Genomic DNA, 56257 nt, shown 5'->3' with positions numbered 1-56257 from the left:
AAGACGGCCCATGTCCTTCACCGAACATTTCCTGAAGGGTAATCACTCCGACGGGGACACTTGTCGTGCCGATCAGCGTCTGGGTCTGACGCTCCGGATCGATCCGGACCCAGGCGACCTCGGTAGAGCCACCTCCGATATCGAAAAGGACGCCGCGATCCGCCCGGACAGGCTCGTGCTCCGGCTGCCGAAAAAGCGGGGAGCAGCTTTCAAGCGCCAGCTCTGCTTCTTCACGAGCCGTAATGATGTCGATGGTAAGGCCCGTCTCGTGCTGCACGCGCGCCAGAAACTCGCGGCCATTGGCAGCCTGACGGCACGCTTCGGTCGCGACGGCGCGAACATGGACAAGGGGCCACTGCTTCATGCGCTCCGCGCAGATACGGAGGGCATCAAGCGCGCGCTTCATGGACTCTTCGGCAAGACGGCCACTGGCGCGCAGACCTTCACCCAGACGGACTGAGCGGTTGAAGCTGTCCACCACACGAAAACCGTTGGGCGTGCCAGCTGCAATCATGAGGCGGCAGTTGTTGGTACCGAGATCGATGGCACCAAAGAACGGACCCGTGCGTCTGGCAGACGCATGCACAGGCGCGGGGCCTGACAGGTTGTGATCCGTTCCATACCTCATCATGTGTTTCGGCTCCCGCTTGCCCGTGATCTGGGACCTTGGAAAAGCAGCATGGGGCGTGGGGGACCCTGGTCGCAAGAAAAATATCAGTTTTCCTGAAAAAAATGTCTATCGCCCCCTTGCGCCGTCCCGGGGCGATTGATAAACACCCTCTCACCGCTTGGGAGATAGTTTAGCGGTAGAACTACCGGCTCTGACCCGGTCAGCCCTGGTTCGAATCCAGGTCTCCCAGCCAATAAATCCTCAGAAAATACCGCAAAAAAGAGACTTCCCCTCAAGGGGCAAAGTGCTCTATGAGGACCCGCCAACGGCCGGACGGCCTCTTGGTCTCCGGTTCACACACATCGCGTCGTCACGACGCATGACGTAACGGGGGCAAGCGGGCATGACATCATCTTCCGGCACAACCAATCTTAATGAGCGCATCCGCGATGCTCTGGCTTTTGACGACGTCCTCGTCGAGCCGGCTGAATCGTCGGTCCTGCCGGCACAGACCTCCACACGGACCCGCCTGACGCGCTCCATCGAACTGAACATCCCGCTGATGTCGTCCGCCATGGACACCGTGACCGAAGACGGCATGGCCATCGCGATGGCGCAGCAGGGCGGCATGGGCGTCATTCACAAGAACCTGTCCATCGAGGAGCAGGCCGAGCAGGTCCGTCGCGTCAAGCGCTTCGAATCAGGTATGGTCGTCAATCCCGTCACGGTCGGTCCGGATCAGACGCTGGCCGAGGTTCAGGCCATCATGGCCCGGCATGGCGTTTCCGGCCTTCCTGTCATTGAAGAGGGCAGCGGCGTTCTCGTCGGCATCCTGACCAATCGTGACATGCGCTTCACGACCGATCCGAACACGCGTGTTCGCGACCTGATGACCCATGAGAACCTCGTGACGGTCCTCAACGGCGCCGCGCCGGATGAGGCGCGCACACTCCTGCATCGTCACCGGATCGAAAAGCTCCTGGTGGTGGACGAGGCGAAGCGCTGCATCGGTCTGATCACCGTCAAGGACATGGACAAGGCCATCGCGCATCCGCTGGCCATCAAGGACTCCCAGGGCCGTCTGCGCTGCGCTGCGGCCGTAGGAGTCGGGGAAGACGGCTTCCGCCGCGCCGCCGCACTTGCAGAGGCCGGGGTAGACGTCATCGTCGTGGATACGGCCCATGGACACTCCCGCGGTGTTCTGACTGCGGTTGAAACGCTCAAGAGCCGTCATGGCGATCTTCAGGTCATCGCAGGGAACGTCGCAACACCACAGGCTGCGCGGGCGCTGATTGCGGCCGGTGCCGACTGCGTAAAGATCGGTATCGGGCCGGGATCCATCTGCACGACGCGCGTCGTGGCTGGCGTGGGCGTGCCGCAGTTCTCCGCCGTCATGGAAACGGCTGCGGCCTGTCATGAACTGGACATCCCGGCCATTGCGGATGGCGGCGTCCGGACATCGGGCGACATCGTCAAGGCGATTGGCGCGGGTGCGGACGTCGTCATGGTCGGCTCGCTGCTGGCGGGCACGGATGAAAGCCCTGGCGAGACGTTCCTGTATCAGGGGCGCTCTTATAAAGCTTATCGCGGCATGGGCTCACTGGGAGCGATGGCGCGCGGTTCCGCGGACCGTTATTTCCAGGCGGAGGTCCGCGATACGCTCAAGCTGGTTCCGGAAGGCATCGAGGGTCAGGTTCCATACAAGGGCGGCATGGCTCCGGTCATCCATCAGCTCGTTGGTGGCCTGAAGGCCGGCATGGGCTACACGGGCTCTGCCACGGTGGCGGATCTTCAGGTCCGGACCATGTTCCGTCGTATCACGAATGCCGGTCTGCGTGAGAGCCATGTTCATGATGTGACGATCACCCGGGAAGCCCCGAACTACCGCCGGGACTGAACGCCCCCGCATCAAAGTCTCTCGCATTGAGGGGCCAAACGGGCTACGGGGGCGCTATGACCCCCGCAGCCCGTCTTTCAGGCGCCATCGATCTGCTCTGTGCGATCCAGAACGCGCCCCGCCGTCCAGCCGACGCCACAGCCAACGCCTTTTTCCGCGAGCGCCGTTATATCGGTGGTGGTGACCGTCGCGCCATTTCCACAATCGTCTGGGATGTCCTGCGGGGCTGGAGACGGTTGCACTGGCATCTCAGGGATATTTCCGGCGATATTTCCCCACGCCTGCTGTGCTCGGCATCGCTTCTCCTTGGTGGGGAAACGATGGAGAACGTCCGCAAGCTGTTCAGTGGAGAGCGCTATGCGCAGAAGCCTCTGACGTCACGTGAAGATATGGCGCTTAAGGAGCTGGAAGGAAAAGAACTTTCCATCCAGAAGCAGCCCATTGCCGTACGGCTTGAATATCCAGACTGGCTGGACAGTGCGCTGCGCGAGACGTTCGGCAACCGGCTTCCGGACGAGATGGAAGCCATGCTCGGAACGCCGACGCTCGATCTGCGCGTCAATCTGCTGAAGGGAAGCCGGGAGGCAGCCATCCGCGAACTTCGACGCGAATCGCTTCAGGCGGAACCGACGAAGCTTTCGCCCTGGGGACTGCGGCTTGACGGGCGCCAGCCGGTCACGGCGACGCAGGCGTTTAAGGACGGCCTGGTCGAGATCCAGGACGAAGGCAGTCAGCTTGTGGTTGCCGCCGCGGATGCGCGCGGCGAGCACCGGGTTCTGGATTACTGTGCGGGTGCGGGCGGCAAGACGCTGGCACTGGCGATGACCATGGAAAATCGCGGGCATATCGTGGCCTGTGACGTGCACGAGAAGCGTCTGGACGGTGCGGTCAAGAGGCTGCGTCGGGCAGGTGTTCATAACGTCGAGCGGCATCTGCTGGTGTCGGGGGACAAATGGGCCAAGCGTCGGGCCGGCAGCTTCGACCGGGTGCTGGTCGATGCGCCGTGCTCGGGAACCGGAACCTGGCGCCGGAACCCGGATGCACGGCTGCGCCTGACGCCCGAAGACATTCAGGAGCTTGTCATCAAACAGGCGCAGATCCTTGATCGTGCAGCATCTTTGGTGAAACCGGGTGGACGGATGATCTATGCGACCTGTTCGCTTCTGGCCTGCGAGAACGGGCAGCAGATCGATGCTTTCCTCAAGCGTCGGACGGATTTCGTGCGCCTGCCAAAGGAGCAGATGTCTGAACTTCTGCCAGCCGAACTACGGAACAAGGCACAATTTTCTCTGACGCCGCTGCGGGACGGAACGGACGGATTCTTTGCCTGCGTGCTGGAGCGGGTCGTGGCGGATGTGAAGGCTGAGGAGACGGCCGAAGCCGCTGTTACGACGCCAGAGGCATAAGGTCCTTCCACATAACCAGCGCGTCCACATAGCCTTGGGACGGGTGGTCGAATGCTCCGGGGAGCGTGCCGATCACCCTAAAGCCCAATGATTTCCACAGGGCTATGGCCCGCAGGTTGGTGCTGACGACGAAATTGAACTGCATGGCGCGGAAGGCGAGTTTCGTGGCTTCCGCCAGAGCATGTTCAGCCATGAGGCGGCCTGCGCCAAAGCCCGACCGGGCGACGAAGCCAGCATTGGCGATATGCGCGCCACCACCTTTCTGGTTGGCCTGAAGATAGAATGTCCCGACGATCTCGTGGTCCTGGGTCTGCGCGACATAAACGCGATGCTCCACATCCATCCAGTAGGCCAGCGCCTGCCGTCGTCCCCAGTGACGGGGCAGCGCGTAGGTTTCGCCCTTGCGCAGGACGGGAGACAGGAGGCGCCAGATTCCCTCGCGGTCCAGTGACTGGGCGGGACGGATCCGGATGTCCGTATCGGAACGGGGCGGCGGGAGCGTCATAACGGAACATTATTCCATATTTAGGTGCTTCGGCTGATCCGGGATATGATACCGCTTCGTATCCATAACGCGGAGCCCGTGCCGAACATCCATGCAATATGACATCCTTATCGGCATTGCCTCGACTTTCGGAGCGGGAATGCTGGCTCAGTGGGTCGCCTGGCGATTCCGGCTTCCGGCTATTGTCCTTCTGTTTTCGCTTGGTCTGATTTTCGGGCCCGGACTGGGTATTCTTCATCCATCGGAGACGATGGGGTGGATGTTCCGGCCGCTAGTGTCGCTGCTTGTGGCGCTCGTTGTCTTTGAAGGCGGTATGGCGCTGGATTTCCGCCAGTTACGCGAGGCGGGGGAAGGCGTCGCGCGCCTGACGATGCTCGCGCTGCCAATCAACTGGGTTCTTGGCTCTCTGGCGGCGCGTTATGTTGCCCATCTGGAATGGGGCACGTCCATGCTGTTCGGGGCGATCGTTGTCGTGACAGGTCCGACGGTCGTTCTGCCGCTGCTGCGCAGCGCCAAGCTTCAGCCGCGCGTGGCGGCGTTCCTGCGCTGGGAAGCCATCGTCAACGATCCTCTGGGCGCGATTCTGGCGGCTGTCGTCCTTCAGCTCATGATGTTGCACGTGGACGTTCATGCGGATGTGTTCTTCACGCATACTCTTCCGGATCTTCTGGGGGCGATTGCGGTTTCGCTGTCCGCGGGAATCCTGCCGGCCTATCTGGTCCGCTATCTTTTCACGCGCGATCTGATGCCGGAAATTCTCAAGACGCCGATGCTGATCTCGATGGCGCTGGTGATCTTCTCACTGTGCAGCCTGGAAATGGGGGGCGCGGGGCTGATGGCGGTCACGATCTTCGGCATGGCTCTGGCGAACCTCCAGATCCCCGGCGTGGCGGAACTGCGACGCATGAAGGAGTCGCTCGTGGTTCTGGTCGTCTCTGTACTGTTCATCATGCTGACGGCCGATCTGCAACGCGATATTCTCGCACGGCTTTCCATTCCGATCTTTGCGCTGACGGTGGTGGTCCTGTTTGTCGTGCGACCTCTGGGTATTTTCCTCTCCACGCTGGGAACGAGCATGCCCTGGAAGGAGAAGCTGTTCGTCGGCTGGATCGCGCCGCGCGGTATCGTGGCGGCAGCCGTGGCCGGTGAGGCGGGAATCAGTCTCAAGGAAGCAGGGTATCAATCCGCCGACCTGATTATGCCCGCCGTGTTCTCCGTGATTGCGGTGACGATGATCCTGCATGGATTTTCACTGGGGCCGATCGCGCGCCTCCTGAAACTTACATTGTCCAACGATCCGGCGATCGCAATTCTGGGAGCGAGCCCGTGGTCCATCAATTTTGCATCCTGCCTGAGCAGGGCCGGGGTGCCGGTGCTGCTGGTGGACAACCGTTCCAGCGCACTCATGCCGGCGACGCGACAGGACATTCCCGTCCTGCGGGCCGAACTTCTGTCCCAGCACGGGCAGGAATCCCTTGAGGAACGGCCCGCGGACTATCTGATCGCCACCACGGGTGATGGCATCTATAATGGGATGGTGTGCGGGCATCTGGCGCCGACCATGGGGCGGCAGCGCGTCTATCAGATCAGCCCCGGCGTGGCCCGGCTGGATTTCTATCACGGCCTGTCACGCGATGCGCGGGGCAAGGTGCTCGGCGAGCCTGCCTGGAATTACACGCTGTTCGAGACGCTGTACGAGCAGGGATGGCGGTTCATGGCCATAGAAGCCACCGAAGAAAGCGCGCCGTCTTTCGGGACGGACGAGAACAGGCTCGACATCCTTGTGGTGCGGCGTGACGGCGCCATCCTGATCCGCTCGGCCGAGGATAATGACAAGGCCGTGCCCCAGCCGGGGGATTCCATGGTTTCCATGCTCCCGCCTTCAGCGGATTAGAAGGGCGTCAGGACGGCTTTTCCACGGTGATATGGGACAGGCCGGCGCGCAGGAGTTCGCGGAGTTCCTTTTCCTCTACGGCGATGCAGCCTTCCGTATAACCGCTGACGGGCGGAAGGTGCAGGAAAATGGCCGAGCCGCATCCCGACTCGGCTGGCGCGTCGTTCCAGCCCATCACAATACAGAGATCGTAAACATGGTCCTCGCGCCAGAGTGTCTCGCAGGAAGCGGGGTGGGGCAGGGAGACGGCGCGATTGTAGTCGGAATGGGCCGGATCATCGCACCAGCCGTCACTGGGAGCGATCGGTTCAACAGCCAGTTCCGCACCGCAGACCGGGCGCGATGTCCGGTCTGCGCGATAGAGGACACGTCGGATCGGCAGTTCCCCCACGGGAGTGCACAGATCGCCTTCAACCTTGTCAAGAGACAGACCGCGCCGCCCGGTCAAAGCCGGAACGATTTTGCCCTGGAAGTGAAGAAAAGCGCGGTCTCCAGCGGTTTTCAAAATAGCTTTAGCCATAATGCTGTTTCCTTTTTCGGCTGTACTTGCCATAGTCTGCCCCCGAGAGCATGCTGCTTTCTTCCCCGGTAGCGGGAATGGCAAGTCCGGATGCGCGAGTTACGAACGCCGATCTCTGCGGATGTGACTTTTCTTCCGTCGCGATAGAACGAGACAGGTTATTATGGCAGGTCCACGCCCCATTCTGGTTGTTGACGATGATGATACGCTGCGTCGTCTTCTGGCGGAACAGCTTCAGCACGATGGCGAACTGGAAGCCGTTGAGGCGACATCCGTTGCCGCGGCGCGCGAACTTCTCGCCAAGCCTGGCGCCCGTTATGACGCCATGTTGCTGGATATCACTCTCCCTGATGGTGACGGGCGCGATTTCTGCGCCGAACTGCGACGCGAAGGCGTCCGCATGCCGATCATCATCCTGACCGGCTCCGATGACGAGCACGACGTTGTGCGCGGTCTGGATGCGGGCGCCAACGATTACGTTGCCAAGCCTTTCCGGATCGGTGAGCTTCTCGCCCGCCTGCGCGCCCAGCTGCGGATTTTCGAGAACAGCGAGGACGCCGTTTTCGAGATCGGTCCGTATGCCTTCCGTCCGTCCGCCAAGCTGCTGGTCGAAACCGCCCGCAACCGCCGGATACGTCTGACGGAGAAGGAAGCGGCGATCCTGAAATATCTTTACCGTGCAGGTCAGCGCCCGGTGGCCCGTCAGGTTCTCCTGAACGAGGTGTGGGGCTACAACGCCGCCGTCACCACCCACACGCTTGAGACGCATATCTACCGTCTGCGCCAGAAGATCGAACCCGATCCGGCTCGTACCTCGCTGCTGATTACGGAAGGAGGCGGGTATCGCCTCGATCCGGAAGGCCGTGGCGTCATCGGCTCCGACAGCCTGTCAGCCTGAAGGCTGACAGGGCGGGTAGCGGGTCAGGCCGGATCGAAATCCAGTACGACCGGAACGTGATCGGAGGGACTGGCCCAATCCCGCACGTCCTGCAGAACACGGACATTACGCAGGCCCGGCATCAGATCTGGCGTCATCCAGACATGATCCAGCCGCCGTCCACGGTTGGACTTCTTCCAGTCCCTGTTGCGGTATGACCACCACGTATAGAGCTTTTCGGGCTCCGGCGTGATCGTCCGCATAGCATCCTGAAATCCCGTTGCCATCCACGCCTTGAGACGTTCGATCTCGGGGGGCGTATGGCTAACAATCTTCAGGAGCTGTTTATGGCTCCAGACATCGTGTTCCAACGGTGCAATGTTGAGATCGCCAACCAGAATGCTACGGGCTGGCGGTGTGCTGGTGAACCAGTTGGTTGCCTCGTCCACAAAGGCCAGCTTGTGGGCGAATTTCTCATTTTCTTCGGGATCGGGGATGTCCCCGCCGGCTGGCACGTAGAAATCGTGCAGCAGGATCGGGCCGGCCGGCGTCGCAATGCTGGCAGCGACATGCCGGCAGTCGGAGCGGGTGCACCAGTCCGGTGTGCCGTCTACGCTGTGCAGTTCGTGTCGCGACAGGATCGCCACACCGTTATAGCCCTTCATGCCTTTATAGATCTGATGGGGCAGTCCCATTTCAGCCAGGGCCTGAGCAGGGAAGAGGGGATCCGGGACTTTCGTTTCCTGTAGACAGACGATGTCCGGGCTTTCCTGTTCGACGATCTGCTTCAGCAGAGGCAGTCTGAGTCGAAGGGAATTGATGTTCCAGGTGATGAGACGCATGCGAACTGGATCAACCGGATCGGTCGTTTTGACAAGCGCCCTCTTGCACACAAGACGTTCCCGTCCGATCTAGAACGGACCATGACTGATCTGCACGACACGCTCCTGACGCTTGATTCCCATATCGATATTCCCTGGCCGGACCGGCAGGATGCCTGGGCGGAAGAAACGCCCAGGCAGGTGAATGTCCCCAAGACTCGCAAGGGCGGTCTGCGGGCCGTGTGCCTGGCCGCGTATATTCCGCAGGGCACCCGTGACGAAGCAGGACATGCTGAAGGCTGGGAGCGGGTTCAGGGCATGCTGGACGTGGTTGCCGGACTTGAAGGACGGCAGGGCGATCAGGGCGCACGTGTGTGCCGCACAGCCGCGGATGTGCGGGCCGCCTACAAGGCAGGCGACCTCGCCATTATTCCGGCGATCGAGAACGGGCATGGTCTGGGAGGCCGTCCGGAGCGTATTGCGGAACTCGCCCGCCGGTATGGCGTGCGTTATATGACACTGACCCATAACGGTCACAATGCGCTCGCGGATGCGGCCATTCCGCGCAAGGATCTTGCCGATAACGAGACACTTCATGGCGGATTGTCGGATCTGGGACGTGAGACGATCGCGCACATGAACCGCTCGGGTGTTCTGGTCGATGTGTCGCATGCGGCGAAGTCAACCATGATGCAGGCCACCGAAATCTCGAGCACGCCGGTTTTCGCCAGCCATTCCTGTGCCCGCGCCCTGTGCGATCATCCGCGCAATCTGGATGACGAGCAGCTTGACCGCCTGAAAGAGACGGGCGGGCTGATCCAGGTGACGGCCATGGGATCGTTTCTGAAAAAAGGTGGAGGCGGTACGGTCGAGGATCTGGTGCGGCATGTCTCCTATATCGCGGAGCGGATAGGAGTGGAGCACGTGGGCATCTCGTCCGATTTCGATGGCGGGGGTGGTATCCCTGGCTGGAAGGACGCAACCGAGACCGCGAACGTAACCCGGGCCCTTCAGGCGGCGGGATTCAGCGACACGGATATTTCGGCCATCTGGGGTGGTAACATGCTGCGTCTTCTGGAGACGGCCGAAAGAGCTGCAGAGAGGGTCTGAGAGCGGGGTCTTCACACGTTTTCAGACCTGTCCGATAGAACAGAACATGATCATGGGCGACGAAAAGGGAGCCAGTTCGTCCACCATGATTCGGAGTGATGTTCTTCGGGAGCTTCCCGGTCTTTTCTGTCCCGCAGATTGAAGCTGAAGAGAAAGACCGGAAAGAAAGATGCAAGTATTTTCAATGACTTGTAAAACATGATTAAAAATTGGGCAATCTGATGGCAGGTCCGGCAAACCGGGGCTTTCATGATTCTGTCACGGAGCAGCCCACAGACTTTTCCACAGGTTCAGTGGATGACTGAAGAAGCTGAATGACCGATCTCCCTCCGCACAGTTCCAACCATCCTGCCGATCAGGGTGAACCCCTTGTTCCTGCGGGAAAAAAGCAGGGCGTGGAGGCCATCCGTGAGGCCCTGAAGACCATTCCCTACAGCCCTGGCGTGTATCGCATGCTGAGCGAGAAGGGAGAGGTTCTGTATGTTGGCAAGGCGCTGAGCCTGAAGAAGCGCGTGTCATCCTATACCCGCATCAACCAGTTGCCGGAGCGACTGCGCCGCATGGTGTCGATGACGATGTCGATGGAAATCGTCATCACACGGACGGAAGCGGACGCCCTGCTTCTGGAAGCCAACTACATCAAGCGAATGAAGCCGCGCTTCAACATCCTGCTGCGCGACGACAAGAGCTATCCGTGGCTGATGCTGACCGAGAGCCATGAATTTCCTCAGATCACCAAGCAGCGTGGCAAGCCGGTCAAGGGCGCGACCTACTGGGGACCGTTCGCGAATGCCTGGGCGGTCAATCAGACGCTGAATCTGGTGCAGCGCAGCTTTCTGCTTCGCTCCTGCTCGGATGCGGTCCTGAACAGCAGGACGCGCCCCTGCCTGCTGTACCAGATCAAGCGCTGCTCGGCGCCCTGTGTGGACCGGATTTCCAAAGAGGATTATGCCGAACTGGTCAGCGAGGCGCGGCAGTTCCTTTCCGGACACAGCACGGAATTGCAGCAGCGTCTGGTGGCCGAGATGGAACAGGCCTCGCAGGACATGAACTACGAGCGGGCCGCGTCGATCCGGGACAGGATCCGGGGTTTTGCCAGCATTCAGGGCTCGAGCACGATCAATCCGACGTCGATCAACGATGCGGATATCATGACCATCTGGCAGGAAGCCGGTCAGAGTTGCATCCAGGTCTTCTTCATCCGTGGCAGCCGCAATAACGGTAACCGGGCATTCTACCCGGCCCACGCGGAGGAAGAGACCGCGACAGACGTGCTGTCGGCGTTCATGATCCAGTTCTATGACAACAAGCCGCCGCCGCCTTCCATTCTCGTGAACTGCGAACTGCCGGAACTGAAGCTCGTCGAGGAAGCGCTCAGCATCCGCCGTGGACAGAAGGTCGAGATCCTGCGGCCCCAGCGGGGCGAGAAGAAAGAGGTTGTCGAGCATGCCGCGCTGAATGCGCGCGAGGCGCTGGAGCGGAAGCTGGCGGAGAATACCGGGCAGCGCAAACTGCTTGAGGGTGTAGCGGAAGTGTTCGGTCTGCCGGAAATCCCCCAGCGGATCGAAACCTATGACAACTCTCACATCATGGGGCAGGCGCCTTATGGCGTGATGGTCGTGGGCGGCTCGGAAGGGTTCAACAAGCGCGCCTATCGCAAATACGCCATCAAGGGGCCTGTCACGCCCGGCGATGATTTTGGCATGATGCGGGAAGTCATGGAACGACGGTTCGGACATCGACCTGAAAACGGAGAGCGACCGGAAGACTGGCCGGATCTGCTGCTGATCGATGGCGGGCTCGGGCAGTTCAACGCGGTACGGACCGTTCTGGCTGATCTGGGCGTGACAGGAATCCCGATCGTCGCCATCGCCAAGGGGCCGGATCGTGACGCAGGGCGGGAGTGGTTCTTCACGGAAACGAAGCCTCCATTCCAGCTCCCGCCGCGGGATCCGGTTCTGTATTATCTACAGCGGCTGCGGGACGAAGCGCACAGATTCGCCATCACGACCCATCGGGCAGGGCGCTCCAAGGGGCTGCGCAGTTCTGAGCTGGATCATGTCCCGGGAATCGGGGCGGCACGCAAAAAAGCCCTGCTCAACCATTTCGGCTCGGCAAAATCCGTCAGGCAGGCGAGCCTTGAAGAACTTGAGAACGCGCCGGGGATCAGCTCGGGTACGGCAACCGCCATCTACGGGCATTTTCATCCGGAATGGGTCCAGAAGACATCGGCCGATAATCGCAGCCATTAAGCCACACGTCGGGATTTACACGAAAAATACATCTTTTACGGACATATTGACGCATACCGGAGAGACGGAAACTGTTCTAGACTGACTGCGATGCTGACAGATCTGCCAAACATCCTGACACTGCTGCGTATCGCGTCCATTCCTGTACTGGTCGTGCTGCTCTCCGTGCATTCGCCGACTGCAAACGTGGTTGCGTGCGCGGTTTACACTGCCGCGTGCATCACGGACTATCTGGACGGGGCGCTCGCACGCCGCTGGCAACAGCTTTCGGAGCTGGGCCGGATGATGGATCCGATTGCGGACAAGCTGCTGGTAGGATCGCTTCTGCTGGCTCTGGCGGGGCTGACGCACCTCCCGGTTTTCTCGCTTTATGCCGGGATCATCATCATGATCCGAGAAATCCTGGTCAGCGGCCTTCGGGAATATATGGCGTCGCAGCGGGAGACGCTGCCCTCCACCCGGCTGGCGAAATGGAAAACCGGAATCCAGATGGTGGCGATCGGGTTTCTGATCGGTGGGGACGGGGCGGCAGAGATGCTGGGTCTCTCCTTCCTTCCCGCCACCCTGATCGGCGGAATTCTTCTCTGGTTCTCGGTCATTCCGACCGTCATCAGCGGCTGGGGCTATCTGACTGCCGGCCTCGCCCGCATCATGGCGGGACAATCCCGCAAGTCATCCAAGATCAGCTTCTGATATCAGTCTCTGATAGAATTATGGATGTCTTTGACTGTCTTCATCTGGCGTTCCGTTACAAGGACCGCTAAAGGTCATTTATTGACCTTGTGGGAGTAAGAAATGCGGAAGGCCGCTCTGCTGGCACTACCTCTCGCTCTGAGCGGCTGTTCAGGCATGGGCAAGTATATCCGTGACACCATGGTGTGGACGGCGCTCGATAATCCCAATGGTCCACACGGCGACAGTGAAAATATTCATCGCGCCCGTGGTGAGAAATATGCTGAAACTCCGATTCTTCCTGAAAGCGGCAATATCTGGCCTGGTGCCCCACAGCCTCTTCCGACCCTAAAGGACGTCGAAAACCCCGACAGCACGTTCAGTCATGCCCTTGGGGACCCGGCAACCTATTTCGGCGGCGCAGCACTCGACGAGAGTTTCATGGGCGGCATTGGCAGCAAGGGCGCTCTGGGCGCTTCCGGCCAGCAGCTCATGCGGGGACAGAGCATGTCGGTCGGCGAAAGCGCCGATACCCATCAGGGTGTGAGTCGAGACCGCAGTCATATCATTCCGACACTGCCATCTTCAGTCCCCGATAGTGCTACCCGTTTCCTGAACAAAAATCCAAGCAAGACCATCGTCATTCCGAATGGTGACGGCACGAGTACGCTGATTGCTCCCAATGGCAGCGTGAAAGTCGTACACGGCACACCGGCGGCACCGCAATAACGGGTTTTCTGACGGCTCCTGAAGCCGTCAGCCGTATCCCCGATTTCAGTACTGCCGGAAAAGCGCGACCAGACGGCCCTGGATATGGACACGCTCCGCCGGGAAGATGCGGGTTTCGTAGTCCCTGTTGGCCGCTTCCAGCGCAATCATCGATCCGCGACGACGCAGCTTCTTGAGCGTCACTTCCTGTTCGTCGATCAGGGCGACGATGATCTGTCCGTTTTCCGCAGTTTCGCGCCGTCGGATGATGGCAATATCGCCATCCAGAATCCCCGCTTCGATCATCGAATCACCCGCAACCGTCAGGGCATAATGCTCCCCGGTACCCAGAAGCGAGACCGGCACGTCAATCCGGTCGCTATCATCCTGCATAGCCTCGATCGGAAGACCCGCTGCAATGCGCCCATAGAGCGGGATGCTGACAGTCTGGCGGTCATTGGCGACGCTGGCTTCTGAGAACGCGCCTTCAAGGCCCGTCTGCCCCTGGTCGAGAACGGCGGGAACGAACGCGACCCCCAAGGCAGCAGCAGCCGGGGCCTCGGTTCCCATGTGCGGTAGGCGCAACACTTCGAGCGCACGGGCACGATGATGGTGACGACGCAGAAAGCCACGCTCTTCCAGAGCGGAAATCAACCGATGGATGCCAGACTTTGAGCGAAGCTCAAGAGCATCCTTCATTTCATCGAAAGAAGGGGAATAGCCCGTCCGGCGAAGATGGTCGTCGATATATAGCAAAAGCTGGTGCTGCTTGCGGGTCAGCATACAGGCGCTCCCATGCGCCTCGGCGGAGGCAGGTCGGAAAACAAGGTGCAGAATAAAAACCATCCCACATTTGTTCCTTATAGGTTCCTGTCTGTTGCCTCACAAGCGAAAGAGAAGGGTTCATACGATGGCCTGATAAGATTCCTTCACGCTGAAAGTCTCTGAAAGCGCAGGAAAACCCCGAAATTATATGTCAGGGCCTTGACCTGCGGACCACAAATCAGCATGGTGCGCCCAATCTAGAGATCAACATGCTGCATCGACACCTTCGAGCGGCATCAGTATGGCGAAAGCCCGAGGGTATCATGGGAAAGAGCAACGTTATTCAGATCCGGCTCGTTTCGTCCGCCGAAACCGGCTACTTCTACGTCACGAAGAAGAATGCCCGTTCCGCTACGGGAAAGATGGAAGTGCGCAAGTACGACCCGGTTGCACGCAAGCACGTCGTGTTCCGCGAAGCCAAGATCAAGTAAGACTGTTCCGACAGTCTTTATAAAAAAAGCGGCCTTCGGGCCGCTTTTTTTTATATCTACAGGGCCGGATATTCCTGGCCGCTGCTCAGAATAGCCTGTCGTGAGGGCCGTAGGGGACAACTAGATCACCGCTGCGTGTCAGGTTCATCGTGGCGCGGGCCCGTTCGTCCAGCATATCGGCGTCCAGCGCCTTTTCCTTGAGCGCAACGACGCGGCGACGCCAGACATTCTGCTCATCACTGGCATCCTGCCTGGCCTGAAGAGCATCCTTCTGAAGCTGCATCTGTTCCTGATAGGCGTGAATACCGTGAGCGCCGTGAAGGGCGTTCCATCCGAAATATGCCGTCAGGGACAGAAAGAAGGCCGGGGGAGCTACGGCGCGGACACCACGTTTGATAAGTCGGATCAGTGTCACGTCGCGAAAACTCCGTTCTGAGAGATTTTACCAGTCTATATCAGTCAATCGTGACCAGACAATGAATGATACGGATATCTTTCACATCATGTCTTGAAAAACGGCCTCATTTCAAAGGAAACGAGGCCGTCCGACAGTTTCAGGAGTTCTTGAGGATCGTGCGACCGGCGTAACGTGCGGCACTTCCAAGCTGCTGCTCGATGCGGATCAACTGGTTGTACTTTGCCGTACGATCGGAGCGGGAGAGGGAGCCCGTCTTGATCTGACCGCAGTTCGTCGCAACCGCGAGATCAGCAATAACGGAATCTTCCGTCTCACCCGAACGATGGCTCATGACGCAGGCATAACCGGCCTTGTGAGCCGTCTCGACGGCTTCAAGCGTCTCGGTCAGCGTACCGATCTGATTGACCTTCACGAGCAGCGCATTGCCCGTGCCAGCCTTGATGCCGCGACGAAGGCGATCAGGGTTGGTCACGAACAGGTCGTCGCCAACAAGCTGAAGCTTCTTGCCCAGGCGGGTCGTAAGCTCTGCCCAGCCTTCCCAGTCATCCTCTGCCAGACCATCCTCGATGGAGACGATCGGGTAGCGGTTAGCCAGATCCTCAAGATAGGAAATCATGCCCGAGGCATCGAACTCCTTACCTTCACCCTTCAGGTTGTAACGGCCATCCGCATAGAACTCGGTGGCAGCACAGTCGAGTGCGAAGGTCACATCCTCACCGAGATTGTAACCAGCCGCCTCAACGGATTTTGCAATAAATCCAAGAGCTTCGTCAGCAGACTTCAGGTTCGGTGCGAAGCCGCCCTCATCGCCGACATTGGTGTTGTACCCGGCTTCGGACAGACCTTTCTTCAGACGCGCAAAGATTTCCGAGCCCATACGGATGGCATCCGCAACCGTCGGAGCACCGACCGGCTGGATCATGAATTCCTGGATGTCGATCGGATTGTCGGCATGTTCACCGCCATTGACGATGTTCATCATCGGCACGGGCAGGAGATGGGCATAGACGCCACCGACATAACGGTACAGCGGCAGTTCCAGTTCCTCGGCCGTGGACTTGGCGACGGCGAGGGAGACGCCCAGGATGGCATTTGCACCCAGACGGGATTTGTTAGGGGTCCCGTCCAGATCGATCATCGCGTTGTCGATGGCGATCTGATCTTCCGATTCGGCGCCCTGGAGCACTTCGAGGATGTCATTTTCAACGTGGCTACAGGCCTTCAGGACGCCTTTGCCGCCGTAACGGGACTTGTCACCATCGCGCAGCTCCACGGCTTCATGGGCGCCTGTAGAGGCACCGGACGGGACAGCAGCGCGGCCGCGGGCACCCGAAGAAAGCTCGACTTCGACCTCGACGGTAGGATTGCCGCGGCTGTCCAGGATTTCGCGGGAGGTGATATCAACGATGGCGCTCAATGGAAGCTCTCCTGGAGATGCGTGAATCGATAGACGTGAACCGGGGTGGCTCGTGACCGTTCGGAATGAAGCAGCTATTTCAAGTCTCAAAATCACGCCGTGAGGTCAACGACGACATGCGCCTGCCTTTTCCCGTTTTCGTGCTCGGCATTGCCGGACTGATCCCCTTCATGACGCTTGGAGGATGGATCTTCCTCGTCGGACTGTTCGCGCCGCTGCCACATCTGAAGGTCATTCTGCTGGCGTACGGGGCCTGCATTCTGTCATTTCTGGGGGCCGTGCACTGGGGACTGGCCATGGAACGGCCGGACATCATCACCGTTGGCGGCACATCGCAGCGGGACCGTCAGCGTCTTGTTCTGGGTGTCTGCCCTGCGCTGTGGGCATGGCTGTCGCTGTGCATCGGTGTGCTGGGGCATGTCCGCGCCGGTTTCGGACTGGAAATCATCGGCTTTGTCGGAACATTCCTTGTGGAACGGGAAGCCTGGAGGAAAGGCGCTCTTCCCCCAGGCTATCTGCCGCTTCGCACAGGGCTGACGGCTATTGCGGTGCTGAGCCTGTTTCTGGCGGCTCTGGCGCCGTCCGGCAGCTAGGCCAGAAAGGACTTCGCGAGCGCGTCGAAGGCTTTCAGACGCGTCAGCAGGCCGCGCATTTCACTAAGCGGCACCATGGTCGGGCCATCGCTCGGTGCATGATCCGGGTCCTGATGCGTCTCGATGAAGACGGCAGCCACGCCGATGGACAGGGCAGCGCGGGCCAGAGGCTCGACGAACTCGCGCTGGCCGCCAGTTGATGCCCCGAGACCGCCCGGCTGCTGCACCGAGTGGGTAGCGTCGAACACAACAGGGTAACCCGTCTGCGCCATGATCGGCAGACCGCGCATGTCACTCACAAGCGTGTTGTAACCGAAACTCGTGCCGCGATCACAGAGCATGATGTGCTCATTACCCGTAGATGCGATCTTCGCCGCAACATTCGCCATGTCCCAGGGCGCAAGGAACTGGCCCTTCTTGATGTTGATGGCGCGACCAGTTTTACCCGCAGCCAACAGCAGGTCCGTCTGGCGACACAGGAAGGCCGGGATCTGAAGAACATCCACCGCCTGGGCAGCAGGTGCGCACTGCTCGGCGGTATGCACATCCGTCAGGACGGGGACGCCGAATCGCTCCCGGATGCTGGCGAGAATATCCAGACCGGCATCCATACCCACACCCCGGGCGGCGTTGACCGAACTGCGGTTCGCCTTGTCGAAGCTGCTTTTGTAGATCAGGCCGATTCCCAGCTCATGACACAGGCCGGAAATGGCATCGGCCATTTCCGTTGCGTGCTCGCGGGATTCGATCTGGCAGGGGCCAGCAATCAGTGTAAACGGCTGATTCTGACCGACCATGAGGTCTCCAATCCGGAAGCTCACTTGCGATGAGCCTCCTTGACGGCCGCAGCGATGAAGCCTGCGAACAGCGGATGCGGGTCGAAAGGCTTGGAGAGCAGTTCCGGATGGTACTGCACGGCCACGAACCACGCGTGATCGGGGTATTCGACCACTTCGGGCAGCACGCCATCCGGCGAGAGACCGGAGAAGCGCAGGCCCGTCTTTTCGAGACGGTCCTTGTAGTGGGCGTTCACTTCCCAGCGATGACGATGGCGCTCGCGAATTTCCGTACGGCCATAGATCTCCGCCACGCGGGAGCCCGGAACCAGCTTGGCCGGGTAGGCACCAAGACGCATCGTGCCGCCCAGATCGCCGCCTTCACGACGGCGAAGCAACTCACTGCCACGAGCCCATTCGGTCATCAGGCCGACCAGAGGCTCGTCCGTGGGACCGAACTCGGTGGAAGACGCCTTGGGAAGACCAGCCAGAGAACGGGCACATTCGATCACAGCCATCTGCATGCCGAAGCAGATGCCCAGGAACGGAATGTTGTTTTCACGGGCATAGCGAACAGCCTGAATCTTGCCTTCAGCACCACGCTCGCCGAAACCGCCTGGCACGAGGATGGCGTCAGCATCTTTCAGGCGCTCGGCAATATTACCGTTCTTCTCGAACTCTTCCGATTCGATCCAGTCGAGCTTCACTTTCACATGGTTGGCGATGCCACCATGCAGCAGGGCCTCGGCCAGCGATTTGTAGCTGTCGAGGAGGGCCGTGTACTTGCCGACGATGGCTACACGGACCTCGCCTTCGGGCTCGCGAATCGCATGGACGATCTTTTCCCAGCGTGAAAGGTCCGGCTTGCTGTCATAGGGCAGATCGAAATAGCGCAGGACTTCCTGATCCATTCCTTCGTTGTGATAGGAAATGGGACAGGCATAGATCGTGTCGACATCGAGCGCCGCGATGACGGCTTCCGAACGAACATTGCAGAAATTGGCGATCTTCTGACGCTCGTTGTCCGGGATGGGACGGTCCGAGCGGCACAGCAGCATCTGCGGCTGAATACCAACATTCTGCAGTTCCTTGACGGAATGCTGCGTCGGCTTCGTCTTGAGTTCGCCGGCCGCCGGAATATAGGGCAGGAGGGTCAGGTGCACGCACATGGTCTGGGCATGGCCGAGATCATTGCGGAGCTGACGGATGGCTTCGAGGAAGGGCAGGCTCTCGATGTCGCCGACCGTGCCACCAATTTCCACGAGAACGAAATCGTAGTCGTCGGTACCCGTGACCACAACATCCTTGATGGCGTCCGTGATGTGCGGAATGACCTGCACGGTCCCGCCCAGATAGTCGCCCCGGCGTTCGCGGGCGATCACATCCGAATAGATCCGTCCCGTCGTGGTGTTGTCAGCACGTGACGCATGGACGCCCGTGAAGCGTTCATAGTGACCGAGATCGAGGTCGGTTTCGGCCCCGTCATCGGTAATGAACACCTCACCGTGCTGATACGGACTCATGGTGCCCGGATCCACATTGAGATAGGGGTCCAGCTTGCGCATGCGGACCTTGTATCCGCGCGCCTGGAGGAGAGCAGCAAGGGCCGCGGAAGCGATGCCCTTGCCGAGAGAAGATACCACACCGCCGGTGATGAATACGAAACGCGTCATGGGCGGTCTTCATACACTGCCGACATGGGGCAGGGGAAGCGGAGAGACGCGTCCGTAAGCAAGATCCCCGTCAAAAAGTTCAAACGGGGATTTTCAGGCCCGGTCAGTGAGCGGGTGTGGAAGCCGGAGCGGCAGGTGTAGCCGGGGTTGTGGTGGTGGTCGTCTGGGTCGCGGCAGGCGGCTCGGCCAGGATGTCATGCGAGCCGACGCCGGAAGACGCGCCACGGTTCATGACGGCCAGCACCAGGCACAGCAGCATGAAGATGCCGGCGAGGACGGAGGTGGCACGCGTCAGTAGCGTTGCCGTCCCGCGGCCGCTCATGAAGGAGCCCATGCCCTGGCCGCTGCCGATGCCGAGGCCGCCGCCTTCGCTGCGCTGGATCAGGATCACCCCGATCAGCGCCAGTGTGACCAGCAGGTTGAGAGCAAGCAGAAGAGTGGTCATGAACGATAGGGTCCGGACAATGGTTGGGACGTCAGGCGGAAAGATGCCGCTTCAGCGATGCGCAGGAAGCTCTCTGCTTCCAGACTGGCACTGCCAACCAGCACCCCGCCAAGCGACCCGATGGAAAAAATGGTCGGCGCCTGAGCCGGTGTGACGGAGCCGCCATACAGGATCGGCACGCGAATGTCATCCGTCTTGAGACGGGACTGCAACAGTCCGTGCAGGAGAGAAAGGGTTCTCTCAAGCTCGTCGATGGGCGGGATCGTGCCGCTTCCGATGGCCCAGACGGGCTCGTAAGCTAGGATACCCGTAAAGCCGTCGGTCAGCGATCCCTCGACCTGCGTGGCCAGAACGGTGGTCGTCCGACCTTCGAGACGCTCCTGTATCGTCTCGCCGACACAGACGATGGGAATAAGGCCCGCAGCTTCGGCAGCTTCGACCTTCTGGCGAATCAGGACATCGGTTTCGCCATGGGCCTGGCGGCGTTCGGAATGGCCGAGGATGACGTAACGGACGCCAAGATCGGCCAGCATTTCAGCCGAGATGTCCCCGGTGTGGGGCCCCGAGGACGTCGTATGACAGTCCTGCGCACCAAGACGCAGCGGCGTGGACGGCCCCTCGGCATTGATGATGCCATGCACGCTGGCGAGCTGGGTGAAGGGTGGGCACAGGACGAGCCGAACGTCATCGGGGAGGGACTGCGCGCCCTCGGCGACGGCACGGACCAGACGGCCGGACTGCTCCCGCAATCCGTGCATCTTCCAGTTTCCAACGACAAGCCTGGGTGATGGGGGCACTCTTCCTCCTTGACGGTGACGCCCGAAGAATGGCGGCGTTACCGGTATGTGCTCAGTGCTGCGACCGGCTGAATGCCGCAAGGCAGCACTCGTTCCGGTCTGCTTCTGGTCAAGCCGTTCTCACGACATTATGGTGCGGCAAGTCTAGCGGGCCTTTTGTGTCCGCACCATCCCGTCATCCGGATCTGCCCTGACCCTATGATTACCACACTCCGCCACCTCTTTGTTGACTCCTGGGCCGGCCGTGCCGCCGCGCTGCTGATCTTTCTGGCCTTCATCGGCTGGGGTGTGGGAGATGTGTATTCCAACATGGGCACGGCAAGCTCCAACGAGGTCGTGCGCGTCGGCGATCGCAGCATCACGCCGGACGATTTCAGCCGGGCGCTCTCGGCGCAGCTTCCCGAAATCGCCCGACGGATTGGGCTTGCCGACCCCTCCAGGCTCCCCAAGGGCGAGATCGAGCAGATCGCACGGCAGACGCTTCAAAACCTTGTGATCCAGAACGAGACCCAGCTTGCCGCCGCCCGCGCGGGCATGATGGTCCCCGATGATCTGGTGCGGCAGGAAGTCTTTGCCATTCCGGCGTTTCACAATGCCGCCGGACAGTTCGACCGGAGCGTCTTCAATGACCGTCTGACGCGGATCGGACTGTCCGAGGGCAAGCTGCTCCAGGCCATCCGCGAGGACATCGCTTCGCGCGGGCTTCTGCAGGGCATGGGGCAGTCCGTTGTCGCGCCGTCTTCCCTGACGGACCGGATGCTGTCCTTCGATGCGAGCCAGCGCGTGTTCGATCTGGTTCAGATCCCGTTTGCAAGCGGTGTCGTTGCCGCCGCGCCGACGGATGACCAGCTTCACCGTTTCTATGACAACCACCCGCAGATGTTCCGCACGACGGAATATCGCCATGCGAAAATGGTCGTCATGACGCCGGACAGCGTGGCGAAGACGATCGAGGTCCCCGACGACGTCCTGCACCGTCTTTATGATTTTCAGGCCCGCACCTTTGACATGCCCGAGACGCGGACGATTCAGGTCCTGACCTTCACCGATCAGGCGAAAGCCGATGCGGCTGCGACGGCCTGGAAGAGCGGAACGTCCTGGGACGATATCCAGAAGAAGTTCCCCGAAGCCGCTGCGGTATCCCTGCCGTCCGTACGCCAGAGCGACATTCCGAACCCTGAACTTGCCAAGGCGGCATTCGCGGCACCGTCCGACCGCATCTCCGGACCGGAAAAGACCGGCATGGGCTGGGTCGTCTTCAACATCACGGCCATCACCGCGCCGCACAAAACGACCTTCGAACAGGCCAAGGATGGCCTGAAGACGCAGGTCCAGAACCAGGAAGCCGGGGAAGCGCTTCAGGCCCGCCAGAAGCAGTTTCAGGATGCGGTTGCCGGATCTTCGACGCTGGAGCAGATCCCGAGCGATCTCGGGGCTGTTCCCGCATCCGGCACGCTGGATTCAAACGGCCTGACGCAGGACGGTCTGCCTGCACCCATTCCGGGCGACGCGGCCCTGCGCCAGGCGATCATCCATCAGATCTTCACCCAGTCCAAGGATGCCCAGCCGACCGTCATCAATGGTCCGAACGGCACGGCGTTCTCCCTGCTCGTCGATGAAGTGCACCCCGGTACGCTCAAGCCGTTCGACAGCGTGCGCGATCAGGTCGTGCAGGCCTGGACGGCGGATCAGAAGCGTCATGCCGCCGACTTGCGGGCGACCACGCTGTTCAATGCGGCCAAGGCAGGAACGCTGCGCAAAGCCCTCCAGGGGCAGGCCGAAGCCTCGGCCCTGCGTCAGGACGTTGCCGTGTCGCGGGTTCATCCGGACCAGACCCTGCCGCAGAATGTCCTGCGCGGTGTTTTCGGACTCAAGCCGGGAACGAGCGGCATGTTCGAATCCCCCGATGCGTTCTGGCTGGTCAACGTGACGGCGGACAAGCCGGCCTCGGCAGAGGACATGAAGAGCCTGGGCAAGCAGCTTTCGGACGAATACCTCCAGTCCATGCGTTCCGATATTCCGGTGGTACTGAATGCCGCCATGGAAAAAGCGGTTCCGCCCTCGCGTATCAACATGGCACTTTACAATCAGGTCGTAACGGCCGCCACGCCGGCGAGTGCTCCGGCAGCAGAGAGCGGGGGGCACTGATGGGCATTGTCTACAGCATCGAGGCCGCCGATCTTCTGACGCCTGTCTCGGCCTTTCTGCGTCTCTCCCAACTGTCGGACGATCCGTACCGGCTGCTGTTCGAGAGTGTCGAAGGTGGTGCGGCCCGCGGGCGTTATTCCGTGATCGCGCTTCTGCCGGATCTGGTCTGGAAATGCCGGGACGGGAAGGTGACGCTGGACGGCAGGCCCATTGAGGGCGTGCCGCTCGAGACACTGAAGACCATCGTGGATGAGAGCCAGATGGACCTTCCGGCCGGAGTGCCGCCAATGATCGGCGGCGTGTTCGGCGTGCTGGGTTATGATATGGTGCGCCAGATGGAGCGCCTGCCGAATGCCCCGGTCAATGATCTGGGCCTGCCGGAAGGGATCATGATCCGGCCGCGCCTGTTCGCGGTCTTCGATTCCGTGCGGGACGAACTTACGCTGGCCGTGCCGGTGCGGGGTAAGACGACGGATGCGGAGGCGCATGCGCTTCTCGATCAGGCACGCGCCGCTCTGGCCTCCCCGCTGGGGGATGCGCGCGAGACGTTGCCGGCTGGCACGGAACTGGCGCCGCCAGTGTCGAACATGACGCAGCAGCAGTTCGAGGATCACGTCCGCAAGGCGCAGGACTATATCGCTGCGGGCGATGCCTTCCAGATCGTGCCGAGCCAACGCTTCACGACACCATTCCCGCTGTCACCGCTCTCGCTCTATCGCAGCCTGCGCCGCGTCAATCCGGCGCCGTTCCTGTTTGTGATGGAGCTTGAGGACTACGCTCTGGTCGGGTCCTCGCCGGAAATCCTCGTGCGACTGCGCAATGGCGAGGTCACGGTACGTCCGCTGGCGGGCACACGCCCGCGCGGAGCGGATCGCGAAGAGGATCTGGCTCTGGAAAAAGAGCTTCTGGCCGACCGCAAGGAACTGGCCGAGCATCTGATGCTGATCGATCTGGGCCGAAACGATGTCGGGCGCGTCTCACAGCTCGGGACCGTCGAGGTTCCGGAGAAGTTCGTCGTCGAGCGCTACAGCCACGTCATGCATATTTCCTCGACCGTGACCGGCCGTATCAAGGACGGCAAAACGGCGATGGATGCACTGGTCGCAGCTTTCCCGGCCGGGACCCTGACGGGCGCCCCCAAGATCCGCGCGATGGAAATCATCGACGAACTGGAACCGACGCGGCGCGGGCCGTATTCGGGTTGCGTCGGGTATTTCGGAGCGGACGGGGAAATGGACACCTGCATCGGGCTGCGCATGGCCGTTCTCAAGGATGGGAACATGTATGTGCAGGCCGGCTGCGGCGTCGTGGTGGACAGCGATCCGAACGCCGAGTTCCGCGAGACGCAGGCGAAGGCCCGCGCCTTGTTCCGGGCGGCGGAAATCGCCGTCGCAACGGCCGCGAAAGCCTGACGGAGCCTCAAAGCACGATGTATTTGACGAAAACAGACACGGGGGTCATTCTGTTGCCATGATCCTTCTCATCGACAATTACGACAGCTTCACATTCAACATCGTCCACCATCTGGGTGCGCTTGGGGTTGAATGTGACGTGCGGCGCAATGATGCGCTGAGTGTCGACGAGGCCCTGGCGCTCAATCCGTCCGCGATCGTGATCTCGCCAGGCCCTTGCGCCCCGACCGAGGCCGGGATCTGCTGTGATCTGATCCGCGCTGCCGCAGGGAAGGTGCCGGTATTTGGTGTATGCCTTGGCCATCAGGCGATCGGGCAGGTCTTCGGGGCCGAAGTCGTGCGCGCGCCCGTGCCGATGCATGGCAAGATCAGCGCGGTACATCATGACGGAACGGGCGTCTTTGCCGGCCTGCCGGAGCCGGTGGATGTGGTGCGCTATCACAGCCTGACCCTTGCACCCGACAGCATCCCCGAAACGCTTGTGGTCAATGCCCGGACGGAAGATGGCGTCATCATGGGCGTGCGTCACCGCGACTATCCCGTGCATGGCGTCCAGTTCCATCCCGAAAGCATCGCATCTGTTGCAGGACGCGAATTGCTGGCCAATTTCCTGAAAATTGCCGGTATTCCGCTCCTCACCACACAGGCCGCATGACTGTGAGCGCGGATTTCACGTCTCTTCTGCACAAGGCGGCCCTGGGACGGCAACTCGACAGCCATGAGGCGGAAACGGCTTTCCACGCCATCATGGCCGGCGAGGTTGAGCCCGTTCAGCTTGCCGCTTTCCTGACCGCGTTGAAACTGCGTGGCGAAACCTTTGCCGAACTGACCGGAGCCGTTCAGGCGGTCCGTCATCACATGACGGTTCTGCCGGATGTGCCAGCCGGGGCAATTGATGTGTGCGGAACAGGCGGCGATGGCCTGAAGACACTGAATGTCTCCACGGCCGTAGCCTTCGTGCTGGCGGGACTTGGCGTTCCCGTGGCCAAGCATGGCAACCGCGCACTCTCCTCTGCCACGGGTGCCACGGATGTTCTCGAAGTTCTGGGCATTCCGCCGACCGATGATCTGGAGCTTCAGGGCCGTCGGCTGCGCGAAGACGGGCTGGTCTTTCTGGCAGCCCCCCAGCATCATCCTGCGATGCGGCATGCGGCTCCCGTCCGCAAGGCACTGGGCTTCCGCACGCTGTTCAATCTGCTCGGGCCGCTGTGCAACCCCGCTCGGGTCCGCCATCAGCTGATCGGCGTGTTTGACGGGAACTGGTGCGAGCCGGTGGCGCGGGCGCTTGGCGCACTGGGCAGTCTGTCGGTCTGGGTCGTCCATGGTTCGACCGAAGAGGGGGGAAGCGACGAGCTTACGCTTGCTGGCCCCTCCCAGGTTTCGGCCTGGCAGGACGACACCCTTTTTGCATTCGGGATCGAACCGGACATGGCCGGACTGGCTGCCGCACCGATTTCAGCCATCCGGGGCGGGGATGCGCAGACCAATGCGGCCGCATTGCTTGCCCTGCTGGATGGCGCGGGTGGCGCCTACCGGGATACGGTTCTTCTCAACGCCGCCGCGGCCCTGCATGTGGCAGGGCGCGGCGATATCGTGAAGGCCGGAGCAATTGACGTTCCGGCTTTCCGTCGCAATGTAGGAATGGCGGCAGACTCCATTGACCGGGGTCTTGCCCGTGCCGCGCTCGAGGCTGCGCGCATGTCAGCTCATTCCATTGCCCCCAAAGACGCAGGACGATCATGACATTCATGTACCATCGACCGGCGATGACATATTCGCCTGAGGGAACGGAACAGTTCCCGGATCCGGAAATTCCGGAAACGACGACCCCGCCCATCAAGGACCCCGAAGCGGAAACCGCTGCCGACCGCAGTGATGTTCTGGCCCGGATCTGCGCCCGAACCCGCGTGGATATTGAGCAGCGTTCGCAGATCATGTCCCTCAAGGAGATCACGGCACGCGCACGTGAAGTCACGGTGCCGACACGGGGCTTTGGCCAGGCGCTCCAGCATCTCACGGCAGACCGTCAGGTCGGGCTGATCGCCGAAATCAAGAAGGCGTCTCCGTCTGCCGGTATCCTGCGTCCGGACTACAATCCGGTTGAGATCGCGCAGGAATACCAGGCTGCCGGCGCCACCTGTCTTTCGGTTCTGACGGAAGGCTCGTGCTTTCATGGCAGCACGGACGATATCCGGGCCGTGCGTGAGGCATGCAGCCTGCCGATCCTGCGCAAGGACTTCATTCTGGACCCCTGGCAGGTTCATGAGAGCCGCCTGATCGGGGCGGACTGCATCCTGCTGATCATGGCGATCCTGACGGAAACCCAGGCTGCCGAGCTGATCGCGATTGCGCGCGGACTGGACATGGATGTCCTGCTGGAAGTCCATGACGAGGCGGAACTGAACCGGGCGCTGGCACTGGATACGTTCCTGATCGGGATCAACAACCGTAACCTGCGGACACTCAAGACCGACATCCAGACGACGATCGACCTTGCGCCGCTGGTGCCGCCGGATCGTCTGGTCGTCTCCGAAAGCGGCATCCGGACGCAGGACGACATGATGAAGGTCGGGGCGGTCGGAGCAAGCGCGGTTCTGGTGGGCGAGAGCCTGCTACGTGAGCCCGATCCCGGCGTGGCCGCGCGCCGTCTGCTCGGTTTCGTATGATCCCAGACCGCCTTTCAGGGCGGTCTGATCCGTTTTTCCACGCCACATCCAGCAGGTCGGGGCTTTCGCGAAGCCGGGGGCATGGTCTGGCTTTTGGCGGGTTCTATCGCTAAGAGCATGCAGGATTTTGTGCATTTCCATCAGGAGACCGTCATGGACGAGACACCGTCCGCTTCAGGCCGGAGCAACGGTCCGGCCCTTTCGCCGGAGACCATGAAGCGCGCTTACAGGGACATGCTTCTTGTGCGACGCTTCGAGGAAAAGGCCGGGCAGCTTTACGGCATGGGTCTGATCGGCGGCTTCTGCCATCTGTATATCGGACAAGAAGCCATTGTGGTCGGGATCGGCCTCAATATGAAGCAGGGCGACAAGTCCATCACCTCCTATCGCGACCACGGGCAGATGCTCGTCGCAGGCATGACGCCACGCGGTGTCATGGCGGAACTGACGGGCCGCTCCGGCGGATATTCGCACGGCAAGGGCGGTTCCATGCACATGTTCTCCCGCGAAAAGGAGTTCTATGGCGGCCATGGTATCGTCGGGGCGCAGGTCGCGCTCGGCACGGGCCTGGCGTTTGCCAACAGGTATCGTGGCTCGGATGAGGTCTCGATCGTGTATTTCGGCGAGGGCGCATCGGCACAGGGGCAGGTCTATGAGAGCTTCAATCTCGCCGCCCTGCACAAGCTGCCCTGCATCTATGTGATCGAGAACAACCGCTATGGCATGGGCACGTCCATCGAGCGCGCCTCGGCCTCCAAGGATCTGTCCCGCAATGGCGAGCCCTGGGGCATTGCCAGCCGCAAGGTGGACGGCATGGACATTTTTGCCGTGCATGAAGCCGCGAAGGAAGCCATGGAATACTGCCGTTCGGGCAAGGGGCCGTTCCTGCTTGAGATGGAAACCTATCGCTATCGCGGGCACTCCATGTCCGATCCGGCGAAATATCGCCAGCGCGCGGAAGTCGAGGAAATGCGCCGCACGCGCGATCCGATCGAGACACTGAAGGCCGAAATGCTGCGCAGCGGCATCGAGGAGAGTGTCTTCAAGGACATCGAGACGGATGTGAAGGCCATCGTGGCGGACGCGACCGAATTTGCGCAGACAAGCCCGGAGCCGGACGTGTCCGAACTCTGGACCGATATTCTGGTGGAGGCCTGATCCATGGCATCTCTGATTCTGATGCCGGCTCTCTCGCCGACCATGACCGAAGGTACGTTGGCCCGCTGGGTCAAGAAAGCCGGTGACACCGTTGCGGCCGGTGACGTGATTGCCGAGATCGAAACCGACAAGGCGACGATGGAAGTCGAAGCCGTGGACGAAGGTGTGATCGGCAAGACGCTGGTGGACGAGGGCACGCAGAACATCGCGGTCAACACGCCGATCGCCGTGCTTCTGGCGGAAGGCGAGGACGCTTCGGCTGCGGACACCGTGACCCGTTCTGCCGATCCGGCTGCTGGCGCTTCTGTCGCGATCGAAACACCGGCTGACCCGGGGATCGTGGAAGCGCCGGAAGTGGCGCAGGCCGAGAATGACCGGGACTGGGGCGAAACCAGCGAAATCACCGTCCGTCAGGCCCTGCGTGACGCCATGGCGGCCGAGCTTCGTCGTGATGAGGACGTGTTCCTGATCGGTGAGGAAGTGGCGCAGTATCAGGGTGCCTACAAGGTCAGTCAGGGTCTGCTGGATGAGTTCGGCGAGAAGCGTGTGATCGACACCCCGATCACCGAACATGGCTTCACGGGCATGGCTGTCGGCGCGGCGCTGACAGGACTGAAGCCGATCGTTGAGTTCATGACCATGAACTTTTCACTGCAAGCTATTGATCATATTATTAATTCTGCCGCCAAAACACTGTATATGTCCGGTGGTCAGATGGGCTGCCCCATCGTGTTTCGGGGTCCGAACGGCGCGGCGGCCCGTGTGGGCGCTCAGCATTCGCAGTGTTTTGCGAGCTGGTATGCACATATTCCGGGCCTGAAAGTCGTCGCACCCTGGTCAGCCGCGGATGCGAAGGGGCTGCTGCGAGCCGCCATTCGCGATCCGAACCCGGTCATCGTGCTGGAAAACGAGATCCTGTACGGCCAGAAATTCCCGTGCCCGGTGGATGAGGATTTCATCCTGCCGATCGGTCGCGCGAAGATCGAGCGGGAAGGGACGGATGTGACGCTGGTGGCGTTCTCCATCATGGTCGGCGTGGCGCTGGAAGCCGCGGCAATCCTGGCGGATGAAGGCATCTCGGCCGAAGTCATCAACCTGCGCTCGATCCGTCCGCTGGATACCGAGACGATCGTACGCAGCGTAAAGAAGACGAACCGGATCGTCTCCGTCGAGGAAGGCTGGCCGGTGGCGGGTATTGGTGCGGAAATATGCACCGTGGCCGTCGAGCAGGCCTTTGACTGGCTCGATGCTCCGCCGGCGCGTGTCTGCGGGCTCGACCTGCCGATGCCCTATGCGGCCAATCTCGAAAAACTGGCGCTTCCGAAACCTGAATGGGTTGTGGATGCGGTTCGCAAGCAGCTGCGGGACTGACAACAATGGCTACCGATATTCTGATGCCGGCGCTGTCGCCGACCATGACCGAAGGCAAACTGGCCCGCTGGCTCAAAGCCGAAGGCGATACCGTCTCCGCTGGCGACGTGATTGCCGAGATTGAGACCGACAAGGCGACCATGGAAGTAGAAGCCGTGGACGAGGGCATCCTTGGTCGTATCCTGATCCAGGAAGGCATCGAGGGCATTCCGGTCAACACGCCGATCGCGATTCTTGTGGAAGAGGGTGAGGCTGTGCCGGAAGCCTCTTCCACGCAGACGCCAGCGGCCCCGAAAGCCGAGGCCGCTCCGGCTGTATCGACGGGAACAGCGCCTGCAAAAGTTGCGGCAGAAGAGAAGGGCGAACGGATTTTCGTCTCTCCGCTGGCCCGCCGCATGGCGCGTGAGCGGGGCATTGCCCTCGATGCGCTGACGGGAAGTGGCCCGAACGGCCGTATTCTCAAGCGCGATGTGGAAAAGGGTGTGACGGCTCCGAAGACTGCGCCGAAAGCGGCTCCGTCAGCGGCACCTCTTGTCGCTTCGGAAGAGACTGTCCGTCGTGTTCCGAACTCCACGATGCGCAAAGTCATTGCGCGGCGTCTGACGGAATCCAAGACCCAGGTTCCGCATTTCTATGTCTCGGTCGATATCGAGCTGGATGCGCTGCTGGAACTGCGCTCGAAGCTGAACGCCACGGCGCAGGAAAGCAGCTTCAAGATTTCCGTCAACGACATGATGATCAAGGCCGTTGCACTGGCGCTGAAGAAGGTGCCAGGTGTGAACGTCCAGTTCACGGATGCCGAGACGCTGCATTTCGACAATGTGGACATCTCGATGGCCGTGTCGGTGCCGGACGGCCTGATCACGCCGATCATCCGCAACGCCGATCGCAAGTCCCTGCGGCAGATCAGCGTGGAAGCCAAGGATCTGGCCAAGCGCGCCCGTGCCGGAAAGCTCAAGCCCGAGGAGTTTCAGGGCGGGACATTCTCCATTTCCAATATGGGCATGTTCGGCGTGCGTGAGTTCGCGGCGATCATCAATCCGCCGCAGGCTGGTATCCTGGCGATTGCGTCCGGTGAAAAGCGGGCCGTGGTGCGTGGATCGGAAATTGCTGTTGCAACCGTGATGACGGCGACGCTTTCGGTCGATCATCGCGCCGTCGATGGCGCTCTTGGTGCCGAATGGCTTAATGCACTGCGCGATATTGTGCAGAACCCTTATACTCTGGTGGTCTGAACCATGTCCGATACGTTCGATCTGATTGTTGTTGGCGGCGGCCCCGGCGGCTATGTGGCTGCCCTGCGGGCCAGCCAGCTCGGCATGAGCGTGGCGCTCGTGGAAAGCACACATTTCGGCGGAGTGTGTCTCAACTGGGGCTGCATTCCGACCAAGGCGCTCCTGCGTTCTTCGGAAATCCACCATCTGCTTCACGAACTGGGGACGTTCGGTCTTTCCGCCGACAACATCTCCTTTGATCTGTCCAAGATCGTTGGACGGTCACGCGGCATCGCACGCCGGATGGGTGGAGGCATTGCGCATCTGCTGAAGAAGGCCAAGGTCACGACGTTTGACGGACGTGCAAAGCTGGCCGGTCGTTCGGGCGAGGCGCATCAGGTCGCCATCACCAGGGATGGCGCTGCGGTTGCGACCATCAAGGCGCCGCATGTCATTCTTGCAACGGGCGCGCGCGGCCGTCAGCTTCCGGGTCTTGAGACAGACGGCACCCTGATCTGGGGGGCACGCGAGGCCATGACGCCGAAGGAACTGCCAAAGCGGCTCCTCGTCATCGGTTCGGGCGCTATTGGCATCGAGTTCGCATCGTTCTACCGGAACATGGGTAGCGAGGTCACGATTGCCGAAGTCGCGGACCGGATCCTGATCGCCGAAGATCCGGAAATCAGCGCCGCTGCCCGCAAAGCTTTCGAGAAGCAGGGGATGAAGATCATCACCAGCGCGAAAGTCGGGCCGCTGAACAAGGGTGAGAACGAAGTCTCCACGACGATCGAGAGCCCGACCGGCAAGGTCGATCTGACGGTGGATCGCGTGATCTGCGCGGTCGGTATCGTCGGCAATGTCGAGGACCTGGGGCTTGAGGGCACCAAGGTCCAGGTCGAGCGGACCCATATCGTGACTGACGGCTTCTGCCGCACCGGCGAGCCGGGGATCTATGCGATCGGTGACGTCGCGGGGGCTCCATGGCTGGCCCACAAGGCAAGCCATGAGGGGATCCTGTGCGTCGAGAAGATCGCAGGCCGTTCGCCGCAGCCGCTCCATCCCCTGAATATTCCGGGCTGTACCTATTCGCGTCCGCAGATCGCCTCTGTCGGGCTTAGCGAAGAGAAAGCCGTTGCTGCCGGCCACAAGGTCAAGGTCGGGCGCTTCCCGTTCATTGCCAACGGCAAGGCCGTCGCGATGGGTGAGACGGACGGCATGGTCAAGACCGTGTTCGATGCCACGAGCGGCGAGCTTCTTGGCGCCCACATGATCGGCGCGGAAGTCACGGAAATGATCCAGGGCTATGTCATCACGCGCACGGGCGAACTGACGGAAGCGGAGCTGGTCGAGACGGTCTTCCCGCATCCGACCATTTCCGAAACCATGCATGAGGCAACTCTGGCGGCCTTCGACGGCCCGCTGCATATCTGAGCACCATGTCCCAGCGCATCACCATCGATCATCGTTCGGCGCCTGCTCTCCGTCATCCGGAGAAGGCTCACCGGCCTGACAACCCGATCCAGCGCAAGCCGTCCTGGATCCGGGTCAAGGCGCCCAACCACCCCGTCTATCACGAAACCCGTGCGCTCATGCGGGATGCTGGGCTGGTAACGGTCTGTGAGGAAGCGGCATGTCCCAATATCGGGGAATGCTGGTCGCAGCGTCATGCCACGATGATGATCATGGGCGAGATCTGCACCCGGGCCTGCGCATTCTGCAATGTCACGACCGGACTGCCGAAGCATCTCGATGAGGACGAGCCACGGCGGGTCGGGGAAGCGGTGGCGAAGCTCGGGCTCAAGCATGTCGTCATCACTTCGGTGGACCGTGACGATCTGGAAGACGGAGGGGCGACGCATTTCGCGCGGGTCATCCATGCGATCCGCGAGACATCTCCGCAGACCACGATCGAGATTCTGACGCCTGATTTCCTGCGCAAGGATGGCGCGCTGGAGATCGTGGTGGCGGCTCGGCCAGACGTTTTCAATCACAATATCGAGACCGTCCCCCGCCTTTATCCCACTATCAGACCGGGTGCGCGTTACTATCAGTCCGTTCGTCTTCTGGATGGAGTAAAGAAACTCGATCCTTCCATTTTTACCAAGTCCGGCCTGATGCTTGGGCTTGGCGAGGAGCGGATGGAAGTCGCTCAGGTGATGGATGATTTCCGGATCGCGGACGTCGATTTCCTGACGCTTGGACAGTATCTCCAGCCGTCCGCGAAACATGCGGCGGTGGAAAAGTTTGTTACCCCCGACGAGTTTGACGGCTATGCTGCTGCTGCCCGTTCAAAAGGATTTCTTCAGGTCAGTGCCAGTCCGCTGACCCGGTCCTCCTACCATGCGGACAGTGATTTCGCGAAGCTTCAGGCTGCGCGGCACAGCCGTCTGAAAGAAAGTCTCTGATGCCGACACATGCCGAGCAACGGTTGATCGCCTACACGCCGGACCAGCTTTTCGATCTTGTGGCAGATGTGGAGAAGTATCCGCAGTTTCTTCCCTGGTGTGTGAAGGCAAGCATCCGGACCCAGACGGAACAGGAACTTGTGGCGGATCTGACGATCGGGTTCGGCCCGTTCCGTGAGACCTTCACCAGCCGTGTGACGCTGGAGCGGCCTTCGCGTATCCGGGTGCGCTACGAAAAGGGGCCTTTCCGTTACCTGAACAATGTCTGGACATTCACGCCGGATTCGCGAGGTTGCCTGGTCGATTTCTTCGTGGATTTCGAGTTCCGTTCCCGGCTTCTGCAGAACGCGATGGGTGTCGTGTTCAATGAGGGCGTGCGTCTGATGGTCTCCGCCTTCATCAAGCGGGCACGGGACATTTACGGCGCTCAGGCGACGAAAGCGGTCCCGCCGACACCGGGCCTTTCCCAAAGGACATAAAATTTCGTAGTATTTCCAGAACCATTCGGGGCATGGGCCGTTACAGGTCTCAAGCACCGAATGGTGACACGAAAAGGATTACGTAATGAAAAAGATTTCCTTTGGCGCATTTGCCCTGACCGCTCTGGTCGCTGCGGCTTCGCCCGCAATGGCCGAGCATCACCATCATCACGGCAAGCACCACGACAAGACTGCGCAGACGCAGAAGGCTGACAGCGAGTCCGCCGCGGATGCCCTGAACGCCCGTTCCCTGCAGCAGGCTCAAACACCGGTTGCACCGACGGCCCCGACCGCTGCAGTCCCGCCGGCAGCTCCGACCGCCGTTCCGACGGCTCCGAGCCTTCAGGCTCCGGCAGCAGCCTCCACGCTTCCGGCCCCGACGCAGGGTAACTGAGGCTCCGGGCGGACCTCAGGTCCGCTCCGCTTTCAAGCAAAGGCGGCTTCCGTTCATTCGGGAGCCGCTTTTTTCATGTCAGGCACTCAGAACCATCTGCAGGGCATGGTGTACGGACTGGGCACGGATGGCAGCGCGATCCCCCATGAAATGACATTGCACGCTTGTGGTTGATCCCTTTCGGACGGCGCGCCCGAAGCAGACAGTTCCGACCGGCTTGAATGTGCTGCCACCGCCTGGTCCGGCGATCCCTGTCACGGAGATGGCAATGTCCGCATCCCTGGCATTGAGAAGACCACCATTGGCCATCGCCTCGGCTGTCTGGATGCTAACGGCGCCGTATTGAGCCAGAATGGCTTCGGGAACACCGACAGCGCTCACTTTCAGGGCGTTGGAATACGTAACAAAGCCGCCTTCCAGCACGTCTGACGATCCGGGAATATCACTGAGCGCGGCCGCAATCAGACCGCCCGTACAGCTTTCCACTGTGACCAGTCTCTGGCCGGTCTTGCCGAGATGCTCAAGCACCTGTTCGGCCAGCGTGCGAAGTTCGTTATCCGGCATGGGTGTTCCTGACACGGTAGATCATCATGCTGGCCTCGATGTTTTCGATATAGAGGCGTGTCTCGCGATAGGGCAGGCGTTCGATCCAATCCAGCACGCCGTTTTCGGAAAGCGGTTCGGAAGGGGGATCTGCCTTCAGCCAGAGATCAACCCGGTGCGGGCCGGCATTATAGGCCGCCAGAGCATAGGGAATCACATTCCCGAAACGCTCCAGAAGCTGTGAGACATAGGCGTTGCCGATCCGAAGATTTGTCTGGGGATCGGTCAGGGCGGCGGGTGAGACATTAACGGGGCCCAGATGCCCCTTACGCACCACGTCCTTTGCCGCAGCGGGAAGAAGCTGCAACAGGCCGACCGCATGAGCGCCACTGATGGCGTCGGGGTCGAAGCCGCTCTCCTGCCGGATGATGGCGGGTAGTAGCCCGTCGGGGACAGTCGAGGCTGACGGATAGGGATCGGGGAAGCCCTGCGGATAAAGAGCAATCCCCTTACGCGCCAGGGCATAGGACGCGAAGACTTCCGGTGCGGCCAGGCCAAGCCGGGACGCGGCGTCCGCGACGGCTTTCTGCCCCTCGGGCGAAGGATTGACCACGCCCAGCATCATGAGGAACTCCCGTGCATGATCGTGATCACCCGCCTGCACGAGATCCGTTGCGGCTTCGAGCAGGTCCGTACGGCTGAGGGTTCCGGCAGTCGGGGCGGGAAGGGTCTGGAGCGCCTGCAGCAGGGCGCCGTCAAAAGCCTCTGACGATTTTCCGGAGACCAGAATACTTTCGTCCCGGGTCAGGGCCGCGAGCGCGAGCTGACCCGGAAAAGTCGTGGGATACGACGCGGCCTTGCGGAAGGCGGCTTCGGCATCCTGCTGCCGGTCTGCGACCTGAAGGGCACGGCCTGTCCAGTAATAGCCACGGGCCTGCATCTGGAGCGAAGTGGCGTTCTGAAGTGGCCTGAAGAATTTTTCCGCGCGGGCAGGGGCCTGAAGCTCCCTCAGCGCGATGATCCCGCTCAGCAGCTCGGCTTCCTGACGGTCCGTCGTGTCGAGCGCCATGGTCGTGTCGTCTGCGATATCGGCGGCTTCTTTCGGACGGCCAGCCAGCAGCAGGGCGCGGGCAAGACTGATGCGCTCGGACGACCAGTCATGCGAAGGGCTGGCCTGCTGGAGCGCGACGCCCTGCGCGTTCCACAGCGAGAGCGCTTCGTCCAGCCTGTCCCCACGGCGCAGCGCTCTGAGGCGATAGCGGATCAGGGTAGGATCGGATTGCAGGTCAGCAGGGAGCGATGCGAACAGGGAATCGGCGTCAGGCGAGGCCAGACGTTCGGCCAGCCGGGCACGAGCCAGGGGTTGTTGGTCCGGAGCAAGACGCTCGATCTGGCGAGACGCGGCGGAGAACTGGCCCCGCAGTTCCAGGGCTTCGTAACGGGCCCACTGATCGGCGGCTGTGAAGCTCTGGCCGAAACTTTGGAATAGCGTCTGTTCTTCACCGACGGTCAGGGCATTGCCTGACAGCCAGAGGCGACGGGCCGTTGAGGCCGCGTCGGGAAGATGAGGAGCGCAGGCCTCGAACGCCGCCGGGAGTGTGAGGGGATAGCGCGGGCAAAGAGCGTTCAGGATCTGCGGATCGGTGGTCTGGGACAGGGCGTTCTGATAACGCCAGAGGATCCGGACCCGCTGCGGCCACTGGGGCGTCTGTGCCAGGAAATCAGCGTAGCGCTGTGCCGGAAAAGCGGTTCCGCCCGGTCCGACGAGAATAAGCCATTCCGCCAGCCGCTCCCGAACGGGAGGAGACGGTGGCGCGGCGAGGGCCGATGACGCGGCGCAAAGCGCCATAAGCCCTGTAAGGAGTGTTCGGCTATTTCGGAAGAACATGCGTCCAGACCTCTCCGCCACCCCGGATGACGAGTTCGATTGCGACACCCAGCACCACCAGCAGACCGATCCAGGCGATCCAGCGGTAACGGGCCAGAAGATTGGCGACGACCGATGCAGCAAGCCCCATCAGCAGGACCGAGAGCACAAGCCCCGACACAAGAATCCACGGATGCCCGACAGCAGCGCCAGCCACCGCCAGAACATTATCGAGACTCATGGACAGATCGGCCACCACGATCCTCAGGACGGCCGGGCCGAGGCGCGGTGGGGCAGCTTCGACGTCCTCGTGATGTTCGCCGCCACGAAGCTCACGATACATCTTCCAGCAGACCCACAGAAGCAGAAAACCCCCCGCCAGCGTCAGGCCAACCACGGCAAGGAGCGTTGTCGCCAGCAGGGCCAGGCCGACACGCAGGATGGCCGCAAAACCCGTTCCGAACAGGATAGCCAGACGGCGCTGCCGCCCTTCGAGATTGCGGACGGCCATCCCGATCACGACGGCATTGTCGCCGGCGAGGGTGATGTCGATCAGGGTGATCTGGCCGAGGGCGATCAGGGCATGAAGCAGAGAGTCAGGGGCCAAGGTGTCATTCTTCCGAAAAGGGGTCCGTGCAATATCTTCGTATTTGGTCTAAGGAGCCTCCGTAAAGCCCCACCCCGCATCCGGAGTTCCCATGGTACCCCGTTACAGCCGTCCGCAGATGACTGCCATCTGGTCTCCCGCCAACCGTTTTCGTATCTGGTTCGAGATCGAAGCCCTTGCCTGCGAAGCCATGGCGAAACGGGATGACATTCCCGCCGAATCAGCAAAGACCATCCGCGAGAAGGGCGACGCCGCCATGGCTGCGTTCTCCGATGCGGATCTGGCCCGCATCGACGAGATCGAAGCCGAAACGCGCCATGACGTCATCGCGTTCCTGACCTGGCTTGCGGAAAAGGTCGGCCCCGACAGCCGTTTCGTCCATCTGGGCATGACGTCTTCGGACGTGCTGGATACCTGCCTGTCCGTTCAGATGACGCAGGCCGCCGATCTGCTGCTGGAAGATCTGGATCGCGTTCTCGCCGCGCTGAAGGCCCGCGCTTACGAGCACCGCAACACGGTCACGATCGGCCGCAGCCATGCCATCCATGCCGAGCCGACCAGCTTTGGCCTGAAGATCGCAGGCCACTACGCTGAATTCGCCCGCAACCGCGAGCGCCTCATTCAGGCCCGCAAGGAAATTGCAGTCTGTGCCATCTCCGGCGCTGTCGGAACCTATGCCCATATCGATCCGGAGATCGAGGAATACGTGGCCGACAAACTGGGTCTGGCTGTCGAAAGCGTGTCCACGCAGGTCATTCCGCGTGACCGCCATGCCGCGTTCTTCTGCACGCTCGGCGTGATCGCCAGCGGCATCGAGCGTCTGGCAATCGAAGTCCGTCACCTTCAGCGTTCGGAAGTCCGGGAAGCGGAAGAGTTCTTCCACAAGGGACAGAAGGGCAGTTCGGCAATGCCGCACAAGCGCAACCCTGTCCTGTCGGAAAACCTGACGGGTCTGGCACGCCTGATCCGCTCGCATGTCATTCCCGCGCTGGAAAACGTCGCGCTGTGGCATGAGCGGGACATCAGCCACTCAGCCGTCGAGCGCAACATCTGCCCCGATGCGACGATCGGTCTGGATTTCGCACTGATCCGTCTGGCCGGGATGATGGAAAAGCTGGTCGTCTATCCCGAGCAGATGATCGCCAACATGGAGAGCCTCGGCGGCGTCGTCCATTCCGGCGAAGTGCTGCTGACTCTGGCCCGTGCGGGCATTTCGCGCGAGGACGCCTATCGCATCGTACAGCGCAACGCCATGGAAACATGGACGAAGCTGGGCAAGCCGGGCTTCAAGACCTTCCGCGAAAACCTTGAGGCCGATCCGGAAGTGTCCGGCCGTGTCAGCAGGGATATTCTCGATCAGGCGTTCGACCCGGCACAGCATCTGCGCGCCGTAGACCGTATCTTCGCCCGTATCTTTGACTGAGAGGTCCGCGGGGCGTAGATTTCCTGCACCCCGCACACTCGCAGTTCCGGTTCCGCAATGCTATGGAACCACAAGTCGTCGCTGCTCCAGCCGTCCGCATTTTCTATCAGGACGGCGCAACGCTAAGGATTGCTCATGGCTCGCCGCCGCCAGCTCTATGAGGGCAAAGCCAAGGTTCTTTTTGAAGGCCCGGAACCCGGCACACTCGTTCAGTACTTCAAGGATGACGCCACCGCCGGAAACGGCGCGAAGAGCGGCATCATCACCGGGAAGGGCGTACTGAACAACCGCATCAGCGAATACCTGATGCTCAAACTGCACGAGATCAACATCCCGACCCACTTCATCCGCCGGCTGAACATGCGCGAGCAGCTCATCCGCGAAGTGGAGATCATTCCGCTTGAAGTCGTGGTGCGTAACGTGGCGGCGGGCTCGCTGGCCAAGCGGCTCGGCATCCCCGAAGGGACACGCCTGCCGCGCACGATCATCGAATACTACTACAAGAACGACGCGCTCAACGATCCGATGGTGTCGGAAGAGCATATCGCGGCGTTCAACTGGGCCGCGCCGCAGGACATGGACGACATGAACCAGCTCGCGCTCCGGACGAATGATTTCCTGATGGGGATGTTCACGGCAGTTGGCATCACGCTCGTCGATTTCAAGCTGGAATTCGGGCGGATCTGGGAAGGCGAGGAGATGCGTATTCTTCTGGCGGACGAGATTTCGCCGGATAACTGCCGTCTGTGGGATTCCAAGACGAACGAAAAAATGGACAAGGACCGCTTCCGCCGTGACATGGGTCGCGTCGAGGAAGCATATCAGGAAGTGGCAAAGCGTCTCGGGATCCTGCCCGAGTCCGGGAATGGTGACCTCAAGGGTCCGGAGGCAGTGCAGTGAAAATCCGTGTTTTTGTTTCCCTGAAAGACGGCGTTCTCGATCCGCAGGGCAAGGCCGTGGGCCATGCTCTCGAAACCCTGGGCTTCAGGGGCCTGGGCGAAGTCCGCATCAACCGCGTCGTTGAACTCGATGTTCCGGCCGACAATGCCGCCGATGCGCTGGCGCAGGGCGAGGCCATGGCGCGCGCTCTGCTGGCCAATGAAGTCATCGAGGATTTCAGCGTTGAGGTGGCAGCATGACCCGCCTTTCCGCGATCTTCCTGCTGGCTGGTCTCGCAGCCGCGCCCGCTCTCGTTGCAGCCCCGGCCCATGCGCAGCGCGTGTCCAAGGTTTCGGGCAAGGCTCTGGGGCAGATGTGCTCCAGCAAGTCGTCCATCGGCATGTGCGATGCCTATCTGTCCGGTCTGATGGATGGTGAGGCCTGGGCCAAGAAATACGACAGCTTTGCGCATGATGAGTCCGCGCCGGTGGCATTCTGCGTCCCGGCCCAGCAAACCGCGCCGCAGGTCCGTGGTCTGGTCGTGGCCTGGCTGCATGCCCATAACGATGCGCTGAACGAGCCAGCGGGCAAGGCCGTCTATCGCGCCCTGCATGACACCTATCCGTGCCATGCGTCCGCTCCGGCGGAGGGCCAGAAATGAAGGCAGGTATCGTCGTATTTCCCGGCACGAACCGGGAGCGCGACATGGTCCATGCCCTGAAGCTGGTTACGGGGCAGGCGCCGCGTCTGATCTGGCACGGGGAGACCTCTCTGGGAGATCTGGACCTTGTGGTGCTGCCGGGTGGGTTCAGCTTCGGGGATTATCTGCGCAGTGGTGCCATGGCCGCCCACTCGCCGATCATGCGCGACGTCAAGGCATTTGCCGGCAAGGGCGGGCATGTTCTGGGCGTCTGCAACGGCTTCCAGATCCTGACGGAATCCCATCTCCTGCCGGGCGCGCTTCTGCGTAATGCGGGTCTGCGCTTCCTGTCGCAGGACTGCCACCTGAAGGTCGAGAACGCATCTTCACCCTATACACAGGGCTGGACGCGCGGCGATGTCTTCCGTGCGCCGCTTGCCCATGGTGACGGCAACTACACAGCCTCGCCCGAGACGCTGAAGCGCCTTGAGGCTGAAGGCCGCGTGGCGTTCCGCTATTGCGGTGCGGATGGTGCGGTTTCGGACGATGATCGCGCAACCAACCCTAACGGGAGCACGCGCTCCATCGCCGGTATCCTGAGCGAGAACGGCCGTGTCTGTGGCCTGATGCCGCACCCGGAGAACCTGACTGACCCCGAAATCGGCGCAACCGACGGCGTGCCGCTTTTCAAAGGCCTTGTGGAGGCTCTTGTCGGATGAGTGTGACGATTGATGCCCAGCTTGCCCAGTCTTTCGGACTGACCGGCGAGGAATACAACAAGCTTGTCACGATCATGGGACGGACGCCAAGCTTCACGGAGCTCGGAATTTTCTCCGTTATGTGGTCCGAGCACTGCTCCTATAAATCATCCCGCATCCATCTCAAGACGCTGCCGACCAAGGCGCCGTGGGTCATCCACGGACCAGGCGAGAACGCAGGCGTCGTGGATATCGGCGAGGGTCTGGCAGCAGTCTTCAAGATGGAAAGCCACAACCATCCGTCTTTCATCGAGCCCTATCAGGGTGCGGCGACGGGCGTTGGCGGCATCCTGCGTGACGTGTTCACGATGGGCGCGCGTCCGGTTGCGAACCTCAATGCCCTGCGTTTCGGCGATCCGAATCACGCGGGGACGCGTCGTATCGTCGATGGCGTTGTCCGTGGCGTTGGAGGATACGGCAACTGCGTGGGTGTTCCGACCGTGGGTGGCGAGGTCAACTTCCACAAGGCCTATGACGGCAATCCGCTCGTCAATGCCATGACGGTGGGTGTGGCGAAGCAGGACAAGATCTTCCTGTCAGCCGCGGCTGGTGTGGGCAATCCGGTCGTGTATGTCGGCTCCAAGACGGGGCGTGACGGCATTCACGGCGCGACCATGTCTTCGGCGGAGTTCGACGAGGAAGCTGCGTCCAAGCGTCCGACCGTTCAGGTTGGCGATCCGTTCATCGAGAAGCTGCTGATCGAGGCCTGTCTTGAACTGATGGCGACGGATGCGATCGTGGCCATTCAGGATATGGGTGCAGCCGGTCTGACGTCCTCCGCCGTTGAAATGGCGGGCAAGGGCGGCGTTGGCATCGAGCTGAATCTTGATGCCGTTCCGCAGCGCGAGCCGAACATGTCGGCTTACGAGATGATGCTGTCCGAGAGCCAGGAGCGCATGCTCATGGTCCTCAAGCCCGAGCGGACCGAAGTGGCGCGTGCGATCTTCGCAAAGTGGGAGCTGGATTTCGCTGTCATCGGTGAACTGACCGATACAGGCCGAATCACGATCCGCCATAATGGTGAAATCGAAGCCGATATTCCGCTGGCTCCACTGGCGGATGAAGCTCCGGTCTATAACCGCCCGACCGTACCGCTGACAGCTCCGGCACGGATCGAGACGCCAGCCGATCCGGAAGGGATCGAAAAGGCGCTGCTGACGCTGATCGGCTGTCCGGATCTGGCGTCCCGCGCCTGGGTCTGGAACCAGTATGACGGTTCGGTCGGCGGCAACACCGCGCGTCGTCCGGGCGCTGCTGACGCGGCTGTTGTGCGTGTTGAAGGCACACGCCTAGGTCTTGCCCTGACGACGGACTGCACGCCGCGCTACTGTCAGGCCGATCCGAAAACGGGTGGCGCGCAGGCTGTGGCCGAAGCCTGGCGCAACATCACGGCGACCGGCGCCACACCGCTGGCCGTGACGGACAACCTGAACTTCGGCAACCCGGAGCGGCCGGAAATCATGGCGCAGTTTGCCGATGCCATCAAAGGCATGGGCGATGCCTGCCGTGCGCTCGACTTCCCGGTCGTGAGCGGCAACGTCTCGCTTTACAACGAGACGCGCTCTCCGTCCGGTGAAGCTCAGGCCATCCTGCCGACACCGGCGATCGGTGCGCTTGGCGTGCTGGCGGATGCGTCGAAATCCGTTGGGCTGGCCATGCCCGACGATCATGATCTGGTGCTGGTCGGTTCCATCCGTGGCGAGCTTGGACAGTCCCTGTGGCTGCGCGAGATCTGCCAGCGTGAAGATGGTGCACCGCCGGTGGTCGATCTTACGGTCGAGCGTCGCAACGGTGACTTCGTGCGCAGCCAGATTGCGGCGGGTGCGATTGCAGCGTGTCATGACATTGCCGATGGCGGACTGCTGGTGACGGTGGCGGAAATGGTCATGGCGAGCAGCATTGGCTGTACGCTTGAAGCCGCTCCAACGAACATCGCCGCGCATGCATTCTGGTTCGGCGAGGATCAGGGCTGCTACGTTGTTGCAACTTCCGACGGCGCAGCTCTTGTCACAGCGGCCGGAAAGGCCAATGTTCCGGCAATCCGTCTGGGACGTTCGGGTGGGAACGATCTGGTTGTGCGGGAAACAGTCAGCGTCAGCGCAGAACGTCTCAGTGACATCAATGCCGCGTTCTTCCCGCGGTTCATGGGTGAGGGAGCCTGATTGTCATGCCGATGACAGCTTCTGAAATCGAACGCGCGATCCTTGCCGTCATCCCTGACGCCCGGATTGAGATCGAGGATCTCGCCGGGGATGGGGATCATTATGCCTGCACGGTCACAAGTGAGGCCTTCCGGGGTCTTTCGCGTGTACGACAGCACAAACTGGTTTATGATGCCTTCGGAACCCGCATGGGCACTGAACTGCATGCGATGGCCCTCAAGACGCTCACCCCTTAAGAGCCGGGGCTGACGTCCTTTTTTCCAGACGAGCACTGACAGCAGGAGCGGATGGTCTGTCCGCCCTGCCGAACCAAGGAAAATCCAATGTCCGAAACCGTGTTCCAGCATATCCAGAATCTGATCGACGCCAATCCGGTCATGCTGTTCATGAAGGGTGACAAGCTCTTCCCGCAATGCGGCTTTTCCGCCCGTGTGGTCCAGATTCTCAACCATCTCGGCGTTCCGTTTGCGACCTGCAACATTCTTGAGAGCGCCGAACTGCGTCAGGGCATCAAGGACTTCTCGCAGTGGCCGACCGTGCCGCAGCTTTACGTCAAGGGCGAGTTCGTGGGCGGCTGCGATATCGTGACCGACATGTACCAGAGCGGCGAGCTTGAGACTCTGCTGACTGAAAAAGGCATCACGACCGCCAACGCCTGATCAGCCGCGGCCTGATTCGGTCCCGACTGCGGCGAAAAGTGCTGAATTCAGCACTTTTTAAGCATTGCTCCTGCCACAATTCAGCCATGAAACGGCGAAAAGTGGCAGGACCTTGATTTTTTCGGAAACTTTCCCAAGAGGGGTTGTCGAACCCCGAGTTCAGCGCATAGGCTGCTTCCATCAGAACGGGATGGGATAAACGTCAATGGCGCGGAACTGGGTCGGCAGAATTGCTCTGGGTATCATGGGCGTTGGTATCTGCATGGGGGCCGGAAAGGCCCATGCCCGTCCGGCGATCACCGATTACGAAGCCAGCAAGCTGACCTTCGACGCGCTGACGGCGGCGCCGGTCTATCACCATGTTGTCTTTCATCATGCCCTTGCGCATCGCAGTTCGCGTACCGCCGTTGCATGGACCAGATCACACGCTGTCGTCCGTAACGTTGCCTATCGCCCCCACGCTGCGCATTCCCGCGTAGCCGTTGCCTCCGCTCATCATCATACCCACGCTCGCCGCACCTGATCTCTCAGAACTGGCGCAGCGCATCCTGAATGCGTCGCGCCTGACCTGACGGATCTACGACGATCAGATCAAACCGGATATTGGGCCTGGTCCATTCCGGGTTTGTCAGCAAAATATATTCAAAGGCTTCCATCAGTCTTTGAGACTGTCTGGCAGTCAGGCAGGATGCACTTTCCCGCAAGGTCCGTCTCTGCTTGACCTCGACAGCAATGAGCCACTCCGAATCTGTTGCCAGAAGATCAAGCTCGCCATAGGGCGTCCGCAATCTTTGTGCCAGAATTGTCAGCCCGCGCTCCTTCAGGAGGCGAACTGCAATGTTCTCGGCATTCAGTCCCGTGTAATAGGACTGAATGCCACGTGTCTGCCGGCTTTTCAGTGCCCTTCCCGCAGGAGACGGGCCGCGTCCAGCGCAAAATAGGTCAGGATACCGTTACAGCCGGCGCGCTTGAAGGCGATCAGGCTTTCCATGATCGTGCGGTCCCGATCGAGCCAGCCGTTCTGAATGGCCCCGATCAGCATCGCGTACTCGCCAGACACCTGATAGGCGAAAGTCGGCACTTCAAAGCGCTCGCGAACACGGCGGATGATGTCGAGATAGGGCATACCCGGCTTGACCATGATCATGTCCGCCCCTTCGCGCAGATCCTGCTCGACTTCGCGCATCGCTTCGTCGGAATTGGCCGGATCCATCTGATAGGTCTTCTTGTCCCCGTGCAGCAGGCTCCCGGAACCCAGGGCATCACGGAACGGGCCGTAGAAGGCGGAGGCATACTTGGCCGTGTAGGCCATGATGCGCGTCGTGTCGTAGCCGTTGCCATCGAGCGTTTCGCGGATGGCCTTGACGCGGCCGTCCATCATGTCGGACGGAGCGATGATGTCGTTACCCGCACGCGCCTGATTCAGCGCCTGCTGGCGGAGGATCTCGACGGAAGCATCATTAAGGATGCGACCGTTCTCGATCACGCCGTCATGGCCGTGATCGGTGTACGGGTCGAGCGCCACGTCGCCAATGATGCCCAGATCGGGAAAGGCTTCCTTGATGGTGCGGGACGCCCGGCACATCAGGTTGTCCGGATTGAGGGCCTCGGTCCCGGTGGCGTCGCGGACGCTCATGGGTGTGACCGGGAAGATGGCCACGGCCGGAACCCCAAGTTCGACGGCCTGTCGGACATGCTCCACGACATTGTCCACGCTGACACGTTCGGCGCCCGGCATGGAGGCGACCTTCTGGCGCTGGTTTTCGCCTTCGCAGACGAAAATCGGCCAGATCAGGTTGTCGACATGCAGGCGATGTTCCTGCACCAGACGGCGGGTGAAAGCATCGTGGCGATTACGCCGCGGGCGGGAGAGGGGATATGCTGCATTGCTCATACCCCCGATCATGCGCCTAACTTTCGCGTCTGCAAAGACGACTGTTGCGGATGCCGTATGCAAAATAGACGACAAGTCCAATGACAAGCCAGACAACAAGTCTGATCCAGGTCAGACTGTCGAGCGATACCATGACCGCACCGCAGGACAAGACACCCAGCATGGGGATGAGCAGCCCCCCCGGTACCCGGAATTTTCGCGGAGAATCGGGGTTTTTGTGCCGCAGGACCGGAACGCCGATGCAGACGATGATGAAGGCCAGCAATGTGCCGATGGACGTCATGTTGCCAAGCTGTCCGATCGGAAGCACCGCGGCAAGCAGGCTGGTCAGTGCCGCGAACATCAGATGGGACGTCCAAGGCGTGTGAGTCCGGGCATTGAGCTTCGAGAAGACCGGCGGCAGCAGACCGTCATGGGACATGATGAGGAAGACGCGCGCCTGTCCCATCAGCAGCCCGAACAGGACCGAAACATAGCCGGCCGTGATGCCGAATTTCACGAGACTGGCCAGCCACGGCATGCCGGCGACATCAATGGCTGTAGCAACGGGACTTGGATCGTTGGCCATGGTACGATAATCGACCACGCCCGTCAGGACCATCGAAAACACGGCATAGACCACTGAACAGACGAGCAGGCTTCCCAGGATGCCAATCGGAATATCGCGCGCAGGATTGCGGCTGTCCTGTGCCGTGGTGGAGACGATGTCGAAACCCAGATACGCGAAGAACGCCATGCCCGCTGCACGCATGACGCCGGACATGCCGAACTGTCCGAATGTGCCGGTGTTCTGCGGAATGAACGGATGATAGTGCGCGAAACTGATATGAGGCGCGCAGGCGGCAATCACGACGACGATGACGGCGAGTTTGATGCAGACAACGATCGTATTCATGGTTGTCGATTCACTCACCCCACGCATGAGCAGGGCCGTAACACCCCAGAGCGCGCAGACGGCCGGAAGATTGAACCAGGCAGAGGCGGTGCTCCCATCTGGCATCGTGACGGCAGTAAGCGGGGTGGCGAGCAGGCGCGGGTCAATATGGATGCCCCAGCCCCCAAGCAGCGACGCAAGATAGCCTGACCAGCTTGATGCGACAGCGGCGGCGCCCACGGTATATTCCAGCACGAGGTCCCAGCCGATGATCCAGGCGATCAGTTCACCCATCGCGGCATAGGCGTAGGAATAGGCCGAGCCGCCCGAAGGGATCATGCTGGCGAGCTCGCCGTAACACAGCCCCGCAAAGCCGCAGGCCACCGCTGCGATGACGAAAGAGAGGGTTACGGCCGGGCCGGCATTCTGGCCGGCGGCAACGCCCGTAAGGGAAAAAAGGCCAGCACCGATCGTCACACCGACGCCCAGGGCAACGAGCTGCCACGGGCCGAGGACACGCTTGAGGCCAGTCTGGCTGTCAGCTGCGGAAGATACGGGTTTGGTCCGCCAGAGCGGAGTGGTCATGAAGGATCCTCGTTTGATAGGCGGATTATTTTTGCCGAGGCAGGCAATCTGGGCTAGTCACATGCCGAACTCACCCTGGAGAATGGACCACGATGTCGGAACACGCCAGCCAGTCCACGCTGAATCGTTTCTTTCATGCCCCCCTCAAGGAGGTTGATGCCGAAGTTGCCACCATCCTGAACGAGGAGCTGACGCGCCAGCAGGATGGCATCGAGCTCATCGCTTCGGAGAACATGGCCTCCTTTGCCGTCATGGAAGCGCAGGGTTCAGTGCTGACGAACAAATATGCGGAAGGGCTTCCGGGCAAGCGCTATTATGGCGGCTGCGTGGATGTGGATCGCGTCGAGAACCTTGCCATCGATCGTCTGAAGAAGATCTTCGGTGCGGAATTCGCCAACGTGCAGCCGCATTCCGGCGCCAACGCCAACCAGGCCGCTTTCATGGCGCTGGCCACTCCGGGCGATACGATTCTGGGCCTGAGCCTTGCCGCGGGTGGACATCTGACACATGGCGCGGCCCCGAACTATTCGGGCAAGTGGTTCAACTCCGTGCAGTATGGCGTGCGCGCCGAAGACGGTCTGATCGACTACGACCAGATGGAAGCGCTGGCCCGCGAGCACAAGCCGAAGATCATCGTGGCTGGCAGCTCCGCCTATCCGCGCGTCATCGACTTCGCCCGTTTCCGGAAGATCGCCGATGAAGTCGGTGCGTATCTGATGGTGGACATGGCGCATTTCGCCGGTCTGGTTGCCGCTGGCCTGTATCCGAACCCGGTTCCGGTTGCCGACATCACCACGTCCACGACGCACAAGACGCTGCGTGGCCCGCGTGGTGGCATCATCCTGACGAACAACCCTGATCTGGCGAAGAAGGTGAACTCCGCCGTGTTCCCGGGGCTGCAGGGCGGTCCGCTCATGCATGTCATCGCAGGCAAGGCCGTTGCGTTCGGTGAAGCCCTTTCGGATGAGTTCAAGGCCTATCAGAAGCGCGTTCTGGCCAATGCCCGCGCACTGGCGGACGAGCTTCAGAATCGCGGCTTCGACATCGTCACGGGCGGCACGGACAGCCATCTGATCCTCGTGGATCTGCGTCCGAAGAAGGTGACGGGCAAGCTGGCCGAAGCCATCCTCGAGCTCGCCGGCATCACGGCGAACAAGAACGCCATTCCGTTCGATCCGGAAAAGCCCTTCGTAACTTCAGGCATCCGTCTGGGCAGCCCGGCTGCGACGGCGCGTGGTTTCGGAGAAGCCGAGTTCCGCGACATCGGTCGCATGATCGACGAAGTGCTGACGGCGGCTCTTGAAGAGCACAACGCCGAGGCCGTGACGGCCCGCGTGCATGAGGAAGTGAAGGCCCTGTGCCGCCGCTTCCCTATTTATGATCGCGCGTCAGCCTAAGATCTGAGCGGTGCCGCGGTTCGCTTGGCGAGACGGACCGCGAGCTGTCCCCGACGGGGACGCAGATTGGGCATGATCAGCAGGCACTCGTCATAGGGTGTGTAGATCAGGTCATGCCCGTCATGGGCGAGGGGGGTTCCCGCCTTGGGAATGGTGATCCCGCCCTCCCATGGCCTGATGAAACTGAAATCCGCATTGCGGGCAATGATGTTGTCCGTCACCACCGCCATTTCGGGGGGACAGGACTCATGGGTCGCCTGTCCGCTGAGATGGATGGTTTCAGCCTCTGCCAGCAGGCGGGAAATCGCATTTTCCATGACTGTAACGGTGACCGGGTCCCAGTGAGGGCCTGCTTCCAGCAGACAACTGCGTCCGGTGCCGCCCGGCGACATGAAATGCGCATGCTCGATCAGCCGTGATCCGCCGTGATGCCCGAGATCCGTCAGAACAGTCTGGGGAAGTTTCTGGCCGCCGGCCAGAGCACAGGCGAATTCGGCGGAACGTTGCCGGGGCGGAGCGATGAACAGGGGAGCGGAGGGCCAGAGTGTTGAGTGAAGATCCAGAAGCAGGTCAGCCCGTGCGATATAGGGCTGAAGTCTGCGGGCGCGCTCAAGTTCTCTGGAATGTTCACGGCTGTTCAGGCGCGTGTTGTGCCACAGGCGGTTGAGATCCTCATCGACATGACGGGACATGACCGGATTGGCCGCATCGAATCGATCAAACGCCTCCAGATTGGCGACAATCAGCGTCAAACGACCCGATATGAGGTCTGGTCCCTGTTTCCGCAGATTTTCCAGCGCCCAGCCGCCTGCATATTCGTTCCCGTGTACAATCGCCGTAATGACGATCTCGGGCCCGGAACGTCCCGAATCGAAAATCCAGACGCCGGGCACACCCGAAGGCGGCGCGCGCCATGGTGAAAGATCGGGAGGGAGGAGGGCCACCTTGAAGGCCAGGGGCGGACGACCGAATCCCGGCAATGTTTCCGACAGGCGGGGCTGACGGATCCGGAGCGGATGGTGCCGCTGTCCCGCCTTGCAGCTCATGATCCCCGGAAACCCGACGGAACAGGACAGAACCAGCAGCTCCCCGCCCGGTCGTCCGGCGGAGCCATACCTGCACCGGGGAGCATAGGACATGGATCGGTCATGGGTTGTAGTGTAAGCACGTTGGGGACGGCTCGCCAGAGAGGGAATGCTGCCTTTTTCTTCGTCCGGGCCTGAAGAGAGTCACATTTCGCCGAGGTTGGTCTGGCGCGTCCCTTTTTCGTACTCTGCCCGGTTTTTCGCGGATTACGGCCCGTGTCCACGGTCACGCTCCAGGTACAGACGGCACATGAACGGACGATGAAACAGTCTCTCTCCCTTTTTCACAAATTGTGGCAGCGGCTTCCTGCCGGATCCCGCAGGCGGTTTTTCGCGTGGGCCACGGCGCTCGCATCTCCTGCGCTCAGGCCGCACAGAATTGTTCCGGCATATGGGATGATCGTGGCGGGAGAGTTCAGCCGCAGTTCGGGACTGGGCGAGGGAGCGCGCCTGATGGTCCGGGCACTGCGGGACATGGGCATCCCCTGCGCGACGTGGGACATCGACCGGCGCGTTCTTGAAGGCGACGCGACGGGGCCGGGAGCGCCGCTGGTAATGCACGTCAATGCACCGATGCTGCCTTATGTGCAGCTTTTTATGCCCCGATGGCTGAGAACCGGACGGCGGATCATCGGATACTGGGCGTGGGAACTTCCTGTCGTGCCACAGACCTGGCGGCACGCACGCCGCCATGTCCATGAAATCTGGGCTCCGTCGCATTTTACCGCTCAGGCTTTTCGCGAACTGGGGCGCCCCGTCCGGGTCGTCGAGCATCCTGTGGGCCTTGCGGAGCAGAAACCCTCAGACCGCGATCGGGCATCCTTCGGGCTGCCGGAAGACTGCGTGATTGTCCTGGTTTCGTTCAGCCTGTCTTCCAGCATGGTGCGCAAAAGTCCGATCGAGACGATCGAGGCGTTTCGCGCTGCCTTCGGCGAGCGTTCAGACCGGCTGCTGCTCATGAAGATCGGCCATACCGAACATTATCCTGACGATCTGGCGGAGATCCGGGCGGCTACCGACGGAGCGCCCAATATCCGGATCGAGACCGGGCAGCTCAGCGGCGCGGACCGGCTTGCCCTGACGGTCTGTGCAGATATCGTACTGTCCCTCCATCGTAGTGAAGGGTTCGGGCTGGTCGTGGCGGAAGCCATGGCGCTGGGACGGTGCGTGATTGCAACGGACTGGTCGGCAACGACGGAGTTTCTGGACGGGACGTGCGGTCTGCCGGTCCCCTACGCGCTGGTTCCGGCACGGGATCCACGCGGAATCTGGGACATGCCGGATACAAAATGGGCACTTCCCGACAGGGATGCCGCTGTGCAGGCCCTGCGGAGTGCGGCGGCGGATCCGGAGTTGCGGTCCTGCCTTGGAGCGAACGCAAGGCACAGGATCGCCACCCGCCTGAACGGTGCGACACTACGGGAAGCGGCTTTGGCGGTTGGGATCAGGTCGTGACGAAACCTGCCGAACGCATTCTTGTGTGGCAATGGGGGCGGCGGGGAGCCGGGCCACGGATTGCCGTGGATCTGGCGGATGGGCTGAGACGGCTGCCCGATACGGATGTCCTGCTCTGTCTGTCGGATCGGGCGGAAATCCTTCAGAGCCGGAATGCTCCGGACACGATCGTGAAAGTTGCGACCTACAGCTCCATCCAGGGGCTGGTGGGGCGCCTGCTGACGGCGCCTGGATTTCTGCACCAGCTGGGACGGATTGTGAGGGACTTCCGTCCAGACGTAGCGATCTGTGCGATGCCGGGACCTCTGGATCTGCTGATGACGCATGTGCTGCGTCGGGCTGGCGTGCGGATCGTAGTGATTGTCCACGACGCGCAGCCTCATCCTGGAGACGGTTATCCTTTTCAGGCATTTCTGCAACGCAGGCTGATCTGTCAGGCCGACCAGATCGTCACATTCAGCCGTCATGTCGCCGACGAGCTGAAATCCGGGCCGGATGCCGTAGGCTGTCCCGTCGTCGCCTTGGCTCACCCACCGTTTATTGGGGGAGCAGCCGCGCCACCATTCACCCATGAGGGAGCCCCGCGCATCCTGATGTTTGGCCGCCTGTTGCCCTACAAGGGGCTGGACCTGCTGGCGGAAGCTTTGCCGCATGTCGGGCGTGATTTCGAATGTCGGGTTGTGGGACAGGGGCCTGAAAGCCCGGAACTGGGGCGACTTGCGGCACTGGCGCAGGTCAGGGTCGAGAACCGCTGGGTCGCGGAAGATGAACTTCCCCGACTCATCGCATGGGCCGACATCGTGGTGCTGCCCTATCGTGAAGCCTCCCAGAGTGGCGTCGGGGCCATGGCGATTGCCAGCGGGCGCCATGTCGTGGCGACCAGGGTCGGAGGGCTGGTGGAGCAGTTTTCGGGCGATGCGCAGGCCGTTCTGTGCGTGCCGGAACCGATGGCGATTGCGACAGCGCTGGAGACTATCCTTGAGGCGCCTCCACCCGTTCGCCCGCAGGTCGATAGCGGGCAGGAATGGGAAAATCTGGCGAGGGATATTCGCGCCAGCCGTAAGATGTCCTAGCGGTCCAGCGAGTCTTCCGTCGCGATCCGGACGCGGTAGCCGATATGCTTTTCGACATCGCGCAGAAACGTGCGCTCGTCGATATTGATCAGCGAGAACGCCACGCCCTTGCGGCCAGCGCGAGCCGTCCGACCGATACGATGCACATAGGCTTCCGGCGTTTCGGGCATGTCCATGTTGATGACGAGATCCACATCCGGGATATCGAGACCACGCGAGGCGATATCGGTCGTGACCAGTACGGGAACACGCCCCTGACGGAACAGATCAAGCGCCTTGTTGCGGGCACCCTGCGTCCGGTCGCCATGCAGGGTTTCGACTCGCAGATTATGCCGGCGCAGGGTTTTGGCGAGCGCGTCCACCGTGTTTTTCGTCCGGGCGAAAACGATGCTGCGGCCTTCGAAATGCTTCAGAAGACGGGCAACGGTCTCGGGTTTGTCGTCCTTCTCCACAAAAATCGCCCGCTGACGGATATTCTTGGGCGTAAAGGATTCCGCCGCGATTTCCACGCGAACGGGATTGCGGGTCACACGCCTGGCCAGATCCATGACCGGCTCGGGCAGTGTGGCCGAGCAGAAAACAGTCTGGGGCGGCTGGTCCGGAAAATAGGGGGTCAGCGCTGTCATGCTGGCGGAAAAATCCTCATCCAGCAGCCGGTCTGCCTCATCCAGAACCAGATAGGTCAGATGTTCCAGAACGAGATCGGCCTGCATGACCAGATCCAGAAGACGGCCATGGGTCGCAACGATGATATCCACGCCATCTCTGACGGACTGGACCTGCTGCTCGCGGGAGGTCCCGCCACAGATAACGCGCGTTTTCAGGGAGAGCCGACGCCCGAGCTGACGGCAGACGGCCGCGGTCTGGGCAGCAAGCTCGCGGGTAGGCTCCAGAATGAGCGCACGGGGGCCGGGAGCCGGACCGGCTTCCGTAAGCTTCTGGAGCATGGGCAGCACGAAAGCGGCGGTCTTGCCGCTGCCCGTCTGGGAGCCGACCAGAACGTCCTTGCCCTCCAGCAGAGGAGGGATGGCCTGTACCTGGATCAGGCTCGGACGTTTGTGTCCGGCCTGGGCAAGAGTTGCCAGCAGGGGCGCAATCAGCCCAAGCTCCTCGAAGCCGGGAGCAGGCCCGGAATTAGAAGTATCTGGCGTTGCGGTCGGCGAGGCAGGGCGCGGCTGGGACGTTGTCATATGCGCTTCTTGCCAAATTTCCCGCAGTTCGGGAAATACCTTCTTTTTTGCGGAGTTCCCTCATGAAGGCCATCATCATCGCAGAGGACTTCGCCGGCATGCGGGCGCAGGGGGCGGGGCTGGCCGAAAAGGCCGGTCTGGAATGGGATTTCCGGCCGGTACGCATCCAGCCTTTCTGGTCGCGTTTTCCGTCGCGTTACTGGCCCTCTCCGCTGCGCCGGGTCGATCCGATCAGGATTCCCGAAGACACGCGCCTCATCATCTGCATCGGCGGGACAGGGGGCGTCATCGGCAGGGCAGTGGCCCGGCGCGAGGGTCTGCCGGTCGTGCAGATCCAGAACCCGCGCATGCCGGTCAGCACGTTCGACCTCGTGATCGCCAACACGCATGACGGGATCAGCGGACCGAACGTCCTGATTTCGCGCAATGCACTGCATCCCGTCACACCACAGAAGCTCGCTGTGGCACGGACCGAATGGGAAGAGCGGCTGAAACAGAACGCACGGCCGCTGCTGTCCATTCTGGTCGGCGGCGCCAATGGTCGCTTCTCGCTGGGACCGGTTGAAGCGGAGCGGATGGCGGACGGGATCATCACTTTCACGAAGCGCAACGCCATGCAGGCCGTCCTTACCCCATCGCGCCGGACCGATCCCGCTGCCGTGGCCGTTTTTCGCGAACGGCTGGAGCCTCATGGCATTGCCGTTCTGACAGGTAGTGGTGACGACAATCCTTATATGGGCATGCTGGCCTGTGCGGACATGATTGCTGTCACGACAGACAGTGTCTCGATGATTTCCGAAGCCGTTGCGACCTCTGCCCCGGTCCTGGTTTTCCCGCTTCCAGGCCGCTCCAGCCGGATTTCACGCTTTGTAAAAACGCTTGAGGACGCCGGGCGGGTTAAGTGGTTCGATCCGGCACAGGGTCCGTGGGATGTCATGCCGCTTGACGATACCCCCCTCGTGGCGAGAGAAATGCGCCGACGTCTGAAGCTCTGAAAGGGCCCCTGTATGCTCGATATCCGCACCTTTGGTCCGCAGGGTGGCAATGTTCTGTACAAGGCGCTGGCGCATCCGCTGGCCGCGGAAGCACTCGTCCGGATGGAAGCCGAATTCGCAGGGCGGACGCTGGCTGTCTACGATCCGGATGACGCTGTCCGCACACTGGCCGCGCTCTATCCGGGCCTGAAACCGGCCTGCGTCTATGTTCATGATACGGAGCGGGTGGAACAGCCGGACGGTTTTGGCGGAACACTTCGTGCGCTCGTGGACCTGCCCGCGACCGAAGCGGATGCCATCCTTGCCCTGTCCTTTGAAGACGCCAAGATGCGGACCCGACTGAAGGGGCTTCAGAACGGCCGGGATCTTTACACGCTCGCCCCGGCACGCCTGCCGGACGAGATGCTGGTTGCCGGTCGTCCCTATCTGGACAAGCTGAACTTCGCGACCAACTTCGCCTTCTTCCGCGAGACGGAACAGTTTTCCTGCCGGATCGTGACCGCCAACTACTGGTCCAGTTATGCCGCGGAGAATCTGCGTTACTGGATGCGGCTTTATGACGGAGCGGGCAAGGTCCTGGCCCAGTGGGAACAGCCGGTTACTGAAGCCGGGGCAGGGATCACGATCGACAGCGCCGATATCCGGCGTCGCTTTGATCTGCCGGAATTTACGGGACAGCTTTTCATCCATGTTCTGGGCGCGCGCGGACATGACGTCGTCAAATATGCCCTCGACAGCTGGGGTAAAAACGGCGACCCGAGCCTCTCCGTCACACATGATGCCAATGCTTGGCCTTCCGTGCGTTACGCGACGCTTCCGGCCCCTGAGCCCGACGAGACGCTGATCGTCTGGGTACAGAACAGCCACGCGACCACCATTCCGGCAGGAGGCATTACCTTCAACCGGATGGGAGAAGACATATCGCATGCGCTCGACCGGGCTGTCGGACCATTCGAGACGGTGGCCGTGGATGTTGGCGCGCTCTTTCCCGGCCTGCACTGGCCCGCACAGCTTGAACTGCGTTCGGGCCGGCATCTCGTGCGCCCACGCTATGAAATCACGCAGCGCGGCCGGACCCGCATCGCCCATCTGAACGTGGAGCGGGATGATCTGCGCCCCGAGCCCGCCATCCGTCAGTTTGCACCGTCGCTGGGCCGTGGGTTCCTGCTGCCATTTCCGATCCTGGATCCGAAGCAGTTCGAAACTTTCCTGCAGCCCAACCCCATGTCCGAGGCGCTCCAGTCTCTTCCCGTAAGGCTCGATCTGTTTGATGAGGCGGGGGGGAAGGTCGGATCGCATTTCCTGGGCAATCTGCCCCGAAACCATGATACGGCCGTTGCACTACACACCCTGATGGATCGCCCGGGTCATGCCGATCTGGTCTACGATTTCCGCGATGGCGGCGAAGCCGATGGCTGGCTCCACGCCCTGATGCGCTATCGGAACCGCGAGAGCGATCACGCTGCCGAAACCAGTTTTGGTGCCCATATCTTCAATACGCTCATGACCTGGCGCTCGGAGCCGCAATCGTATTCAGGCCCACCGCCGGGCCTGACAACGCGGCTTTTTCTGAAACTGGGACAGAAGGCAGGACAGGAGACGCTGCGAAGCTTCTGCTGCCTGATCCATCCGGCTTCCGTCGAGGGGACCGACATTTCGGAAACCGTTCTTTTGCTCCATGGCGCAAATGGGACCCTGATTGCCCGGACGACCATCAGGATCGCGCCCAACGGATCATTCATGGTCCGCCCGCACGAACTGTTTGAAGACTCGCACCTCGATCGTGCAGGGGAAGGCGGCTACGTCCTGATCCGGGACCTGACCTGCCGCCTCTTCGGCTATCATGGCCTGGAAAACGGAAATGGCGCATTCTCGCTGGACCATATGTTCGGCTTCTGAGCCACCGAGAAAGGGGAACCGCAACGGATAATGCGGTTCCCTACGAAAAAGATCTTGTCAGAAAAACAGCACCTTGCTAGAAGCCCGTCCCACGGATGGGCGCGTAGCTCAGCGGTAGAGCACTGCCTTCACACGGCAGGGGTCACAGGTTCAATCCCTGTCGCGCCCACCATCTGAAACGGCGATAAACTGCAATTTTATCCCCAATATACTATCATGCCATTGGTTCAGTTCGGTACGGCTTAAACCGCATTTCTCCGAGTCGGAACGCCTCAATCCGTGCCAGATCCGTGCCACTGAAACGCGAGTCGTTGGGTCGTTTACGATCACGCAGGAACCGGACAGCGTCCCTCATCAGCTTGTCGATCAGTTTTTAAC

The 56257-nt window shown here is 61.2% G+C and carries 55 protein-coding genes and 2 tRNA genes (1 of these 57 cut by a window edge); 38 read left to right on the top strand and 19 right to left on the bottom strand.

Annotation, left to right across the window (positions count from 1 at the left end; translation table 11 throughout):
• Positions 1 to 631 carry the 5' portion of a Ppx/GppA phosphatase family protein gene (locus GFJ39_RS06520; protein WP_153430571.1) on the bottom strand. It extends 491 nt beyond the left edge of the window, so only the first 631 of its 1122 coding nucleotides appear in the window; the start codon lies at positions 629 to 631; its stop codon lies off the left edge, out of view.
• A 158-nt stretch (positions 632 to 789) separates the two neighbouring features.
• Between GFJ39_RS06520 and GFJ39_RS06515 the strand changes: the two genes are divergently transcribed.
• The 3 genes from GFJ39_RS06515 to GFJ39_RS06505 all read left to right on the top strand — a co-directional run bounded on the left by GFJ39_RS06515 (position 790) and on the right by GFJ39_RS06505 (position 3913).
• Positions 790 to 863 (top strand) — tRNA-Gln (locus GFJ39_RS06515).
• 150 nt (positions 864 to 1013) lie between these two features.
• Positions 1014 to 2507 carry an IMP dehydrogenase gene (guaB, locus tag GFJ39_RS06510; protein WP_153430570.1) on the top strand — a complete coding sequence of 498 codons (1494 nt, stop codon included), beginning with the start codon at positions 1014 to 1016 and terminating at the stop codon, positions 2505 to 2507.
• Between the two features lie 56 nt (positions 2508 to 2563).
• On the top strand, positions 2564 to 3913 hold the full coding sequence (locus tag GFJ39_RS06505) for an RsmB/NOP family class I SAM-dependent RNA methyltransferase (protein WP_153430569.1): 1350 nt from the start codon (positions 2564 to 2566) through the stop codon (positions 3911 to 3913).
• On the opposite strand, the gene GFJ39_RS06500 is transcribed toward GFJ39_RS06505, so the two are convergent.
• Positions 3894 to 4418 carry a GNAT family N-acetyltransferase gene (locus GFJ39_RS06500; RefSeq protein ID WP_153430568.1) on the bottom strand — a complete coding sequence of 175 codons (525 nt, stop codon included), beginning with the start codon at positions 4416 to 4418 and terminating at the stop codon, positions 3894 to 3896. The genes GFJ39_RS06505 and GFJ39_RS06500 overlap by 20 nt on opposite strands.
• A 91-nt stretch (positions 4419 to 4509) precedes the next feature.
• Between GFJ39_RS06500 and GFJ39_RS06495 the strand changes: the two genes are divergently transcribed.
• Complete coding sequence (locus tag GFJ39_RS06495) at positions 4510 to 6312, top strand: cation:proton antiporter (protein ID WP_153430567.1); 1803 nt, start codon at positions 4510 to 4512, stop codon at positions 6310 to 6312.
• A 7-nt stretch (positions 6313 to 6319) separates the two neighbouring features.
• On the opposite strand, the gene GFJ39_RS06490 is transcribed toward GFJ39_RS06495, so the two are convergent.
• On the bottom strand, positions 6320 to 6832 hold the full coding sequence (locus tag GFJ39_RS06490) for a L,D-transpeptidase family protein (RefSeq protein WP_153430566.1): 513 nt from the start codon (positions 6830 to 6832) through the stop codon (positions 6320 to 6322).
• 163 nt (positions 6833 to 6995) lie between these two features.
• Between GFJ39_RS06490 and GFJ39_RS06485 the strand changes: the two genes are divergently transcribed.
• Positions 6996 to 7730, top strand: coding sequence for a response regulator transcription factor (locus GFJ39_RS06485; RefSeq protein WP_153430565.1), 735 nt, complete (start codon positions 6996 to 6998; stop codon positions 7728 to 7730).
• Between the two features lie 23 nt (positions 7731 to 7753).
• Here GFJ39_RS06485 and GFJ39_RS06480 read toward each other — a convergent pair whose 3' ends face one another.
• Positions 7754 to 8551 (bottom strand): exodeoxyribonuclease III, encoded by a 798-nt coding sequence (locus GFJ39_RS06480; protein WP_153430564.1) that lies wholly within the window; start codon positions 8549 to 8551, stop codon positions 7754 to 7756.
• 81 nt (positions 8552 to 8632) lie between these two features.
• On the opposite strand from GFJ39_RS06480, the gene GFJ39_RS06475 reads away from it, so the two are divergent.
• The 4 genes from GFJ39_RS06475 to GFJ39_RS06460 all read left to right on the top strand — a co-directional run bounded on the left by GFJ39_RS06475 (position 8633) and on the right by GFJ39_RS06460 (position 13293).
• A complete protein-coding gene (locus GFJ39_RS06475) occupies positions 8633 to 9640 on the top strand; it encodes a dipeptidase (protein ID WP_153430563.1) in 1008 nt (335 codons plus the stop codon).
• A gap of 314 nt (positions 9641 to 9954) precedes the next feature.
• Positions 9955 to 11892: an excinuclease ABC subunit UvrC gene (gene uvrC / locus GFJ39_RS06470; protein ID WP_153430562.1), complete on the top strand. Its 1938-nt coding sequence runs from the start codon at positions 9955 to 9957 to the stop codon at positions 11890 to 11892.
• Between the two features lie 90 nt (positions 11893 to 11982).
• Positions 11983 to 12585, top strand: coding sequence for a CDP-diacylglycerol--glycerol-3-phosphate 3-phosphatidyltransferase (gene pgsA, locus GFJ39_RS06465; RefSeq protein ID WP_153430561.1), 603 nt, complete (start codon positions 11983 to 11985; stop codon positions 12583 to 12585).
• Between the two features lie 102 nt (positions 12586 to 12687).
• Entirely contained in the window at positions 12688 to 13293 is a 606-nt protein-coding gene (locus tag GFJ39_RS06460; RefSeq protein ID WP_153430560.1) for a hypothetical protein, read from the top strand.
• A gap of 45 nt (positions 13294 to 13338) precedes the next feature.
• Here GFJ39_RS06460 and lexA read toward each other — a convergent pair whose 3' ends face one another.
• On the bottom strand, positions 13339 to 14055 hold the full coding sequence (gene lexA / locus GFJ39_RS06455; protein WP_153430602.1) for a transcriptional repressor LexA: 717 nt from the start codon (positions 14053 to 14055) through the stop codon (positions 13339 to 13341).
• 305 nt (positions 14056 to 14360) lie between these two features.
• Here lexA and rpmG point away from each other — a divergent pair, with 305 nt between their 5' ends.
• Positions 14361 to 14528, top strand: a complete 168-nt coding sequence (rpmG, locus tag GFJ39_RS06450) for a 50S ribosomal protein L33 (RefSeq protein WP_011253780.1) — start codon at positions 14361 to 14363, stop codon at positions 14526 to 14528.
• 85 nt (positions 14529 to 14613) lie between these two features.
• Here the strand turns inward: rpmG and GFJ39_RS06445 are convergent, their stop codons facing one another.
• Together GFJ39_RS06445 and eno are read right to left on the bottom strand one after the other, a co-directional pair.
• Entirely contained in the window at positions 14614 to 14943 is a 330-nt protein-coding gene (locus tag GFJ39_RS06445) for an FtsB family cell division protein (RefSeq protein WP_325062855.1), read from the bottom strand.
• 139 nt (positions 14944 to 15082) lie between these two features.
• Positions 15083 to 16363 carry a phosphopyruvate hydratase gene (eno, locus tag GFJ39_RS06440; RefSeq protein WP_153430559.1) on the bottom strand — a complete coding sequence of 427 codons (1281 nt, stop codon included), beginning with the start codon at positions 16361 to 16363 and terminating at the stop codon, positions 15083 to 15085.
• 116 nt (positions 16364 to 16479) lie between these two features.
• Between eno and GFJ39_RS06435 the strand changes: the two genes are divergently transcribed.
• Positions 16480 to 16956, top strand: a complete 477-nt coding sequence (locus GFJ39_RS06435; RefSeq protein ID WP_228391829.1) for a DUF3429 domain-containing protein — start codon at positions 16480 to 16482, stop codon at positions 16954 to 16956.
• Here GFJ39_RS06435 and kdsA read toward each other — a convergent pair.
• The 4 genes from kdsA to tpiA all read right to left on the bottom strand — a co-directional run bounded on the left by kdsA (position 16953) and on the right by tpiA (position 20647).
• A complete protein-coding gene (gene kdsA, locus GFJ39_RS06430) occupies positions 16953 to 17777 on the bottom strand; it encodes a 3-deoxy-8-phosphooctulonate synthase (protein ID WP_325062854.1) in 825 nt (274 codons plus the stop codon). The two genes, GFJ39_RS06435 and kdsA, sit on opposite strands and share 4 nt — an antisense overlap.
• Positions 17774 to 19405, bottom strand: a complete 1632-nt coding sequence (locus GFJ39_RS06425; protein ID WP_153430557.1) for a CTP synthase — start codon at positions 19403 to 19405, stop codon at positions 17774 to 17776. The genes kdsA and GFJ39_RS06425 overlap by 4 nt, the downstream gene beginning before the upstream one ends.
• Before the next feature lie 103 nt (positions 19406 to 19508).
• Entirely contained in the window at positions 19509 to 19850 is a 342-nt protein-coding gene (gene secG, locus GFJ39_RS06420) for a preprotein translocase subunit SecG (protein ID WP_153430556.1), read from the bottom strand.
• Positions 19847 to 20647: a triose-phosphate isomerase gene (tpiA, locus tag GFJ39_RS06415; RefSeq protein WP_325062853.1), complete on the bottom strand. Its 801-nt coding sequence runs from the start codon at positions 20645 to 20647 to the stop codon at positions 19847 to 19849. The genes secG and tpiA overlap by 4 nt, the downstream gene beginning before the upstream one ends.
• 198 nt (positions 20648 to 20845) lie before the next feature.
• On the opposite strand from tpiA, the gene GFJ39_RS06410 reads away from it, so the two are divergent.
• The 12 genes from GFJ39_RS06410 (at position 20846) to GFJ39_RS06355 (ending at position 33894) form a co-directional block, all read left to right on the top strand.
• Positions 20846 to 22795, top strand: coding sequence for a peptidylprolyl isomerase (locus GFJ39_RS06410; RefSeq protein ID WP_153430555.1), 1950 nt, complete (start codon positions 20846 to 20848; stop codon positions 22793 to 22795).
• On the top strand, positions 22795 to 24207 hold the full coding sequence (gene trpE, locus GFJ39_RS06405) for an anthranilate synthase component I (protein WP_153430554.1): 1413 nt from the start codon (positions 22795 to 22797) through the stop codon (positions 24205 to 24207). Before GFJ39_RS06410 ends, trpE begins: the two co-directional genes overlap by 1 nt.
• A 58-nt stretch (positions 24208 to 24265) precedes the next feature.
• The gene (locus GFJ39_RS06400) at positions 24266 to 24862 is read left to right on the top strand and encodes an anthranilate synthase component II (protein WP_153430553.1); all 597 of its coding nucleotides are present in this window, start codon (positions 24266 to 24268) and stop codon (positions 24860 to 24862) included.
• On the top strand, positions 24859 to 25950 hold the full coding sequence (gene trpD, locus GFJ39_RS06395) for an anthranilate phosphoribosyltransferase (RefSeq protein ID WP_153430552.1): 1092 nt from the start codon (positions 24859 to 24861) through the stop codon (positions 25948 to 25950). The genes GFJ39_RS06400 and trpD overlap by 4 nt, the downstream gene beginning before the upstream one ends.
• Positions 25947 to 26873: an indole-3-glycerol phosphate synthase TrpC gene (gene trpC / locus GFJ39_RS06390; protein ID WP_011253791.1), complete on the top strand. Its 927-nt coding sequence runs from the start codon at positions 25947 to 25949 to the stop codon at positions 26871 to 26873. Before trpD ends, trpC begins: the two co-directional genes overlap by 4 nt.
• 153 nt (positions 26874 to 27026) lie before the next feature.
• The gene (gene pdhA, locus GFJ39_RS06385) at positions 27027 to 28031 is read left to right on the top strand and encodes a pyruvate dehydrogenase (acetyl-transferring) E1 component subunit alpha (protein ID WP_153430551.1); all 1005 of its coding nucleotides are present in this window, start codon (positions 27027 to 27029) and stop codon (positions 28029 to 28031) included.
• 3 nt (positions 28032 to 28034) lie between these two features.
• Positions 28035 to 29402: a pyruvate dehydrogenase complex E1 component subunit beta gene (locus GFJ39_RS06380; protein WP_153430550.1), complete on the top strand. Its 1368-nt coding sequence runs from the start codon at positions 28035 to 28037 to the stop codon at positions 29400 to 29402.
• A gap of 5 nt (positions 29403 to 29407) precedes the next feature.
• Entirely contained in the window at positions 29408 to 30637 is a 1230-nt protein-coding gene (locus GFJ39_RS06375) for a pyruvate dehydrogenase complex dihydrolipoamide acetyltransferase (protein ID WP_153430549.1), read from the top strand.
• A gap of 3 nt (positions 30638 to 30640) precedes the next feature.
• Positions 30641 to 32047: a dihydrolipoyl dehydrogenase gene (gene lpdA, locus GFJ39_RS06370; protein ID WP_153430548.1), complete on the top strand. Its 1407-nt coding sequence runs from the start codon at positions 30641 to 30643 to the stop codon at positions 32045 to 32047.
• 5 nt (positions 32048 to 32052) lie between these two features.
• Entirely contained in the window at positions 32053 to 33021 is a 969-nt protein-coding gene (lipA, locus tag GFJ39_RS06365; protein WP_153430547.1) for a lipoyl synthase, read from the top strand.
• Positions 33021 to 33500, top strand: coding sequence for a type II toxin-antitoxin system RatA family toxin (locus GFJ39_RS06360; RefSeq protein WP_153430546.1), 480 nt, complete (start codon positions 33021 to 33023; stop codon positions 33498 to 33500). The genes lipA and GFJ39_RS06360 overlap by 1 nt, the downstream gene beginning before the upstream one ends.
• Positions 33501 to 33585: 85 nt before the next feature.
• Positions 33586 to 33894, top strand: coding sequence for a hypothetical protein (locus GFJ39_RS06355; protein ID WP_153430545.1), 309 nt, complete (start codon positions 33586 to 33588; stop codon positions 33892 to 33894).
• Positions 33895 to 33972: 78 nt separating this feature from the next.
• Here GFJ39_RS06355 and GFJ39_RS06350 read toward each other — a convergent pair whose 3' ends face one another.
• Genes GFJ39_RS06350 through GFJ39_RS06340 form a run of 3 tightly spaced genes read right to left on the bottom strand, consistent with a single transcriptional unit; the run spans position 33973 to position 36911 of the window.
• Positions 33973 to 34458: a CinA family protein gene (locus GFJ39_RS06350; protein WP_153430544.1), complete on the bottom strand. Its 486-nt coding sequence runs from the start codon at positions 34456 to 34458 to the stop codon at positions 33973 to 33975.
• Positions 34448 to 36325 (bottom strand): lytic transglycosylase domain-containing protein, encoded by a 1878-nt coding sequence (locus GFJ39_RS06345; RefSeq protein WP_153430543.1) that lies wholly within the window; start codon positions 36323 to 36325, stop codon positions 34448 to 34450. The genes GFJ39_RS06350 and GFJ39_RS06345 overlap by 11 nt, the downstream gene beginning before the upstream one ends.
• A complete protein-coding gene (locus tag GFJ39_RS06340; RefSeq protein WP_024716901.1) occupies positions 36309 to 36911 on the bottom strand; it encodes a YjbE family putative metal transport protein in 603 nt (200 codons plus the stop codon). Before GFJ39_RS06340 ends, GFJ39_RS06345 begins: the two co-directional genes overlap by 17 nt.
• 91 nt (positions 36912 to 37002) lie before the next feature.
• Here GFJ39_RS06340 and purB point away from each other — a divergent pair, with 91 nt between their 5' ends.
• The 9 genes from purB to GFJ39_RS06295 all read left to right on the top strand — a co-directional run bounded on the left by purB (position 37003) and on the right by GFJ39_RS06295 (position 43955).
• Positions 37003 to 38334, top strand: a complete 1332-nt coding sequence (gene purB, locus GFJ39_RS06335) for an adenylosuccinate lyase (protein ID WP_153430542.1) — start codon at positions 37003 to 37005, stop codon at positions 38332 to 38334.
• Between the two features lie 135 nt (positions 38335 to 38469).
• On the top strand, positions 38470 to 39234 hold the full coding sequence (purC, locus tag GFJ39_RS06330) for a phosphoribosylaminoimidazolesuccinocarboxamide synthase (RefSeq protein ID WP_153430541.1): 765 nt from the start codon (positions 38470 to 38472) through the stop codon (positions 39232 to 39234).
• Entirely contained in the window at positions 39231 to 39473 is a 243-nt protein-coding gene (gene purS, locus GFJ39_RS06325) for a phosphoribosylformylglycinamidine synthase subunit PurS (protein WP_325062852.1), read from the top strand. The genes purC and purS overlap by 4 nt, the downstream gene beginning before the upstream one ends.
• Positions 39470 to 39874: a Rap1a/Tai family immunity protein gene (locus GFJ39_RS06320; RefSeq protein ID WP_153430540.1), complete on the top strand. Its 405-nt coding sequence runs from the start codon at positions 39470 to 39472 to the stop codon at positions 39872 to 39874. Before purS ends, GFJ39_RS06320 begins: the two co-directional genes overlap by 4 nt.
• On the top strand, positions 39871 to 40572 hold the full coding sequence (gene purQ / locus GFJ39_RS06315; RefSeq protein WP_153430539.1) for a phosphoribosylformylglycinamidine synthase subunit PurQ: 702 nt from the start codon (positions 39871 to 39873) through the stop codon (positions 40570 to 40572). Before GFJ39_RS06320 ends, purQ begins: the two co-directional genes overlap by 4 nt.
• The gene (gene purL, locus GFJ39_RS06310; protein WP_153430538.1) at positions 40569 to 42773 is read left to right on the top strand and encodes a phosphoribosylformylglycinamidine synthase subunit PurL; all 2205 of its coding nucleotides are present in this window, start codon (positions 40569 to 40571) and stop codon (positions 42771 to 42773) included. The genes purQ and purL overlap by 4 nt, the downstream gene beginning before the upstream one ends.
• Before the next feature lie 5 nt (positions 42774 to 42778).
• Positions 42779 to 43009 (top strand): BolA family protein, encoded by a 231-nt coding sequence (locus tag GFJ39_RS06305; protein ID WP_153430537.1) that lies wholly within the window; start codon positions 42779 to 42781, stop codon positions 43007 to 43009.
• Positions 43010 to 43096: 87 nt separating this feature from the next.
• On the top strand, positions 43097 to 43432 hold the full coding sequence (gene grxD / locus GFJ39_RS06300; RefSeq protein WP_062032115.1) for a Grx4 family monothiol glutaredoxin: 336 nt from the start codon (positions 43097 to 43099) through the stop codon (positions 43430 to 43432).
• A gap of 205 nt (positions 43433 to 43637) precedes the next feature.
• Positions 43638 to 43955 (top strand): hypothetical protein, encoded by a 318-nt coding sequence (locus GFJ39_RS06295; protein WP_153430536.1) that lies wholly within the window; start codon positions 43638 to 43640, stop codon positions 43953 to 43955.
• A gap of 4 nt (positions 43956 to 43959) precedes the next feature.
• Here the strand turns inward: GFJ39_RS06295 and GFJ39_RS06290 are convergent, their stop codons facing one another.
• Genes GFJ39_RS06290 through GFJ39_RS06280 form a run of 3 tightly spaced genes read right to left on the bottom strand, consistent with a single transcriptional unit; the run spans position 43960 to position 46785 of the window.
• Entirely contained in the window at positions 43960 to 44271 is a 312-nt protein-coding gene (locus tag GFJ39_RS06290; protein ID WP_325062858.1) for a YraN family protein, read from the bottom strand.
• Between the two features lie 56 nt (positions 44272 to 44327).
• The gene (gene hemB, locus GFJ39_RS06285) at positions 44328 to 45338 is read right to left on the bottom strand and encodes a porphobilinogen synthase (protein WP_153430534.1); all 1011 of its coding nucleotides are present in this window, start codon (positions 45336 to 45338) and stop codon (positions 44328 to 44330) included.
• Between the two features lie 4 nt (positions 45339 to 45342).
• Entirely contained in the window at positions 45343 to 46785 is a 1443-nt protein-coding gene (locus tag GFJ39_RS06280) for an APC family permease (protein WP_153430533.1), read from the bottom strand.
• 92 nt (positions 46786 to 46877) lie between these two features.
• Between GFJ39_RS06280 and glyA the strand changes: the two genes are divergently transcribed.
• Entirely contained in the window at positions 46878 to 48182 is a 1305-nt protein-coding gene (glyA, locus tag GFJ39_RS06275) for a serine hydroxymethyltransferase (protein ID WP_153430532.1), read from the top strand.
• Here the strand turns inward: glyA and GFJ39_RS06270 are convergent.
• Positions 48179 to 49321, bottom strand: coding sequence for a M14 family metallopeptidase (locus tag GFJ39_RS06270; RefSeq protein WP_228391827.1), 1143 nt, complete (start codon positions 49319 to 49321; stop codon positions 48179 to 48181). The genes glyA and GFJ39_RS06270 overlap by 4 nt on opposite strands.
• 348 nt (positions 49322 to 49669) lie before the next feature.
• Here GFJ39_RS06270 and GFJ39_RS06265 point away from each other — a divergent pair, with 348 nt between their 5' ends.
• Both GFJ39_RS06265 and GFJ39_RS06260 read left to right on the top strand, forming a co-directional pair.
• The gene (locus tag GFJ39_RS06265; RefSeq protein ID WP_407645869.1) at positions 49670 to 50722 is read left to right on the top strand and encodes a glycosyltransferase family 4 protein; all 1053 of its coding nucleotides are present in this window, start codon (positions 49670 to 49672) and stop codon (positions 50720 to 50722) included.
• Positions 50719 to 51795 carry a glycosyltransferase family 4 protein gene (locus tag GFJ39_RS06260; RefSeq protein WP_325062851.1) on the top strand — a complete coding sequence of 359 codons (1077 nt, stop codon included), beginning with the start codon at positions 50719 to 50721 and terminating at the stop codon, positions 51793 to 51795. The genes GFJ39_RS06265 and GFJ39_RS06260 overlap by 4 nt, the downstream gene beginning before the upstream one ends.
• On the opposite strand, the gene GFJ39_RS06255 is transcribed toward GFJ39_RS06260, so the two are convergent.
• Positions 51792 to 52985 carry a DEAD/DEAH box helicase gene (locus GFJ39_RS06255; RefSeq protein ID WP_153430530.1) on the bottom strand — a complete coding sequence of 398 codons (1194 nt, stop codon included), beginning with the start codon at positions 52983 to 52985 and terminating at the stop codon, positions 51792 to 51794. The two genes, GFJ39_RS06260 and GFJ39_RS06255, sit on opposite strands and share 4 nt — an antisense overlap.
• Positions 52986 to 53047: 62 nt before the next feature.
• On the opposite strand from GFJ39_RS06255, the gene GFJ39_RS06250 reads away from it, so the two are divergent.
• The 3 genes from GFJ39_RS06250 to GFJ39_RS06240 all read left to right on the top strand — a co-directional run bounded on the left by GFJ39_RS06250 (position 53048) and on the right by GFJ39_RS06240 (position 56051).
• Positions 53048 to 53980 carry a mitochondrial fission ELM1 family protein gene (locus tag GFJ39_RS06250; RefSeq protein WP_153430529.1) on the top strand — a complete coding sequence of 311 codons (933 nt, stop codon included), beginning with the start codon at positions 53048 to 53050 and terminating at the stop codon, positions 53978 to 53980.
• Between the two features lie 12 nt (positions 53981 to 53992).
• A complete protein-coding gene (locus GFJ39_RS06245) occupies positions 53993 to 55879 on the top strand; it encodes a hypothetical protein (RefSeq protein WP_153430528.1) in 1887 nt (628 codons plus the stop codon).
• Positions 55880 to 55976: 97 nt separating this feature from the next.
• Positions 55977 to 56051: transfer RNA gene (locus tag GFJ39_RS06240), tRNA-Val, on the top strand.
• Positions 56052 to 56257: the final 206 nt, after the last annotated feature.

It is taken from the genome of Gluconobacter aidae (assembly GCF_009547075.1).
Classification (GTDB): domain Bacteria; phylum Pseudomonadota; class Alphaproteobacteria; order Acetobacterales; family Acetobacteraceae; genus Gluconobacter; species Gluconobacter aidae.
The sequence above is the reverse complement of the archived record's forward strand: the minus strand, read 5'-3'. Positions and strand labels throughout refer to the sequence as shown.

Coding starts and splice junctions, on each gene's coding strand:
- guaB (WP_153430570.1), top strand. CDS start 1,014: ATGACATCATCTTCCGGCACAACCAATCTTAATGAGCGCATCCGCGAT.
- GFJ39_RS06505 (WP_153430569.1), top strand. CDS start 2,564: ATGACCCCCGCAGCCCGTCTTTCAGGCGCCATCGATCTGCTCTGTGCG.
- GFJ39_RS06500 (WP_153430568.1), bottom strand. CDS start 4,418: ATGACGCTCCCGCCGCCCCGTTCCGATACGGACATCCGGATCCGTCCC.
- GFJ39_RS06495 (WP_153430567.1), top strand. CDS start 4,510: ATGCAATATGACATCCTTATCGGCATTGCCTCGACTTTCGGAGCGGGA.
- GFJ39_RS06490 (WP_153430566.1), bottom strand. CDS start 6,832: ATGGCTAAAGCTATTTTGAAAACCGCTGGAGACCGCGCTTTTCTTCAC.
- GFJ39_RS06485 (WP_153430565.1), top strand. CDS start 6,996: ATGGCAGGTCCACGCCCCATTCTGGTTGTTGACGATGATGATACGCTG.
- GFJ39_RS06480 (WP_153430564.1), bottom strand. CDS start 8,551: ATGCGTCTCATCACCTGGAACATCAATTCCCTTCGACTCAGACTGCCT.
- GFJ39_RS06475 (WP_153430563.1), top strand. CDS start 8,633: ATGACTGATCTGCACGACACGCTCCTGACGCTTGATTCCCATATCGAT.
- uvrC (WP_153430562.1), top strand. CDS start 9,955: ATGACCGATCTCCCTCCGCACAGTTCCAACCATCCTGCCGATCAGGGT.
- pgsA (WP_153430561.1), top strand. CDS start 11,983: ATGCTGACAGATCTGCCAAACATCCTGACACTGCTGCGTATCGCGTCC.
- GFJ39_RS06460 (WP_153430560.1), top strand. CDS start 12,688: ATGCGGAAGGCCGCTCTGCTGGCACTACCTCTCGCTCTGAGCGGCTGT.
- lexA (WP_153430602.1), bottom strand. CDS start 14,055: ATGCTGACCCGCAAGCAGCACCAGCTTTTGCTATATATCGACGACCAT.
- rpmG (WP_011253780.1), top strand. CDS start 14,361: ATGGGAAAGAGCAACGTTATTCAGATCCGGCTCGTTTCGTCCGCCGAA.
- GFJ39_RS06435 (WP_228391829.1), top strand. CDS start 16,480: ATGCGCCTGCCTTTTCCCGTTTTCGTGCTCGGCATTGCCGGACTGATC.
- GFJ39_RS06425 (WP_153430557.1), bottom strand. CDS start 19,405: ATGACGCGTTTCGTATTCATCACCGGCGGTGTGGTATCTTCTCTCGGC.
- secG (WP_153430556.1), bottom strand. CDS start 19,850: ATGACCACTCTTCTGCTTGCTCTCAACCTGCTGGTCACACTGGCGCTG.
- GFJ39_RS06410 (WP_153430555.1), top strand. CDS start 20,846: ATGATTACCACACTCCGCCACCTCTTTGTTGACTCCTGGGCCGGCCGT.
- trpE (WP_153430554.1), top strand. CDS start 22,795: ATGGGCATTGTCTACAGCATCGAGGCCGCCGATCTTCTGACGCCTGTC.
- GFJ39_RS06400 (WP_153430553.1), top strand. CDS start 24,266: ATGATCCTTCTCATCGACAATTACGACAGCTTCACATTCAACATCGTC.
- trpD (WP_153430552.1), top strand. CDS start 24,859: ATGACTGTGAGCGCGGATTTCACGTCTCTTCTGCACAAGGCGGCCCTG.
- trpC (WP_011253791.1), top strand. CDS start 25,947: ATGACATTCATGTACCATCGACCGGCGATGACATATTCGCCTGAGGGA.
- pdhA (WP_153430551.1), top strand. CDS start 27,027: ATGGACGAGACACCGTCCGCTTCAGGCCGGAGCAACGGTCCGGCCCTT.
- GFJ39_RS06380 (WP_153430550.1), top strand. CDS start 28,035: ATGGCATCTCTGATTCTGATGCCGGCTCTCTCGCCGACCATGACCGAA.
- GFJ39_RS06375 (WP_153430549.1), top strand. CDS start 29,408: ATGGCTACCGATATTCTGATGCCGGCGCTGTCGCCGACCATGACCGAA.
- lpdA (WP_153430548.1), top strand. CDS start 30,641: ATGTCCGATACGTTCGATCTGATTGTTGTTGGCGGCGGCCCCGGCGGC.
- lipA (WP_153430547.1), top strand. CDS start 32,053: ATGTCCCAGCGCATCACCATCGATCATCGTTCGGCGCCTGCTCTCCGT.
- GFJ39_RS06360 (WP_153430546.1), top strand. CDS start 33,021: ATGCCGACACATGCCGAGCAACGGTTGATCGCCTACACGCCGGACCAG.
- GFJ39_RS06355 (WP_153430545.1), top strand. CDS start 33,586: ATGAAAAAGATTTCCTTTGGCGCATTTGCCCTGACCGCTCTGGTCGCT.
- GFJ39_RS06350 (WP_153430544.1), bottom strand. CDS start 34,458: ATGCCGGATAACGAACTTCGCACGCTGGCCGAACAGGTGCTTGAGCAT.
- GFJ39_RS06345 (WP_153430543.1), bottom strand. CDS start 36,325: ATGTTCTTCCGAAATAGCCGAACACTCCTTACAGGGCTTATGGCGCTT.
- purB (WP_153430542.1), top strand. CDS start 37,003: ATGGTACCCCGTTACAGCCGTCCGCAGATGACTGCCATCTGGTCTCCC.
- purC (WP_153430541.1), top strand. CDS start 38,470: ATGGCTCGCCGCCGCCAGCTCTATGAGGGCAAAGCCAAGGTTCTTTTT.
- GFJ39_RS06320 (WP_153430540.1), top strand. CDS start 39,470: ATGACCCGCCTTTCCGCGATCTTCCTGCTGGCTGGTCTCGCAGCCGCG.
- purQ (WP_153430539.1), top strand. CDS start 39,871: ATGAAGGCAGGTATCGTCGTATTTCCCGGCACGAACCGGGAGCGCGAC.
- purL (WP_153430538.1), top strand. CDS start 40,569: ATGAGTGTGACGATTGATGCCCAGCTTGCCCAGTCTTTCGGACTGACC.
- GFJ39_RS06305 (WP_153430537.1), top strand. CDS start 42,779: ATGCCGATGACAGCTTCTGAAATCGAACGCGCGATCCTTGCCGTCATC.
- grxD (WP_062032115.1), top strand. CDS start 43,097: ATGTCCGAAACCGTGTTCCAGCATATCCAGAATCTGATCGACGCCAAT.
- GFJ39_RS06295 (WP_153430536.1), top strand. CDS start 43,638: ATGGCGCGGAACTGGGTCGGCAGAATTGCTCTGGGTATCATGGGCGTT.
- hemB (WP_153430534.1), bottom strand. CDS start 45,338: ATGATCGGGGGTATGAGCAATGCAGCATATCCCCTCTCCCGCCCGCGG.
- GFJ39_RS06280 (WP_153430533.1), bottom strand. CDS start 46,785: ATGACCACTCCGCTCTGGCGGACCAAACCCGTATCTTCCGCAGCTGAC.
- glyA (WP_153430532.1), top strand. CDS start 46,878: ATGTCGGAACACGCCAGCCAGTCCACGCTGAATCGTTTCTTTCATGCC.
- GFJ39_RS06270 (WP_228391827.1), bottom strand. CDS start 49,321: ATGTCCTATGCTCCCCGGTGCAGGTATGGCTCCGCCGGACGACCGGGC.
- GFJ39_RS06255 (WP_153430530.1), bottom strand. CDS start 52,985: ATGACAACGTCCCAGCCGCGCCCTGCCTCGCCGACCGCAACGCCAGAT.
- GFJ39_RS06250 (WP_153430529.1), top strand. CDS start 53,048: ATGAAGGCCATCATCATCGCAGAGGACTTCGCCGGCATGCGGGCGCAG.
- GFJ39_RS06245 (WP_153430528.1), top strand. CDS start 53,993: ATGCTCGATATCCGCACCTTTGGTCCGCAGGGTGGCAATGTTCTGTAC.